This window comes from Streptomyces durhamensis, from assembly GCF_000725475.1.
Classification (GTDB): Bacteria; Actinomycetota; Actinomycetes; order Streptomycetales; family Streptomycetaceae; genus Streptomyces; species Streptomyces filipinensis.
The window spans coordinates 226,379-281,688 of record NZ_JNXR01000003.1 but is presented as its reverse complement, the minus strand read 5'-3'; the positions used below and the strand labels follow the sequence as shown (position 1 = coordinate 281,688).

53 protein-coding genes and 2 pseudogenes (2 of these 55 running past the window's edge) are annotated in these 55,310 nt (G+C 72.6%); 24 read left to right on the top strand and 31 right to left on the bottom strand.

Annotated elements, in window-relative coordinates; translation table 11 throughout:
* The 8 genes and pseudogenes from IO33_RS0104965 to IO33_RS0104930 all read right to left on the bottom strand — a co-directional run.
* Positions 1-109: the 5' portion of a ThuA domain-containing protein gene (locus IO33_RS0104965; protein ID WP_031160660.1), read on the bottom strand. 1,184 nt of this gene lie to the left of the window's left edge; only the first 109 of its 1,293 coding nucleotides appear in the window; it begins with the start codon at positions 107-109; its stop codon lies off the left edge, out of view.
* A gap of 25 nt (positions 110-134) precedes the next feature.
* Entirely contained in the window at positions 135-2,306 is a 2,172-nt protein-coding gene (locus IO33_RS0104960) for an RICIN domain-containing protein (RefSeq protein ID WP_031160658.1), read from the bottom strand.
* A 99-nt stretch (positions 2,307-2,405) separates the two neighbouring features.
* Entirely contained in the window at positions 2,406-3,803 is a 1,398-nt protein-coding gene (locus IO33_RS0104955) for a lectin (RefSeq protein ID WP_031160656.1), read from the bottom strand.
* A gap of 406 nt (positions 3,804-4,209) precedes the next feature.
* Positions 4,210-5,449: pseudogene (locus IO33_RS43715) on the bottom strand (IS256 family transposase).
* 217 nt (positions 5,450-5,666) lie between these two features.
* Positions 5,667-6,773 carry an NB-ARC domain-containing protein gene (locus IO33_RS0104945; RefSeq protein WP_245235687.1) on the bottom strand — a complete coding sequence of 369 codons (1,107 nt, stop codon included), beginning with the start codon at positions 6,771-6,773 and terminating at the stop codon, positions 5,667-5,669.
* 128 nt (positions 6,774-6,901) lie between these two features.
* Complete coding sequence (locus IO33_RS0104940; RefSeq protein WP_031160651.1) at positions 6,902-7,246, bottom strand: hypothetical protein; 345 nt, start codon at positions 7,244-7,246, stop codon at positions 6,902-6,904.
* A 110-nt stretch (positions 7,247-7,356) separates the two neighbouring features.
* A complete protein-coding gene (locus IO33_RS0104935) occupies positions 7,357-7,821 on the bottom strand; it encodes a hypothetical protein (protein WP_051926393.1) in 465 nt (154 codons plus the stop codon).
* On the bottom strand, positions 7,812-8,036 hold the full coding sequence (locus tag IO33_RS0104930; protein ID WP_245235686.1) for a hypothetical protein: 225 nt from the start codon (positions 8,034-8,036) through the stop codon (positions 7,812-7,814). The genes IO33_RS0104935 and IO33_RS0104930 overlap by 10 nt, the downstream gene beginning before the upstream one ends.
* A 199-nt stretch (positions 8,037-8,235) precedes the next feature.
* Between IO33_RS0104930 and IO33_RS0104925 the strand changes: the two genes are divergently transcribed.
* A complete protein-coding gene (locus IO33_RS0104925) occupies positions 8,236-9,621 on the top strand; it encodes an MFS transporter (RefSeq protein WP_031160644.1) in 1,386 nt (461 codons plus the stop codon).
* 62 nt (positions 9,622-9,683) lie between these two features.
* On the opposite strand, the gene IO33_RS0104920 is transcribed toward IO33_RS0104925, so the two are convergent.
* The 4 genes from IO33_RS0104920 to lnt all read right to left on the bottom strand — a co-directional run bounded on the left by IO33_RS0104920 (position 9,684) and on the right by lnt (position 14,730).
* The gene (locus IO33_RS0104920) at positions 9,684-11,603 is read right to left on the bottom strand and encodes a helix-turn-helix domain-containing protein (protein ID WP_031160643.1); all 1,920 of its coding nucleotides are present in this window, start codon (positions 11,601-11,603) and stop codon (positions 9,684-9,686) included.
* Between the two features lie 77 nt (positions 11,604-11,680).
* The gene (locus tag IO33_RS0104915) at positions 11,681-12,496 is read right to left on the bottom strand and encodes a 3-hydroxybutyrate dehydrogenase (protein ID WP_031160641.1); all 816 of its coding nucleotides are present in this window, start codon (positions 12,494-12,496) and stop codon (positions 11,681-11,683) included.
* Between the two features lie 54 nt (positions 12,497-12,550).
* Positions 12,551-13,030, bottom strand: coding sequence for an NUDIX hydrolase (locus IO33_RS0104910; protein ID WP_031160639.1), 480 nt, complete (start codon positions 13,028-13,030; stop codon positions 12,551-12,553).
* Between the two features lie 89 nt (positions 13,031-13,119).
* The gene (lnt, locus tag IO33_RS0104905; protein WP_031160636.1) at positions 13,120-14,730 is read right to left on the bottom strand and encodes an apolipoprotein N-acyltransferase; all 1,611 of its coding nucleotides are present in this window, start codon (positions 14,728-14,730) and stop codon (positions 13,120-13,122) included.
* Between the two features lie 414 nt (positions 14,731-15,144).
* Between lnt and IO33_RS0104900 the strand changes: the two genes are divergently transcribed.
* A complete protein-coding gene (locus IO33_RS0104900; protein WP_031160634.1) occupies positions 15,145-16,113 on the top strand; it encodes an O-antigen ligase family protein in 969 nt (322 codons plus the stop codon).
* A gap of 72 nt (positions 16,114-16,185) precedes the next feature.
* On the opposite strand, the gene IO33_RS0104895 is transcribed toward IO33_RS0104900, so the two are convergent.
* Both IO33_RS0104895 and IO33_RS0104890 read right to left on the bottom strand, forming a co-directional pair.
* Positions 16,186-16,731, bottom strand: coding sequence for a hypothetical protein (locus IO33_RS0104895; protein WP_031160632.1), 546 nt, complete (start codon positions 16,729-16,731; stop codon positions 16,186-16,188).
* A gap of 107 nt (positions 16,732-16,838) precedes the next feature.
* On the bottom strand, positions 16,839-17,624 hold the full coding sequence (locus IO33_RS0104890; RefSeq protein ID WP_031160629.1) for a glutamate racemase: 786 nt from the start codon (positions 17,622-17,624) through the stop codon (positions 16,839-16,841).
* Between the two features lie 39 nt (positions 17,625-17,663).
* Here IO33_RS0104890 and IO33_RS0104885 point away from each other — a divergent pair, with 39 nt between their 5' ends.
* On the top strand, positions 17,664-18,857 hold the full coding sequence (locus IO33_RS0104885; RefSeq protein WP_425347957.1) for a glycosyltransferase: 1,194 nt from the start codon (positions 17,664-17,666) through the stop codon (positions 18,855-18,857).
* 6 nt (positions 18,858-18,863) lie between these two features.
* Here the strand turns inward: IO33_RS0104885 and IO33_RS0104880 are convergent, their stop codons facing one another.
* On the bottom strand, positions 18,864-20,192 hold the full coding sequence (locus IO33_RS0104880; RefSeq protein ID WP_031160624.1) for a TerD family protein: 1,329 nt from the start codon (positions 20,190-20,192) through the stop codon (positions 18,864-18,866).
* Positions 20,193-20,485: 293 nt separating this feature from the next.
* Between IO33_RS0104880 and IO33_RS0104875 the strand changes: the two genes are divergently transcribed.
* From IO33_RS0104875 to IO33_RS0104860, 4 genes are all read left to right on the top strand, one after another.
* Positions 20,486-20,923: a DUF6643 family protein gene (locus IO33_RS0104875; protein ID WP_031160622.1), complete on the top strand. Its 438-nt coding sequence runs from the start codon at positions 20,486-20,488 to the stop codon at positions 20,921-20,923.
* Positions 20,924-20,966: 43 nt separating this feature from the next.
* Positions 20,967-21,791, top strand: coding sequence for an MOSC domain-containing protein (locus tag IO33_RS0104870; protein WP_031160620.1), 825 nt, complete (start codon positions 20,967-20,969; stop codon positions 21,789-21,791).
* Between the two features lie 186 nt (positions 21,792-21,977).
* A complete protein-coding gene (locus tag IO33_RS0104865; RefSeq protein ID WP_031160618.1) occupies positions 21,978-22,583 on the top strand; it encodes an Rv1733c family protein in 606 nt (201 codons plus the stop codon).
* A gap of 227 nt (positions 22,584-22,810) precedes the next feature.
* Positions 22,811-25,249, top strand: a complete 2,439-nt coding sequence (locus IO33_RS0104860) for a right-handed parallel beta-helix repeat-containing protein (protein ID WP_031160616.1) — start codon at positions 22,811-22,813, stop codon at positions 25,247-25,249.
* A 107-nt stretch (positions 25,250-25,356) separates the two neighbouring features.
* On the opposite strand, the gene IO33_RS0104855 is transcribed toward IO33_RS0104860, so the two are convergent.
* Positions 25,357-27,045 (bottom strand): hypothetical protein, encoded by a 1,689-nt coding sequence (locus IO33_RS0104855; RefSeq protein ID WP_031160613.1) that lies wholly within the window; start codon positions 27,043-27,045, stop codon positions 25,357-25,359.
* A 292-nt stretch (positions 27,046-27,337) separates the two neighbouring features.
* Here IO33_RS0104855 and IO33_RS0104850 point away from each other — a divergent pair, with 292 nt between their 5' ends.
* Together IO33_RS0104850 and IO33_RS0104845 are read left to right on the top strand one after the other, a co-directional pair.
* Positions 27,338-28,180, top strand: a complete 843-nt coding sequence (locus IO33_RS0104850; protein WP_031160611.1) for a DeoR/GlpR family DNA-binding transcription regulator — start codon at positions 27,338-27,340, stop codon at positions 28,178-28,180.
* Positions 28,181-28,250: 70 nt separating this feature from the next.
* Entirely contained in the window at positions 28,251-28,712 is a 462-nt protein-coding gene (locus IO33_RS0104845; RefSeq protein WP_031160609.1) for an SRPBCC family protein, read from the top strand.
* Positions 28,713-28,719: 7 nt separating this feature from the next.
* Here the strand turns inward: IO33_RS0104845 and cds1 are convergent, their stop codons facing one another.
* Positions 28,720-29,850 (bottom strand): L-cysteine desulfhydrase Cds1, encoded by a 1,131-nt coding sequence (gene cds1 / locus IO33_RS0104840; protein ID WP_031160607.1) that lies wholly within the window; start codon positions 29,848-29,850, stop codon positions 28,720-28,722.
* Positions 29,851-30,157: 307 nt separating this feature from the next.
* Here cds1 and IO33_RS0104835 point away from each other — a divergent pair, with 307 nt between their 5' ends.
* Together IO33_RS0104835 and IO33_RS45750 are read left to right on the top strand one after the other, a co-directional pair.
* Positions 30,158-30,481: a hypothetical protein gene (locus IO33_RS0104835; RefSeq protein WP_031160605.1), complete on the top strand. Its 324-nt coding sequence runs from the start codon at positions 30,158-30,160 to the stop codon at positions 30,479-30,481.
* Positions 30,482-30,710: 229 nt separating this feature from the next.
* Positions 30,711-31,164: pseudogene (locus tag IO33_RS45750) on the top strand (ATP-binding protein); the annotation flags it as partial.
* Positions 31,165-31,720: 556 nt separating this feature from the next.
* Here the strand turns inward: IO33_RS45750 and IO33_RS0104825 are convergent.
* On the bottom strand, positions 31,721-31,978 hold the full coding sequence (locus tag IO33_RS0104825) for a hypothetical protein (protein WP_031160600.1): 258 nt from the start codon (positions 31,976-31,978) through the stop codon (positions 31,721-31,723).
* A complete protein-coding gene (locus IO33_RS0104820; protein WP_031160598.1) occupies positions 31,975-32,265 on the bottom strand; it encodes an SHOCT domain-containing protein in 291 nt (96 codons plus the stop codon). Before IO33_RS0104820 ends, IO33_RS0104825 begins: the two co-directional genes overlap by 4 nt.
* Positions 32,266-32,430: 165 nt before the next feature.
* Here IO33_RS0104820 and IO33_RS0104815 point away from each other — a divergent pair, with 165 nt between their 5' ends.
* The 4 genes from IO33_RS0104815 to IO33_RS0104800 are packed head-to-tail and all read left to right on the top strand — an operon-like array spanning position 32,431 to position 34,932.
* Complete coding sequence (locus IO33_RS0104815; RefSeq protein ID WP_031160597.1) at positions 32,431-33,021, top strand: TetR/AcrR family transcriptional regulator; 591 nt, start codon at positions 32,431-32,433, stop codon at positions 33,019-33,021.
* A 5-nt stretch (positions 33,022-33,026) separates the two neighbouring features.
* Positions 33,027-33,416, top strand: coding sequence for a (R)-mandelonitrile lyase (locus IO33_RS0104810; protein WP_031160594.1), 390 nt, complete (start codon positions 33,027-33,029; stop codon positions 33,414-33,416).
* Positions 33,417-33,439: 23 nt separating this feature from the next.
* Entirely contained in the window at positions 33,440-34,024 is a 585-nt protein-coding gene (locus IO33_RS0104805) for a DUF4865 family protein (RefSeq protein WP_031160591.1), read from the top strand.
* The gene (locus tag IO33_RS0104800; RefSeq protein ID WP_031160589.1) at positions 34,021-34,932 is read left to right on the top strand and encodes a phosphotriesterase family protein; all 912 of its coding nucleotides are present in this window, start codon (positions 34,021-34,023) and stop codon (positions 34,930-34,932) included. The genes IO33_RS0104805 and IO33_RS0104800 overlap by 4 nt, the downstream gene beginning before the upstream one ends.
* 66 nt (positions 34,933-34,998) lie before the next feature.
* On the opposite strand, the gene IO33_RS0104795 is transcribed toward IO33_RS0104800, so the two are convergent.
* From IO33_RS0104795 to IO33_RS0104785, 3 genes are read right to left on the bottom strand one after another with little or no spacing between them, the layout of a single operon-like run.
* Positions 34,999-35,724 (bottom strand): NUDIX hydrolase, encoded by a 726-nt coding sequence (locus tag IO33_RS0104795; RefSeq protein ID WP_031160586.1) that lies wholly within the window; start codon positions 35,722-35,724, stop codon positions 34,999-35,001.
* Positions 35,721-36,959, bottom strand: coding sequence for an ROK family protein (locus IO33_RS0104790; RefSeq protein WP_031160585.1), 1,239 nt, complete (start codon positions 36,957-36,959; stop codon positions 35,721-35,723). Before IO33_RS0104790 ends, IO33_RS0104795 begins: the two co-directional genes overlap by 4 nt.
* A gap of 48 nt (positions 36,960-37,007) precedes the next feature.
* Positions 37,008-37,652: an alpha-ketoglutarate-dependent dioxygenase AlkB family protein gene (locus tag IO33_RS0104785; protein ID WP_031160582.1), complete on the bottom strand. Its 645-nt coding sequence runs from the start codon at positions 37,650-37,652 to the stop codon at positions 37,008-37,010.
* An 80-nt stretch (positions 37,653-37,732) separates the two neighbouring features.
* On the opposite strand from IO33_RS0104785, the gene IO33_RS0104780 reads away from it, so the two are divergent.
* Positions 37,733-38,866 (top strand): methyltransferase, encoded by a 1,134-nt coding sequence (locus tag IO33_RS0104780; RefSeq protein WP_031160579.1) that lies wholly within the window; start codon positions 37,733-37,735, stop codon positions 38,864-38,866.
* Between the two features lie 72 nt (positions 38,867-38,938).
* On the opposite strand, the gene IO33_RS0104775 is transcribed toward IO33_RS0104780, so the two are convergent.
* Complete coding sequence (locus IO33_RS0104775) at positions 38,939-39,790, bottom strand: class II fructose-bisphosphate aldolase (RefSeq protein ID WP_031160577.1); 852 nt, start codon at positions 39,788-39,790, stop codon at positions 38,939-38,941.
* 25 nt (positions 39,791-39,815) lie between these two features.
* Entirely contained in the window at positions 39,816-40,697 is an 882-nt protein-coding gene (locus IO33_RS0104770) for an SIS domain-containing protein (protein ID WP_031160574.1), read from the bottom strand.
* Between the two features lie 124 nt (positions 40,698-40,821).
* Between IO33_RS0104770 and IO33_RS0104765 the strand changes: the two genes are divergently transcribed.
* Positions 40,822-41,601: a DeoR/GlpR family DNA-binding transcription regulator gene (locus tag IO33_RS0104765; protein WP_031160571.1), complete on the top strand. Its 780-nt coding sequence runs from the start codon at positions 40,822-40,824 to the stop codon at positions 41,599-41,601.
* A 71-nt stretch (positions 41,602-41,672) separates the two neighbouring features.
* Here IO33_RS0104765 and IO33_RS0104760 read toward each other — a convergent pair whose 3' ends face one another.
* Complete coding sequence (locus tag IO33_RS0104760; protein WP_031160568.1) at positions 41,673-42,068, bottom strand: luciferase domain-containing protein; 396 nt, start codon at positions 42,066-42,068, stop codon at positions 41,673-41,675.
* Between the two features lie 442 nt (positions 42,069-42,510).
* Here IO33_RS0104760 and IO33_RS0104755 point away from each other — a divergent pair, with 442 nt between their 5' ends.
* Both IO33_RS0104755 and IO33_RS0104750 read left to right on the top strand, forming a co-directional pair.
* The gene (locus IO33_RS0104755) at positions 42,511-43,689 is read left to right on the top strand and encodes an MFS transporter (protein WP_031160566.1); all 1,179 of its coding nucleotides are present in this window, start codon (positions 42,511-42,513) and stop codon (positions 43,687-43,689) included.
* 557 nt (positions 43,690-44,246) lie between these two features.
* Positions 44,247-44,987, top strand: coding sequence for a maleylpyruvate isomerase family mycothiol-dependent enzyme (locus tag IO33_RS0104750; RefSeq protein ID WP_031160564.1), 741 nt, complete (start codon positions 44,247-44,249; stop codon positions 44,985-44,987).
* A 7-nt stretch (positions 44,988-44,994) separates the two neighbouring features.
* Here IO33_RS0104750 and IO33_RS0104745 read toward each other — a convergent pair whose 3' ends face one another.
* A complete protein-coding gene (locus IO33_RS0104745) occupies positions 44,995-45,390 on the bottom strand; it encodes a MarR family winged helix-turn-helix transcriptional regulator (RefSeq protein WP_031160561.1) in 396 nt (131 codons plus the stop codon).
* A gap of 85 nt (positions 45,391-45,475) precedes the next feature.
* On the opposite strand from IO33_RS0104745, the gene IO33_RS0104740 reads away from it, so the two are divergent.
* Both IO33_RS0104740 and IO33_RS0104735 read left to right on the top strand, forming a co-directional pair.
* Positions 45,476-46,966, top strand: coding sequence for an MFS transporter (locus IO33_RS0104740; RefSeq protein ID WP_031160559.1), 1,491 nt, complete (start codon positions 45,476-45,478; stop codon positions 46,964-46,966).
* Positions 46,967-47,037: 71 nt separating this feature from the next.
* Positions 47,038-47,322: a DUF6332 family protein gene (locus IO33_RS0104735; RefSeq protein WP_031160556.1), complete on the top strand. Its 285-nt coding sequence runs from the start codon at positions 47,038-47,040 to the stop codon at positions 47,320-47,322.
* On the opposite strand, the gene IO33_RS0104730 is transcribed toward IO33_RS0104735, so the two are convergent.
* From IO33_RS0104730 to IO33_RS0104720, 3 genes are all read right to left on the bottom strand, one after another.
* Positions 47,283-47,948, bottom strand: a complete 666-nt coding sequence (locus IO33_RS0104730; protein WP_031160555.1) for a response regulator transcription factor — start codon at positions 47,946-47,948, stop codon at positions 47,283-47,285. The genes IO33_RS0104735 and IO33_RS0104730 overlap by 40 nt on opposite strands.
* Positions 47,945-49,162 (bottom strand): sensor histidine kinase, encoded by a 1,218-nt coding sequence (locus IO33_RS0104725; protein WP_031160552.1) that lies wholly within the window; start codon positions 49,160-49,162, stop codon positions 47,945-47,947. Before IO33_RS0104725 ends, IO33_RS0104730 begins: the two co-directional genes overlap by 4 nt.
* A gap of 124 nt (positions 49,163-49,286) precedes the next feature.
* The gene (locus tag IO33_RS0104720) at positions 49,287-49,973 is read right to left on the bottom strand and encodes a TetR/AcrR family transcriptional regulator (protein ID WP_031160550.1); all 687 of its coding nucleotides are present in this window, start codon (positions 49,971-49,973) and stop codon (positions 49,287-49,289) included.
* 126 nt (positions 49,974-50,099) lie between these two features.
* Between IO33_RS0104720 and IO33_RS0104715 the strand changes: the two genes are divergently transcribed.
* The gene (locus tag IO33_RS0104715) at positions 50,100-50,549 is read left to right on the top strand and encodes a nitroreductase family deazaflavin-dependent oxidoreductase (RefSeq protein ID WP_031160548.1); all 450 of its coding nucleotides are present in this window, start codon (positions 50,100-50,102) and stop codon (positions 50,547-50,549) included.
* Positions 50,550-50,730: 181 nt separating this feature from the next.
* Here the strand turns inward: IO33_RS0104715 and IO33_RS0104710 are convergent, their stop codons facing one another.
* Complete coding sequence (locus IO33_RS0104710; RefSeq protein WP_031160546.1) at positions 50,731-51,972, bottom strand: geranylgeranyl reductase family protein; 1,242 nt, start codon at positions 51,970-51,972, stop codon at positions 50,731-50,733.
* A 128-nt stretch (positions 51,973-52,100) separates the two neighbouring features.
* Between IO33_RS0104710 and IO33_RS0104705 the strand changes: the two genes are divergently transcribed.
* Together IO33_RS0104705 and IO33_RS0104700 are read left to right on the top strand one after the other, a co-directional pair.
* Positions 52,101-53,456, top strand: coding sequence for a dipeptidase (locus IO33_RS0104705; protein WP_031160544.1), 1,356 nt, complete (start codon positions 52,101-52,103; stop codon positions 53,454-53,456).
* 62 nt (positions 53,457-53,518) lie between these two features.
* Positions 53,519-54,223, top strand: a complete 705-nt coding sequence (locus tag IO33_RS0104700; RefSeq protein WP_031160542.1) for an MBL fold metallo-hydrolase — start codon at positions 53,519-53,521, stop codon at positions 54,221-54,223.
* A 335-nt stretch (positions 54,224-54,558) separates the two neighbouring features.
* Here the strand turns inward: IO33_RS0104700 and IO33_RS0104695 are convergent, their stop codons facing one another.
* Positions 54,559-55,310: the 3' portion of an NUDIX hydrolase gene (locus IO33_RS0104695; RefSeq protein WP_031160540.1), read on the bottom strand. It continues 292 nt past the right edge of the window; 752 of the gene's 1,044 nt are visible here — the last part of the coding sequence; the start codon falls outside the window, past its right edge — the gene reads right to left on this strand; it ends in the stop codon at positions 54,559-54,561.

Sequence of the window (55,310 nt, the reverse complement as noted above, 5' to 3'; positions counted from 1 at the left end):
CCGAGGAGCTCGCCTGGGCGGCCGGCGGTGAGGCCAGACCAAGCAGCGTGGCCAGCAGGACGAGGGCCCGCAGGGCGGCGCGCGCCGGACCGGATCTGATGGTGCGCATCGGTCATCGATCCTTTCTGTGCGGGTTACGGGTAGTTGGTGAGGTAGGCGACGTTGGTGCTGGAGTTGGACGGTCCTCCGGTGTTGTTGATGACATGGCTGATGGTGCCGACACCGCCCAGCGAGACGGTCACCATGTCGTGGAACTTGACCCCTGACACACTTGGCACCTCGAAGGCGCGATCGGCGACCACGCTCGAGTTGGCGCTGAAGTAGCAGTAGCTGCCCAGCCCCCATGCCTCGTGGGAGGTGACGGAGGAGGCGACCTTGTAGGCGGGATAGCCCTTTCCGCTGCCGTTCATCCAGGAGGACTGGTTCGGCGGGTCGTAGGGCATCTCGTTCTGGAAGAAGTACGTTCTGCCGCCGTTGCCGTTCCAGACGACCTGGGTCTTCTGATAGTGCTCGACGAACAGGCCATATGCGGTCACGTTGTTGCCGTTGACCACCAGGCCGGTGTCCGCGGTGTTGGTGCTCCAGCCGACCGTGCCGCCGTTGCCGTGGTCGGCTCTCCAGATCCAGGTGTGGTCGATGATCGTGTTGGCGCTGTTGATCACCAGCGAATTGGTCGCCTTGCCGACGGCGGCGCCGCCGATCCGGATGAAGACGTCGGACAGCTGGATCGGGTTGGCCGCGTGCGAAGCGGACGAACCGGCCGGACCGATCTGCATCAGTGTCTGGGAATTGGTGGTGCCCGCGTCGATCAGCAGGCCCGCGATCTCGATGCCGTCCACGTCGGCGGTGGAGACGGCTGTTATCCCGCCGTCCGGCACGAAGGTGGCCAGGCCCATGCCCAGCACGACCGTGTCGGGGCGAGTGATGTTGATCGTCTGGTTGAGGTGGTAGACACCGGGGGTGACCAGCAGGTTCTTGCCGGCCGCAAGAGCGGTGTTCATGTCGGCCGCGGTGGCGCCGGGCTTGACGATGTAGAACTGGTCGATCGGCAGGGACTTGCCCGCCGGGGTCTTCCCGCTCCACGTGGTGCCCACAGCGTTGCTCTGCAGCCCGGGCACGAACACCTGGTAGGCGCCGGCGCTGTTGACATACAGGAGCGGCTTCTCACGGATGGTCGGTGAGCTGGCGACGTTGGTGTACGTCGGGAAGGACTGGGCGGGCGCGCCCTGGTCGCCGACGAAGACCATGTTCCAGTTGGAGCCGGACCAGCTGCCCATCTGCGAGTTCCGGGTGAGGAACTGCTGCTGGGAGCCGGACTGGATCTGCCCGTCGACCTTGGTGTCGGAGATGAAGCCGCCGCTGGACCAGCCGCCGTCGTCGAGCGCGAGGTTGCCGCGCACGTGCATGCGCCGGTACGGGGCGGCCTGGGAGACGGCCCAGCGGTCGCTGCCGTTGGTGGGGTTGACCGACAGGTTCTCGGCGTCGCGCCAGAAGTTCTGGGTGGCGTTGCCCTGGAACCAGTCGGCCTCCGCGTGCACGGAACCGTTGATGGTCACGTCGTCCGGCGAGAAGCCCAGGCCGGCGACCTGGGTGTAGAAGCCGACGTTGGCGTTGGCGCTATAGGTGCCGGGCTTGAACAGCAGAGCCTGGCGGGCCGAGCCGAACTGGTTGGTCTCCTGCTGGGAGAAGACCGAGTCCAGCTTGGACTGGATGCTGGACGCCGACATCGACGGGTCGAACACCGTCACGTTGGGGCCGAAGTCCGGAGTACCCGGCGGGTTCGTCGTGCCTCCGCCACCCAGCATGAAGGACTGCGCGGCGCTGCCGTTGCAGGTGTACTGCACCAGCTGCACGCTGTCCGCGGTGGACGCGCTGGGGACGTCCAGGCACTTCCCGCTGTTGCGGTTGACGAAGTGATAGGCGCCGTCCGCCTCGGCGACGGGCATCCACTGCTGGTTGTTGCCGCCGGAGTACGTCCACAGCTGGGCGGTCGCGTTGTCGGCGGTGGAAACGCCGGTGACGTCCCAGACCTTGGTGGCGTCGAGATTGCTGCTCACTCGGTAGTAGCCGCCGCTGGTGGCCACCAGCTGCCAGTTCTGGGCGGTGCTGCCGTTGCACGAGTACTGCTGGACGGCGGTGCCGTCGGCACTCGCGGCCGAGCGGGCGTCGACGCACTTGCCGCTGCCCTTGTTGACCACGGTGGTATAGCCGGTCGGCAGGGCGGCGGCCGCCGCAGTCTGCGCGTTCGCCAAGTCCTGCGAGGCGTACGCGATGCCGGACGCGGTGCTCGCCACGAGCGCGACCACGGTCAGAACCTTCGGTATCCGGTGGCGGCCGGAAAGTCTCTTCCGTCTGAGCACGAATTTCTCCTGTGGTGATGGGGGTGTAAGGGCGGAGCGCGTCCGTCAGCCGGTGTACTTGGCGAAGATGCTGGTGAACTGCCAGGCGTTCTGGGCCACGCCCGAGCAGGTGTCGTTGTTCGGGTAGGCGCCGGAGCAGGGACGGTCACGGTTGACCGACCAGAACGTCAGCCGCGCCAGGTGGTGCTGCTGTGCGTAGGCCAGGATGGTCTGGAAGTCGGCCGTGGTGACGGTCTCGTTGACGTCCGTGATGCCGTTCATGGACGAGATGCCCATGTCCCGGTACGCCTGGTCGTCGGTGTACTTGTAGGCGTTCTTGAGCGCCGTCTTCAGGCCCTCCGCGGCCCGCTGCGTGAGCGTGCCCATGTTCTGGCCGGCGCCGCCGAAGTCGAACGGCATGATGGTCCAGCTGTCCACGGTCAGTCCGGACGCGGCGGCCCTGTTGATCAGGCTGGTGTCGGGGCCGCTCTGGCCGGTGCCGATGGTGACGTACACCTTCATGCCCGGGTTGTTGGCCTTGACGGTCTTGAGGGCGTCCACGGTGCGCTGCTGGACCGTGGAGTTGCTGTAGGCGTCGGCCTCCAGGTCGATGTCGATGGCCTTGAGCCCGTAGGCGTTGATGACCTTCTGGTATGCGGCCGCCAGTTCGCCGGCGCTGGAGCAGGAGCTCTCCAGCTTGTTGCCGCTGTATCCGCCGAAGGACGGGATGATGTCGCCGCCGTTCGCCCGCACGGTGTTGACGGTCTGCTGGTCGACGCCGCCGATCAGCGGGCGGCCGCCGTCCCACTGGGGGTTGCAGTAGCCGTTGCTGAGGATGAAGGCCAGGGTGAACCACTTGACGCCGGTGGCGTTCATGACGGTGGTGGGGCTGGGCGGGCTGCCCCAGCCGTTGTAGATGTACGGGGCGACGGCCATCGGCGCGGAGGTGGAGGGCGGCGGGGTCGTGCCCCCGTCGGCGGCGGGTGCGGTCCACTTCTGGTTGGCCGCGCCGGTGCAGCTCCAGATCTGTATGGCGGTGCCGTTGGCAGAGGTGTTGCCCGTGACGTCGAGACACTTGTCGGCCTGCGGATTGACGATGTCGCGGGCCGCGCTGACCGTCCACTTCTGGTTCGCGCCACCGCCGCAGTCCCACAGTTGGAGCCTGGCGCCGTTGGCGGTCGAGTTGCCGGTGACGTCAAGGCACTTGCCCAGGGCCCGGATGGTCCCGTCGGAGCCGACAGTCCACTGCTGGGCGGCGGTGCCGTTGCAGTCGTAGAGCTGTACGGCCGTGCCGTTCGTGGAACTCGCGCCGGCCACGTCGAGGCACTTGCCCCCGAGACCGGTGATGCTGCCGGTGGCCGCCGCCGCGGGCGACACGGTGATCGCACCGGCGGAGAGAGTCAGTGCTGCAGTCGCGAGGGTGGCGCGCAGCGCGATGGAGCGCGCGAGGGAACGTCTGACCATCAAGGGGGATCACAGCCCTTCAGAAGTGGCTGATGGTGTGGGGGGTGTTCACATGAATGAACGACGAGCGTGTCCGTGGAGGCTCGGTGATCGGTGAACTTAAAGGTCTGCACCAGACACGTCAAGAGATGAAGACAAGGGAACGCCGAATTGGAATGTCTTCACAAGGAGTTGAACCCGCCGTCAACCTCCGGCGCGACGACGGGCAGCCGGGAGTCCGGCGTGCGGTACCCGGATGTGACACCGATCAGCCGAGGCTCAGGCGGTGCGGAACCTCAGCTACGAATAACGGGACATGGGCCCTGTTCAGTTGTCCTGGCTCTGTACCATCCCGGAGAAGGAGTCATGCCAGGTCACGTCCGCTGGAGTGGTGTATTGACGGCCACTCGGTGATCTCGTTTTGAGGCTATGCAGTGAGTTCGGTGGGCAGGACGGACTCGTCGGTTTCCGACTCGATCGGGTGGATGCGGGCCTTGGCCAGCAGATCGAGTCCCATGTAGCGGCGGGCCTCGGTCCACTCGTCGTTCTGCTCGGCCAGGACCGCGCCGACCAGGCGGATCAGGGCGGTGCGGTCGGGGAAGATTCCGACCACGTCGGTGCGGCGGCGGATCTCCTTGTTGAGCCGTTCCCGCGGGTTGTCCGACCAGATCTGCCGCCAGATCTCACGGGGGAAGGCGGTGAAGGTCAGCAGGTCGTGCTGGGCGTCGTCCAAGTGGGCTGCTGCCTTGGGGAACTTGGCCTCCAGCGCGTCCAGGACGTGCCTCATCTGAGCCTGGACTGCGTCGGTGTCGGGCTGTTCGAAGACGGTCCGCAGCAGGGTGGCCACCCACGGCTGGGCCGACTTGGGAACCTGACAGAGCAGGTTGCGGGCGTAATGCGTGCGGCATCGCTGCCAGCTCGCGCCGGGCAGGACCGCGCCGATCGCGTTCACGAGGCCGGTGTGGGCGTCGGAGACGACCAGCTGGACGCCGGACAGGCCGCGGGCGGTCAGCGAGCGCAGGAAGGCGAGCCAGCCGGCGCCGTCCTCGGCGGTGGCGACGTCGATACCGAGGATCTCGCGGTGCCCGTCCGCGTTGACGCCGACTGCGATCAGGGCGTGGACGTTGATGATGCGGCCGCCCTCGCGGACCTTCTGGGTGAGCGCGTCGACCCAGACGAACGCATAGGGGCCGGTGTCCAGGGGCCGGTTTCGGAACGCGGTGACCTGCTCGTCCAGATGCTTGGCCATGGCGCTGACCTGGGACTTCGACAGCTGGGTGACGCCGAGGGACTCGGCGAGTTCTTCGACCCTGCGGGTGGAGACGCCCAGGAGGTAGGCGGTGGCGACGACCGAGATGAGGGCCTGCTCGGCCCGCCGGCGCCGTTCGAGAAGCCAGTGCGGGGAAGTAACTGCCCTGGCGCAGCTTGGGGACGGCAAGCTCAACGGTCCCTGCGCGGGTGTCCCACTCGCGTGGGCGGTAGCCGTTGCGGTGGTTGACCCTCTCCTCGCTGACCTGGCCGTATTCAGCGTTGCAGAGGGCATCGGCCTCGGCGGACATGAGTGCGTCGGCGAACGTCTTGACCATCGCGCGCAACAGATCAGGACTCGCCGCGGCGAGGTTGTCTTCGGCGAGGGCGTGCAGGGGCACACTGTCAGGTGCGGTCATCGTGCTGATCTCCTTCGAGGCTTCGACACTTCGAAGATCAGCCGGTGGCCGTTCGTCTATGCGGGCACCATCCCGATGCCGGAGCAAACCCCCGGATCAGGTCGAACCCGTACACCACTTCCCTGGACGTAACCTCATGCCAGGCGGCCTCGGCCCCGGAGTCGCCTATGCGGTGGCTTCCACCTGGGTCAGCCGGTTGCGTACCGGTGCCTGAACACTACCCGGACGGCACAGCCGATCCTGGAACTCCGACTACTTCGGGCACCTGCGGCTCATGGAACCCGCCGTGTTGGAGAGGGCGCTGCGGAACACGGACCCGCTGCCTTCGCTGTCGCGGCAGGTGGTGGTGATGAGCGAGGTAGGTTCGGGCAGGCTCACTGGTCAGAACGCTCTGGGGAATGCCGTTCGGATCCAGCATGGCGGCGAGCTGAAGCGTGGGGCGGGCGAGGCCGGCGGGGTTGAGGTTGTCAGCGCGTTCGATCGACAGCGACCAGGTAGCGCTCACGGTGGTGTTCTGGTCGTCTGGCAACGTGCCGGGCTCGGGCAGCATGCTGGCGAGGCTGGTGGCGCGGTCGGCGAGTCGACGGCGGTAGCTGGGGCACTGCCGGTGGGTACATCGCGAGCAGCCGACGGGAATGTCGGCATCGACGATGTAGGCAGCAGCCTGCGAGAGGGCTAGCGGCAGGTAGCCGAGGTCCTGGGCCAGCGCACGGAGCTCGTCCGGGGCATCGTGCCGTCCATGCTCAGCAAGGAAGTCAACCAGATACGCGACTGCCTGGTCCGGAGTGAACACCTCGAGGTCGATTCGATGTCCAGGTAGAGCGGCATCGCGGCGCCGTGTGGTGACCACCGTGCGGCCGTACGGATTCTTCGCCGGCCACAGTCCGGTGACGTCAGCGGGGTCGGCGACATCGTCCAGTACGACCAGCCATCGGCACACGGGCTCGGATCCTGGCGGCTTAGGTTCAAGCCATCTCAGGAACGCCTGTGCGGATCTTTCGGGGTCACCAGATTCGTGGGCGAGGAGTTCTTCGGCAGCCTGGGCGAAAGCGGAGACGATGGCGGGGCGGCTACTGGCGCTGACCCAGACCAGCACGTCCAATTCGTCCCCAGTCCACGCCTGCCGCGCATAGTGGGCGGCGAGCTGGGTCTTGCCGACACCGCCGGTGCCGCGTAGCACCTGGCACAGCACCGCGGTGCCGCTGCTGGTCAGCGCGGCCTGCAGTTGGTCGGTCTCGTCTCGTCTCTGAAAGGCCGCAGCTTCGCGGGGAAGGACACCGACTTGGTGCGGCCATGAGACCGGCTCCCGCCCATGCACGTGCACGGTCGTGATGTCACCACTGTGGTATCCGCTGATGGATACTCCTGCCGGCCCAGAAGTCGCCTGACCTGTGTCCCGAACCTCGATACCCCGTCGTCCTGCCATACCGCTCCCCCTGCTGATGCCCTGGGCTACTTCTCGCTGTACCCGCTGATGGCGTCACCACCTCCGGTCGCCTCGGCATCGCCTGTCCGCTCGACAGTGACGGGGCGCGCAGATCCGCTCCCGTGATAACCCGTGACTGCGTTGCCCTTGCCTGCTGTCTTGGCGGTGCTGGTTTCGCGAACGACGACGGCTGATTGGCTGACGCCAGGGAGCGCTGCCCAGATTCCGACGCCTACCGCCGCCACACCTGCGAGAGCGGAGGCCACCGTCGCGATCCGGCTTGCTGTCTCCCACTGCGAGACGGCGAACATCCACCCCAGGACAGCGACCACCACGCACGTCGCGACCAACACCATGCGCTTCAACGTCATCCCGTCATCGTCGCTCAGGCTGAGTTGCGATGGGAGTGCTTTGGCCGAGCCCCTCGCCTTCCGAAACACAGTGACGGCGGGTACCTGGCAGGTCGCCGCCGCCCCTGACCTCAGCGCCGGGGCAGTGGGACGACGCCCTTGGCGTCGTCCCACTGCCCTTGATCCGAGACCAAAGCGGACGTGCTGAGTTGGCGGCGCAGACGCTGGACCTCGTCGTCCTTGGCCGCCAGGACCGACAGCAGGTGCCGGTGACGCTCCTTGAGCTGCGTGAGCTCGGTGTGGGTGCGGGCGAGTTTACCGGTGAGCCGCTGGTTGAGGTCCCGCAGTCGGGCCATGCGGGCTTCGCGCGGGTCGGGCTGCTGGCCCGCCGCCCAGGCGGCTGCCCGCCGCTTCTCGAACTCTTCCTTGAGGTGGCCCCAGGCCCGATAGAGACACGCGCGGGAGATGCCCGCCTCGCGGGCGAGCGTCTTGACGTCGCAGGCGCCGCCGGGCGGGATCTGCCCGGCCAGCAGCCGGTCGATGGCCGCGCGGATGCGCCGCTCGATCTGTTCGCGCTGCTGGTGGCTCAGTGCCATGTCATTCGGCCCTTCTGGCTGCCGAGAACCCGCATGGACCGCTCGTGCTCAGCCCGCAGCCGGGCCTTCTCCGCGGGCGGGATGCGAGGGTTGGCCAGCAGGACGACGCCGTTGTCAGCTGTGGTCTGCCAGACCGAACGGTGAACGAGGTGGTGGGTGGCCTGCGGGCAGCGGGAGCTGTCACATAGCCCGGTCAGCGGAGCTGCGAAAATCATGCCCGAACAGTCCAACTCGGACAGCACCCTTCGTGGCCTCATTGCAGCCATCGCCGGGGCCCCGTCAGCGCCTTCATGGTGTACGCGCGCACTCCGACACCCAGAACTATGGTGTCCCACCACATACGCCTCTGACCTGCACGTTCCTACGGTGTGGCGACACACAAACCTCCCCGTCGAACGCCAGGAAGTGGTACCGATGTCATCCTCCGCGACCGCTCCACCAGCCCCGTCCAGCCTCCCCAGAATCGTCGCCGCCAGCCTCATCGGCACCACCATCGAGTGGTACGACTTCTTCCTCTACGGCTCGGCCGCCGCGCTCGTGTTCAACAAGCTGTTCTTTCCGGGCTCCGACCCGCTCGTCGGGACGCTGCTGTCGTTCCTGACGTATGCCGTCGGGTTCGCGGCCCGCCCGTTGGGGGCGCTCGTGTTCGGGCACTACGGTGACCGGCTGGGGCGGAAGAAGCTGCTCGTACTGAGCCTGGTGATGATGGGCGGGGCGACGTTCGCCATCGGGCTGTTGCCCACGCACGCCACCGTCGGGGCCGCCGCGCCCGTGCTGCTCACGCTGCTGCGGCTGGTCCAGGGCTTCGCGCTCGGCGGCGAGTGGGGCGGTGCCGTCCTGCTGGTGTCGGAGCACGGGGACGCGCGACGGCGCGGGTTCTGGGCCTCGTGGCCGCAGACCGGCGCTCCGGCGGGGCAGTTGCTCGCGACCGGTGTGCTCTCGCTGCTGACCGCCGTGCTGTCCGACGACGCCTTCGGACGATGGGGCTGGCGGATCCCGTTCCTGCTCTCCGGCGTCCTCGTGCTCATCGGTCTGTGGATCCGGCTGTCCGTCGACGAGTCGCCCGTCTTCAAGGAGGCGCTGGAGCGGGCCGAGGCCCGGCGCGCGGAGGAGAAGAGCGAGGCGGAGCGGCTGCCGATCGTCTCCGTGCTGCGGCATCACTGGCGTGACGTGCTGGTGGCGATGGGCGCCCGCATGGCCGAGAACATCAGCTACTACGTCATCACCGCTTTCATCCTCGTCTACGCCACCACCTCGGCCGGCGCCTCCAAGCAGACCGCGCTCAACGCCGTGCTCATCGGCTCCGCCGTGCACTTCGCCGTGATCCCGGCCTGGGGTGCGCTGTCCGACCGGATCGGTCGGCGGCCGGTGTACCTGTTCGGCGCGGCCGGTGTCGGGCTGTGGATGTTCCCGTTCTTCTCGCTCACGGACACCGGGTCGTTCGGCTCCCTGATCCTGGCCGTGACCGTCGGGCTCGTGCTGCACGGCGCCATGTACGCACCCCAGGCCGCCTTCTTCGCCGAGATGTTCGCCACCCGGATGCGGTACTCGGGCGCGTCCATCGGCGCCCAGTTCGCCTCCGTGGCGGCGGGCGCGCCGGCCCCGCTCATCGCCACCGCGCTGCTCGACGACTACGGCAGCTCCACCCCGATCGCCCTGTACGTGATCGCCGCCGCGGTGCTGACTTTGCTCGCCGTCGGCGTGGCACGGGAGACGCGGCACCGTGACCTCGCCCGTGTCGAGGAGGAGGGCGGCGCGTCCGCCGGGGCGGGCGCGGCCGCGGCGGCGCGGACGGTCTGACCGGAAATCCCGTACCCCGAACATCCGGCCCCCGACCCCCGTACGGCAGGTTTGTACGGGGGTCAGCGTCTGTCCGGGACCGCCAACCGGTGCAGCCGCAGGGCCAGTTGGAGTTCCAGGGCGCGTGCCGGGGCCTGCCAGTCCTCCCCCAGCAGCCGGCCGACCCGCTCCAGCCGTTGGGCGACCGTGTTCACGTGGACGTGCAGGGCGTCCTTGGTGCGGGCGGGACTCATCCCGCAGGCGAAGTAGGCGTCCAGGGTGCGCAGCAGTTCCGTACCGCGTCGCTCGTCGTAGGACACGACCGGGCCGATCGTGCGGTCGACGAAGCCGGCGACGTCCCGGTCGCCCGCGAGGAGCAGACCGAGGAAGCCGAAGTCCTCGGCCGCCGCGCCGTCCCCGGCCCGGTCCAGCAGGTGCAGCGCGTCCAGGCAGCGACGGCCCTCGGCGTAGGCGGCGGCGATGGTCTCGGGGTGGGCGGTGAGGTCGGTGACCGGGGCCGAGGCGCCGACCGTGACGGGCTGGTGGACGGCCGTGCCCAGATGGCGGGCCGTGCGGCGGGCCACCTCCGTGGCGGTGTCGCCGGTGGCGAGCGGCAGCAGCAGGACGGTGCCGCCGTCGCGTGCGGCGGCCAGGCCGTGCCGGGTCGCGGCGAGGTGGGAGGCGGCCGACCACAGGCGACGGCGGGCCGCGGCCTCCTCGTCGGCGTCGGCCGCCGGACCGTCGAGCCGGGCGGCGAGCACGACATGGGTGGCGTCCAGGTCGGCGTGCAGCCGGGCGGCGCGTTCGCGCAGCAGGCGCGGATCCCGGTCGCGGGCGTCGAGCAGGTCGTCCAGCAGCTCCCCCCGTACGCGCTGCTCGGCCTCGGCCGCCGAGCGGCGGGCGAGCAGCAGGAGCGAGGTGACCATCGCCGCGCGCTCCAGGGTGCGCTGGTCGACGGGGTCGAGGCCGGGGTGCCCGCGCAGGACCAGCGCGCCCAGGAGTTCGCCGCCGGCGGCCACCGCGGCGATCCAGTCGCTGCCGTGCCGTACGGCGTGTCCCTCGGCACGGGACACCTCCAGCGCGTCCGCGGGTGCCGCGCCGGCCTCGGTGAACTCGACGGTGCCGTCGAGGACTTCGGAGACGGCGGCGGCCACGTCGTGCACCCCGCCGCCCCGCAGGACGAGTTCGGCGAGCCGGTCGTGGACGTCGGAGGCGCGCTCGATGACGGCGCTGCGGTCCCGGATGATCTCGTTGGCGTGCTCCAGGCCGGCCAGGGCCGCGCGGGTCTCGGTGAGCAGATGGGCGGTGTCGATCGCCGCCGCGGCGAGCGCGGCGAAGGAGCCGAGCAGGGCGATCTGCGCGCGTTCGAAGACCCGTTCCCTGCGGTCGGCGGCGAAGAGGACGCCGATGACGTGCGGCCCGAGCACGAGGGGGACGCCGAGGATGGCGACCAGGCCCTCGTCACGGACGCCGGCGTCGATGGTGAGGGTGTGCTGGAAGCGGGCGTCCTTGAAGTAGTCGTCCGTGACGTACGGCCGGGTCGTCTGGGCGACCAGTCCGCCGAGTCCCTCGCCCATGCCGAGGCGCAGCTGCTGGAAGCGGGCCGAGACGGAGCCCTCCGTGACCCGCATGTAGGTGTCACCGCGCGCCGGGTCGTTCAGGGTGAGGTAGGCGACGTCCGTGCCGAGCAGGGAACGGGCGCGCTGCACGATGGCCTGCAGGACGGCGTCCAGATCGCGCAGGCCCGCGAGGTCGTGGGCGGTCTCGAAGAGCGCGGACAGCTCGGCCTCGCGGCGCCGGCGTCCCTCCAGCTCGGCCCGGACGCGCAGGGCGAGCAGCTTGGCCTGTTCCAGCGCGGCGATCGCCTCGGCCGGTCTGTCCTCGGCGCGGGCGAGCAGGACCGGCTGCTCGTACGCCTCCGCGGAGGCGTCGCGGGCCAGCAGCTCGAGGTAGGGAGCCTCGGCGCTGCCGCTGGGTGCCGACTGAACGTGATCGCGAGACATGGTCACAGGATTCCGCATCGACCGGCCGGCCCGTCAGGCCTGTGGAAAACTCCCCGGCCGGGCGCCGCCGGGCACCTTCAGTGGGCCGTCCAGCCGCCGTCGAGCACCAGCGAGGTGCCGGTGACGAAGGACGCCTGCGGACTGCACAGGTAGGCCACGGCCTCGGCGACCTCCTCCGGTTCGATGAGCCGCCGGACCGCGCTGTCCTTCAGCAGGACCTCGGACAGCACCCGCTCCTCGGGGATGCCGTGCGCCTGCGCCTGGTCGGCGATCTGCTTCTCCACCAGGGGCGTGCGCACATAGGCCGGGTTCACACAGTTAGAGGTAACCCCATGGGCGGCGCCTTCGAGGGCGGCCGTCTTCGACAGGCCCTCAAGCCCGTGTTTGGCGGCCACATAGGCGGACTTGAAAGCGGAGGCGCGCAGCCCATGGACGGAGGACACATTGACGATGCGGCCCCAGCCCTGTGCGTACATGTGCGGCAGGGCACCGCGGATGAGGCGGAACGGCGCCTCCAGCATCACGGTCAGCACGGTGTGGAAGACCTCGGGCGGGAACTCCTGGAGTGGGCGCACCAGTTGCAGCCCGGCGTTGTTGACCAGCACGTCGATGCCGGCGGCGGCGCGTTCGGCGGCGTCCAGGTCGGTGAGGTCCACGACATGCGCTACGACGGTCCCCGCGAGGTCCCCGGTCCGCTCCGCCTGCTGGGCGAGCTCGGCCAGACCGGTCTCGTCCCGGTCGACGGCGCGCACCCGTGCCCCGGCGGCGGCGAGCCGGAGCGCGCAGGCTCGGCCGATGCCGCCGGCGGCACCGGTGACGAGGGCGGTGCGACCGCCGAGGTCCAGGGTGGCGGGCTGCGGGCGAAGGCCGGGCGGAAGGCTGGGCGAGATCATGTGCCGACCCTAAGTGGCCCCCAACCGTCACCACATATGGTCGCCACCCATACTTCAGCCCACAGTCATAGGGTCAAACCATGTGGGTGCCTCGGACATGGCCTGCTTGATCCGCAAGCGGCCGAACTCATGGAGATCAGGCAGCGCGTCCACCTCGAACCAGCCCACGTCCAGGGACTCGTCGTCGTTGACCCGGGCCTCGCCGCCCACGGCCCGGCAGCGGAGGGTGATGTCCATGTACTGGCACTGGTCACCGTTGGGGTAGGTGACCGGATCCAGGGCCTGGACGAGGACGACCCGCTCGGGCACGCAGTGCACGGCCGTCTCCTCGAAGACCTCCCGCACGGCACAGGCCGCGGGCTGCTCTCCCGGCTCCGGGATGCCGCCGATCACCGACCACTTGCGGGTGTCGGACCGCCGGCCCAGGAGCACCCTGCCCTCGTCGTCGAAGACGATCGCGGTGACCCCGGGGAGCCAGAGCAGCTGCCGGCCGGCCGAGGCCCGGAGCGTGCGGATGAAGTCAGGAGTAGCCATGGGCCCGACCCTAACCGGCCGGGCCCGCGCCCTCCTGGCGGTTCGGTACGCGCACCCGCCGTTTCGGAGGGCGTATGCCGGTCGTACGGCTACACGCCATCGGCGCGCCGACGGCGCAGCCCCGACCCGGCCGCCCAGCCGATCCCGCCCGCTGCGACGAGCACCAGGGCGATCTCGGGAAGGATGCCCAGCTCGGTCGCCGGGGTCTGCGAGGTGCGCAGCGGTACCTTCTGCACGAGGTAGGCGGGCACGAACATGCCGGTCTTCTGGGTGATCTCGCCGTCCGGCATGATGACCGCGCTCACGCCGCTGGTCACCGGCACGGTCACCGTGCGGCTGTGCTCGACGGCGCGGATCCGGGACATGGCCAGCTGCTGATAGGTCATCTCGCTGCGGTCGAAGGTCGCGTTGTTGCTCGGTACGGAGATCATCTCCGCGCCGTGGGTGACCGTGTCCCGCACCGCCCAGTCGAAGGCGGCCTCGTAGCAGGTGGCGAGGCCGACCTTGGCGCCGTCGATGTCGAAGACGCCCGGCTCGCTGCCCCGGCTGAAGTCCTGGCGGACCATACCGGTCCAGTTCTTGTTGACCGCGCCGACGAGCCCGCGCAGCGGGAGGTACTCGCCGAACGGCTGGATCTGCCGCTTGTCGTAGGTCTGCGTCGGCCCCTTGACCGGGTCCCACAGGATCTGCTCGTTGAGCAGCTTGCCGTCCTTCTCGACGACGGCGCCGACGGAGACGGGCACGCCGACCGCCTTGGCCGCGCCCTCGATGACGGCGGCCGCGTCGGGGTTGGTGTAGGGGTCGATGTCGGAGGAGTTCTCCGGCCACAGCACGTAGTCCGGCTTCGGGGCCTTGCCCGCCTTGATGTCGGCGGCGAGCCTGAGCGTCTCGCGCACGTGGTGGTCGAGCACGGCCCGCCGCTGGGCGCTGAACTCCAGCCCGGACCGCGGCACGTTGCCCTGGATGACCGCGACGGTCCTCGTGCCGTCCTCGGCCTTGTCGCTGACCAGGGTGCGGGCGGCGACCGCGCCCGCCACCGGAACGGCCACGCTGAGCAGTGCGGCGGCCGCGGCCCCGCGCCGCACGGCACGCGTCCGGCGCCGCTCGGCGGTCAGCCGGCCGGCCTCGTACAGGCCGAATCCGCACAGCACGACCGCGAAGCCGAGCACGGGCGTACCGCCCACCGCGGCGAGGGGAAGGAAGGCGCCGTCCGCCTGCCCGAACGCGACCTTGCCCCAGGGAAAGCCGCGGAAGGGCACGCGTGCGCGTACCGCCTCGGCCGCGATCCAGACGGCGGCCGCCCACACCGGCCAGGCGGGCAGCCTGGAGACGGCGGCGACGCCGGCACCGACCAACGCGATGAAGACCGCCTCGATGGCGACGAGGGCCAGCCAGGGACCGGGCCCGACCTCCACGCCGGTCCACACCAGCAGGGGCAGCAGGAAGCCGAGCCCGAAGAGGTAGCCCAGGCCGAGGGCCGCCTTCCAGCCACGGCCGCGCAGCGCCCAGCCGAAACCGGCGAAGGCGGGCAGCGCCAGCCACCACAGGGGGCGCGGCGGGAAGCTGACGTAGAGCAGCACTCCGCAGAGCGCGGAGGCGATGGCCGGGACCAGGCGCAGCAGCCGGCCGCCGCGCACGCCGGAGGGGGAAGGCGGCTGGAGCCGGTCCGGCTGGTCCACGGAAGTTGCGGTGACGGTCACCCGGGTGAGTGTACGGCCGGGGGCTGTGCCGCCGACAGCACGGTACGAGGGCCGACAACGGCCCGCCGCCCGCGGTCGTCGCTGGTCGCCGCCCTCCCCGGCCCGCCGGTGCCTCCGGGCCGTCCCTGGCCGGTCCTCCCCGCGTCCGGCACCGGCACCGGCTCCGGGACCCGGTCCGGGCAGCCGCACGGAAAGAACCGTTCCGTCGCATCTCGTCCAAACCGGTCATCAGCCGCTACGGTGTGCCCAGCCTCGGCAGTGCGGCCGGATCCGGCGCCGTGCCCGGCCGTGGCCGCAGACAGGCGTCGGGGACGGGGGCGAGGGGCGGCAGTGGGGGCGACCAGGACGAGGCCCGCGGCCGGGGTGGACGCGGACGCGGCCGGCATCAGACGAAACGTTTCTGACGGCACGGGCATGATCCTGCTCGGTGCGTGCGCCGCGTGGTCGCTGATCACCGCGGCGGCCCACGACGGACGACCCGAGGGCGTCCTGCTCGCGGTGCTCGCCGTGGCCGCCGGTCACGCCGTGGGCCGGGTCTCCGGGGCACTGCTCCCGGTGGCCGCGCCCTGCGCCGGTGCGGTGGCCGGGCTCGTGCTGGCCCTGGCGCTGCCCGCGCTCTCCGCCGGCCCCCGGTACGCCGCCCCGCTCGGCCATGCCGGCGGTACGGCCGCTCTGCTGGCGCTGGCCACGGGAGCCGCGTGCTGTGCCGCCTGGGCGACGCCGGTACCGGGGCTGCGTCTGGGCCTGCGGGTGCTCGCCACCGGGATGGTGCTGACGGGCGCGGCACTGGGGTCGGCGGCCGGTTGCGTGGCGAGCGCGGCCGTACTGCTGTGTTCGCTCGCGGCGGGCTCGGTGCCCCGCCGGGGCACGTGCCTGCTGGGGCTGGCCGCGGCGGCGGCCCTGGCCGCCGGGACGGCCTGGGCCCTCGCCGCGGACGTGCTGCCCGGCGGCCTCACCGGCGTGCTCGAAGGCCGGCTGACCGGGCACCGGGTGGCGCTGTGGCACGACGCCCTGCGGCTGGCGGGCCGGAACCACGGGCTCGGGGTCGGTCCGGGGCGGTTCGCCGAGCTGGGCGGCACGACACAGGCACAGTCCGCCGACGGCAGACCGCACTCCGCCCTGCTGCAGCTGGCGGCGGAACAGGGCCTCGTCGGAGTCTGTCTGGTCGTGGCCGCGTTCTGCTGGGTACTGCACGCGCTCTGGCGCTCCCCCCGCTCCACCCCGGTCGCCCTGACCGCCGGCGCCGCGCTGACGGCGCTGGCCGTGTGCGCCACGACGAGCAACGCGCTCAGCTTCACCACGGTGACCGTGGGCGCGGGGCTGCTCGCCGGGTGGTCGACGGCGCGGCCGTGGGCGCGCGACGGCGCGGAGCCCCGGATCTGAGCGGTGCCGGGCTCCCGCGTCCCGGCTCCGAGCGGCGGTGCCGTGCCACGCGCCGGTGGGCGGCGCGTGGACTCAGCGGGCCGAACCCCGGCCGGTCGTCCGCAGACGGGCCCTGATGACCCGCACCGCCGCCTCCGCGTTGTCCACGGTGATCGTGAAGGTGTGGCCGTCCCACAGGCGCAGCACGATGCCCTCACCACGGCGTACGACGACGGCGGTGCCCATCTCGGGTCGCCACCGATATCCCCAGCCGCCCCAGTGCCGCGGCGTGACCAGGGCGGTGAAGTCGGCGCCGGCCACATGCGACAGCGGGATGCGACGGCGCGGCAGCCCCATGTGGCCGCAGCGGATCTCCAGGGACTCCTTGTCGAGCTTGAGGTCCACGTGCACGAAGGCGAGCGTGCCGAAGAGGACCAGCAGACCCGCGGCGATGCAGCCCACGACGGACATCGCCAGCGGGGCGACGCCGGAGGACCATGCCGAGTCCACCGCCAGCTCGATGCCGAGGGCCATGCAGGCCGCGCCGACCAGCGCCAGCAGCCACTGGACCCGGTTCGTGGCCCGCCCGGTCCAGACGTCGGTGTGCGGGCTGTCGTCGGCCTGGAGGTGGTCCCTCATGTTTATGAGGTTACTCAGGTTTCGCTGCGCGGGTAGGGCATGGCGGAGGGTGACTGACCCGAGTGGGCCAGGGCGGATCCGGGCCCGGTACGCGGTCGCGCGGCAGGTCAGCGCACGGGGCTGACCGCCTGCAGGAAACGGCCTTCCCCGTAGGACAGAGCCGTGTCCGGGAGGGTGGCCTCACGACCGCTGAGCAGCACCGTGAGGGTGGTGTCGGCGACGGCGGCCGGGGCCGGCTCCGCTCCGATCCGGCGCAGGGCCTGTGCGGCGACCGCCCCGGCGGAGCCGTGCAGCATGAGCGGCGGGCGGCCGGGCCGCTGGACGGCTTCCCGAATGCGCTCGCCGACCAGCTCGTAGTTGGTGCAGCCCAGGACGACGGTGGTCACGTCCTCGGGGGTGCGCGCGGCGGCCGAGGCGATGGCGGCATCGATCGCGGCCTCGTCGGCGTGGTGCACCGCGTCCGCGAGACCGGGGCAGGCCACCTCGGTGACGGCCACTCCACCGGCGAACTGCTCGATCAGGTTCCGCTGGTAGGCGCTGCCCGTGGTGGCGGGCGTGGCCCAGATCGCGACATGGCCGCCGCCCGCCGCGGCCGGCTTGATCGCCGGAACGGTCCCGATGATCGGCAGCTCCGGCTCGAAGCGGGCCCGCATCTGCGGCAGGGAGTGCACGGAGGCGGTGTTGCAGGCGACGATCAGGACGTCGGGCCGGTGGGCGGCGGCGGCCTCGGCCACGGCGATGGCCCGCTGCGTGATGTCCTCCGGGGTGCGCGGCCCCCAGGGCATCCCGTCGGGGTCCCAGGAGAGCACGAGATCCGCGTCGGGCCGCAGCCGGCGTACCGCGGCGGCGGCGGGGAGCAGGCCGATTCCGGAGTCCATGAGCGCGATCTTCACCCGGCCACGATAGACGATCGGCCCTTGCGGCCCTTCGGGGTGGGGCAGACTGCGGGGGTGAGCGCACTGCTGTGGATCACCGTCGTGTCGCTGGCGGCCTGGTGCTGGCTGCTGCTGTGCCAGGGCTTCTTCTGGCGCACGGACGTGCGGCTGCCGCCGCGCCGGGAACCGGACGCCTGGCCGTCGGTGTGTGTGGTCGTACCGGCGCGCGACGAGGCCGCCGTGCTGTCCGCGAGCCTGCCGTCGCTGCTGACGCAGGACTATCCGGGCCGGGCCGCGGTGTTCCTGGTGGACGACGGGAGCACCGACGGCACCGGGGAGCTGGCGCGCGAGCTGGCCCGGCGGCACGGCGGGCTGCCGCTGACCGTCGGTGCGCCGGGCGAACCGCCCGCGGGCTGGACGGGCAAGCTGTGGGCGGTGCGGCACGGTATCGGCCTGGCACGCGTGCGTGACCCGGAGTACCTGTTGCTGACGGACGCGGACATCGCGCACGCGCCGGACAGCCTGCGCGCACTGGTGGCGGCGGCCCGTGCCGGGGGCTTCGACGTCGTGTCGCAGATGGCGCGGCTGCGGGTGGAGAGCGTGTGGGAGCGGCTGGTCGTCCCGGCGTTCGTCTATTTCTTCGCACAGCTGTATCCCTTCCGGTGGATCGGGCGCAGGGGATCGCGTACGGCCGCGGCGGCGGGCGGCTGCGTCCTGCTGCGCACCGCGACGGCCGAGAAGGCGCGCATCCCGGACGCCATCCGGCACGCCGTCATCGACGACGTGGCGCTCGCGCGCGCGGTGAAGGGCGCGGGCGGGCACGTCTGGCTGGGACTGGCCGACCGGGTGGACAGCGTGCGGCCGTATCCGCGGCTGCACGACCTGTGGCGGATGGTCTCGCGCAGCGCCTACGCCCAGTTGCGCCACAACCCGCTGCTGCTCCTGGGCACGGTCGCCGGGCTCGCGCTGGTCTACCTGGTGCCGCCCGCCGCGGTCGTCGCGGGAGCGGCGGGCGGCACAGCGGCGACGGCGGTCACCGGGGCCGCGGCCTGGGCGGTGATGTCGGGGACGTACCTGCCGATGCTGCGCTACTACCGGCAGCCGCCGTGGCTCGCGCCGCTGCTGCCGTTCACCGCGCTGCTGTACCTGCTGATGACGGTCGACTCGGCCGTGCAGCACTACCGGGGGCGCGGGGCGGCCTGGAAGGGCCGCACCTACGCGCGGCCCGGCGCCGTGCCCGACGAGGGCTGAGCCCGGTCACTTGCGGCCGGGTGTCCAGTTCATGCCCCAGTCGTAGGCGCGGTCTATCGTCCGCTGCGGGCTCACTCCGCGCTGCGGCACCAGGTACCGCGCCTCGCGCTGCACGAGGAGGTCGCCGCCCGTGTTGGTGAGCAGGGCGAGCGCGCACACCGTGGAGGGGACGGTGCACTCGTCGAGCGAGAAGTCGATCGGCGCGCCGTGCTGCGGCTGGAGGGTGACGGTGGCGTGCAGGTCGGCGAAGGAGCTGGCGCCTTCGTAGATGGTGACGAAGACGAGGATGCGCCGGAAGTCCCGGGTGTGGTCGAGGTTGATGGTGAGGTTCTCGCCGCTCGCCATCGCACCGGTGCGGTCGTCGCCGTCGAGGTGGATGTACGGCGGTCGGTTCAGCGACCCGAAGGAGTTGCCGAGGGCCTGGACGACGCCTTTGCGGCCGTCGGCGAGTTCGTACAGTGCGCACAGGTCGAGGTCGATGTCTCCCTGCCCGCCTCCCCACCTGCTCCAGCTGGAAAGCTGTTTGCGCATCTGCCAGTTGAGGTTCACCCGCATGGCTCCGGAGGTGCCGCCCTGCTTGGCGAGCGAGACGGACGGCGCCGCCTTCGTGAGGGTCACCTTGGACAGGCGGACCGGCTGGGGCGTGGGGGGCGGAGGAGCCGTGGGAGGGGCCAGGGGGGCGGGCGGCAGGGTCGCGGGCGGCGGGGGCGGAATCACGGGGGCCGTCACGGGCGGCGGAAGCGGCATCACCGGGGCCGTCACGGGCGGCGGGGGCGGCATCACCGGGGTCGCCGCCGTGCGCGGGGCGGCGTGCTGGGGTTCGTCCACGGTGATACCGAAGTCCGTTGCGAGGCCTTCGAGTCCGCTGCTGTAGCCCTGGCCGACGGCTCGGAACTTCCACGCTCCCTGGCGGCGGTAGAACTCACCGAGCACGAAGGCCGTCTCGACGGTCGCGCCCGGGCTGTCGAAGCGGGCGACCGTACGGCCGGTCACGGTGTCGGTCACCTCGATGTAGAGGCCAGGGACCTGGCCGAAGGTGCCGCCGTCGGCGGAGGCGGCGAGGACGATCCGCTCGATCGTGCCCTCCACGCGCGCGAGGTCGACGGAGAGGATGTCGGTCACGCCCGCGCCCGCCGTCCTCTTGCCTTCGTGGCGCACCGCGCCGGAGGGGTGGGCGGGCTGGTTGTAGAAGACGAAGTCGGTGTCGGACCGGACCTTTCCGGTGGCGAGCAGCAGCGCGGAGGCGTCCGCGTCGGGCACCCCGGGTGCCGAGCGCCAGCCCAGTTCGACGCGCAGGGCCGCGGTCGGCACCGGCGTGTTCGCCCCTTTCGACATTGACATGTCCGCCCCCATCCGTGTCGGCCTCCGGGCACCCCCGGCGGTCCAGATCATCCCTGTCCGCACAACCTATTCCCGGGTCCGGGGAACTCCCAGGACCGGCGCAGCGAGATCGCCGGTCAACTGGCGGTAACCCCCCAGGAGCTCGCCCTTTACAGGATACGAACGTCGGTCGACGTCCATTTTTGCCAAGTTCGCTCGGATTAGGGATCCCCGGTCACTGCAGGCACGGAAAACAACCCTCTTATCGGTCTCCCCAACGAGCACATCGTGGGCTTAACTTATGTGCCATGACCTCCCCCCGCTCCACTTATGGTGGCGGCTACTACTCCGCCTCCTTCCCGGACACCCCGATCTACGACTCGCTCGTGGCCGAGCGTGGCACCCCGCAGATCGCCCCGATCCGGGTCCCCGCCGCCTACGACACGGGCAGCAGCCTGCCCGCTCTGCCGTCGGCACTGCCCGCCCTCCCGGCGGCCCCCTCCCCGCAGGCCCCCGCCTACGGCTATCCGCAGATGCCGCAGCCCGCTCCGCTGCAGCAGGCACCCACGGCCTACATCCCGCAGCAGGCGAGCGCCCCGCGGGGATACCCCGGCCAGCAGGCCCCGCAGCAGCAGCGCCCGATGGGGATGGGCACGGGATACGAGGCGATGCGCCCGGCCGCGCCACGGCCCGCGCCGGCCCCGTACCAGGACCCGTACAACAACCAGCAGTACCGCGGCTACTGACCGGCGCATCAGCGCTGTCGGTGCCACCTGGCACGATGGCGTCATGGAGAACGCCGCATTGCAGTCGATCCACGTCCACCCGGTCAAGGCGTTCCGGGGGCACGCCCCCCGGGAGGCCGTGGTGGAGCCCTGGGGCCTGGCCGGAGACCGCCGCTGGACCCTGATCGACGACGGGGGAAAGGTCGTCACCCAACGCGAACAACCGCGCCTCGCGCTGGCCGCCGCCGAGCTTCTGCCCGGCGGCGGCGTTCGTCTGTCCGCACCCGGCCGCACACCGCTGACGGTGTCCGTGCCGGAACCGGCCGGCACCGTGCCGGTGAACATCTTCGGTACGAAGGTCGAGGCGGTCCCGGCACCCGAGGCCGCGCACGCCTGGTGCAGCGCCTATCTGGGCATGGACGTCCGCCTGGTGCACATGGACGATCCCGCCACCCGCCGCCCGGTCGATCCCGAGTACGCCCTGCCCGGCGAGACGGTGAGCTTCGCCGACGGCCATCCCCTGCTGGTCGCCACGACCGCCTCCCTCGACGCGCTGAACTCCCTGATAGCCGAGGGCTCGCACGCCCACGAGGGCCCGCTGCCCATGAACCGCTTCCGGCCCAACGTGGTCGTCGCCGGCACCGAGGCCTGGGCGGAGGACCACTGGTCGCGGATCTCCGTCGGCGAGGTGGTCTTCCGCGTCGCGAAGGCCAGCGGGCGCTGTGTCGTCACCACCGTCGACCAGGACACCGCCGTGCGCGGCCGAGAGCCCCTGCGCACCCTGGCCCGCCATCGCAAGGTCGGCGCGAGGCTGCTCTTCGGCCAGAACCTCGTACCCCTCTCGCCCGGCATCATCCGGGTCGGGGACCCGGTCCGGGTACTGGAATAACCCTCGACGACAGCCCGGCGGCCGGGGAACCAGGGGCGGGTCCCGGTCGTTGGGCGGAGATGAGAGATTCCTGAGAGGCCGCGTGCGTGACCGTCCGCGGCGGACGTGATGTCGCTCTCTCTTTGCCGCGGGCCGCGGATGCGCGCCCCTGCAGAGGGTTATGACGGAGCGGAAGGGGGTGGGGGCATGCGGGCGATCAACGGCCTATGGCACTGGCGGCACAATCCGCTGTGCCGGGCGACCGATCTGGCCGAGGCGTGGGTGGCCCTCGTGGCGCTCGTGCTGATCGCCGTGGCCGCGCCCGTGACCGGCTGCCTGGTCGGCGCCGCAGCGCAGGACTCGCTGCAGCGCTCCGTGCGCGAACAGCAGCACACGCGTCACCTCGTCACCGCCACCGTGGTGCGTGACCTGGGTGAAGTCCCGATGGAGACGGACCCCGACACCTCCACGGCACGCGAGACGCACAGGCGTGTGCTCGCGGACTGGACGGCGCCGGACGGCACCCACCAGCACGGCCTGACCCTGGCGGACCTCAAGTCACCCCGCGCCGGGGACCACTTCAGGCTCTGGACGGATCCGCACGGCCGAATAACGGCCCGCCCGCTGGACTCCCCCACCGCGACGACACACGCGGTGCTCGCCGGCATCGGCGCGGCCCTGCTCGCCACGGGCCTGGTCGAAGCGGCCCGGCGGCTGACCGTCTGGCGCATGGTCCGCCGGCGGTACGCACGCTGGGACCAGGCCTGGGACCGGGCCGGACCGGACTGGGGCAAGGCGGGCACCGGCAGCTGACGGCCTTCCGGCTCTGGTCAAACGAGCGTGCACGCACACGCTACGGTGGACCGGCCGAAGCGCTTTCGGCGACGACCCGCGGACGAGCGAACCGCAAAGGCACACAGCTTCGGGACCGCGAACGCGCACCAGCCCCAGGGCTGAGCACGGACGCGGGCCCGGCACCGGCGGCACGACCCCTGCGGGAGCGAGCCGCCAGTACGACGAGGTGGGGGCACAGCAACGCCATGGCACAGGGCACGGTCCAGGTGACGCACACCGGTACGTCGCGGTGGCGGCGCCGCACGGGCGAGTACGCATCGCTCGCCGCCGCCCTGGAGGCCGCCGCTGACGGCGACGTCCTCACCATCGCCCCGGGCACCTACCGGGAAAACCTCGTCATCCAGCGGGCGGTGACACTCCGTGGGCCCGAGGGCTCCCCCGGCTCGGTACGGCTCGCGCCCGTGGACGGTGTGCCGCTCACCGTGCGCGCCTCGGCCGTCGTGCAGGACCTGCACGTGGAAGGCCAGGACGCGGCGGCGCCCGCGCTGCTGGTCGAAGAGGGCATGCCCGAGGTGATGGACGTACGGATCGTCACCCGGTCCGCCGTGGGCATCGAGGTGCGCGGCGGTGCCCGTCCCACCGTGCGCCGCTGCACCGTCGACAACCCGGCCGGCATCGGCATCGCCGTACTCGACGGCGCGAGCGGGGTGTTCGAAGAATGCGAGGTCGTCGCGGCCGGGCAGGCGGGCGTGGCCGTCCGCGGCGGTGCCCGCCCGCGCCTGGAGCGCTGCCGGGTGCACCACGCCTCGGGCACCGGGCTGACCGCGACGGGTGAGAACTCGTCGCTGGAGGCGGTGGGCTGTGAGATCTACGAGGTCCGCGGCGCCGGCGTCCAGGTCACCCAGCGGGCGACGGCGCAGCTGACCGACTGCGACGTGCACCGCACCACCACCGACGGCGTCACCCTGGACACGGACGCGGTGCTCACGCTCGCCGACTGCCACATCCACGACATCCCCGAGAACGCCGTCGACCTGCGCTCGCGCTCGGTGCTCACGCTGACCCGGACGACGGTCCGTCAGTTCGGCCGCAACGGCCTGTCGGTGTGGGACCCCGGGACCCGGGTGGACGCCAACCAGTGCGAGATCTTCGACAGCACCGGCGACTATCCGGCGGTGTGGGTCAGCGACGGCGCCACCGCCGTCCTCGACTCCTGCCGGGTGCACGATGTGCCGGACGCCCTGTTCGTGCTGGACCGCGGATCGCGCGCGGACGTCGTGGACAGCGACCTGTCGCAGGTGCGCAACACGGCGGTGTCGGTGAGCGACGGAGCCACCGCGCAGCTCGACGACTGCAGGATCCGGGAGGCGGCGACCGGCGCGTGGTTCCGCGACCACGGCAGCGGCGGCACGCTGAACAACTGCACCCTGGACGGCACCCAGACCGGTGTCATCGTCACCAAGGGCGCCGACCCGACCATCGAGCGCTGCACGGTCGACTCCCCCGCCGAGGCCGGTTTCTACGTCTCCGCGGGCGGCCGGGGCAGCTTCCTGAACTGCCGGGTCAGCGGCAGCGGCGGTTACGGCTTCCATGTGATCGACGGCTGCCGTGCGACGCTGCGCCGGTGCCGTACGGAGCGCTGCGCCCGCGGTGGTTACGAGTTCGCGGACGCGGGCCCGGACTCAGGGAGCTCCGGGACGGGCCCGGTCGTGGAGGACTGCACCAGCGACGAGAGCGGCGGTGTGCGGCCGTCCCCGGTCCGCGAGACCGCCGTACAGACGGTGGCGCCCTCCGCCGGGCTGCTCGGTTCGATCCCGGGGCAGCGCAGCACGGAGCAGGAGCCGCTGATCGCCGCCGCGCCGGACACGCCGGCGCGGACCTCGAAGGACGTGCTCGGGGAACTGGACGCGCTGGTGGGCCTGGAGAGCGTCAAGCGGGAGGTGCGGGCGCTGACCGACATGATCGAGGTCGGCCGGCGACGGCAGCAGGCGGGTCTGAAAGCGGCCTCGGTCAAGCGGCACCTGGTGTTCACCGGCTCCCCTGGCACCGGCAAGACGACGGTCGCCCGGCTCTACGGCGAGATCCTCGCCTCGCTCGGCGTGCTGGAGAAGGGGCACCTGGTGGAGGTGTCCCGGGTCGACCTGGTCGGTGAGCACATCGGCTCCACGGCGATCCGCACGCAGGAGGCGTTCGAGAAGGCGCGCGGCGGGGTGCTGTTCATCGACGAGGCGTATGCGCTGTCCCCCGAGGACGGCGGGCGTGACTTCGGCAAGGAGGCCATCGACACGCTGGTGAAGCTGATGGAGGACCACCGGGACGCGGTGGTGGTGATCGTCGCCGGGTACACGGCGGAGATGGAGCGGTTCCTGTCCGTCAACCCCGGTGTCGCCTCCCGCTTCTCCCGCACCATCACCTTCGGCGACTACGGCCCCGAGGAGTTGCTGAGGATCGTGGAGCAGCAGGCCGACGAGCACGAGTACCGGCTGGCGGCGGGCGTTGCCGAGGCGCTGCGGACGTACTTCACACACCTCCCGAAGGGCCCGGCGTTCGGCAACGGCCGCACCGCGCGGCAGACCTTCGAGGCCATGGTGGAGCGGCACGCGAGCCGCGTCGCGCAGCTGACGAACCCCAGCACCGACGATCTGACCCTGCTGTTCGCGCAGGACCTGCCGGAACTGCCCTGAGCGTCCGGCCGCTCGCTGTTCCTGCGTGCGCCGACCGGGCACCACGGGGCTCGTGGACGACCTGGACGGGCTGCGGGCGCTGCTGACGGGCCAGGGCCGGCCGGGCCTCACCGCGGGGCTCGCGGCCCCGGGCGCGGTCCTGGCAGCTCCGGGCGCAGCCGGCTCAGCAGGTGGGCCCGTACGCGGGCGAAGGCCGGGTCCGCCTGGTAGTCGGAGTGTCCGAGGATCGGCGCCGGGAGCGGATGCTCGGGCGTGCGACCGTAGGCGAGGGGGTCCTGCAGAGGGCCGTGGTCGACCTCGGGATTCGCGTCGTCGGGGACGCGGACGGGGCCGCCGATGGGGTCGCTGCGGCGGTAGAGGTTGCCCCAGCAGGCGACGTCGCGGTGCAGGGCGGCGAGCGCGGGTGGTCCGAAGTGGGCCGGGAACCAGCGGCCGTACAGGCGCTCCAGCGGGGAGCCGTAGGTCAGCAGCGCGATCCGGGCACGTACCGAGGGGGGCAGCTGCCAGGCGGCGGCCGCGGCCAGGACGCTGCCCTGGGAGTGGCCGGAGAGGACCAGGCGGCCTCCGGTGCGGTGCGTCCAGGTGGCCATGCGCCAGGTCAGGTCCGGCACCGCGCGCTCGGCGTAGCAGGGCGGGGCGAAGGGATGCGCGGCGCGCGGCCAGAAGGTGCCGACATCCCACAGGATGCCGATCGTGCGCCGCGCCGAGGCGTCCTTGTAGGCGCGCCTGCCCCAGGTCACGAAGAGCACGAAACCGAGGCCGACCAGCCAGGATCCCAGCGCCTGCGAGGTCTCGGCGACGGTCTGGAGGCCCCGCTGGTCGAGGCGGCTCTCGCTGCGGCCCCGGCGGCAGACGACGCCCGTCACCGCCGCGGCCCAGACCAGCAGGGCGGCGGTGAGCAGCCGACTCACGGTGTCCAGGGCGCCGGGACCGCCGGCCCGGTGGTCGAAGCGGGCCGCCGGCGTCGCCAGGGCGGCGGCGACGGTCAGCAGCGCCGCGGCGGTGTGCGCGGCACGCAGCCGGGCCACCAGACGGCGCCCGTACCAGAAGCCGGGCAGGGCCAGCGCGCTGCCGCCGGGGTCCGGCTCGGGGTCGTGGGACATCGGCCGGTGGGACTCGTACGCGCTCCAGGTGCGGTGCGAGAGGTACCAGAGCAGGCCGGTCAGCGCGGCCGGTACCAGAGCGGCGAGGGCGAGCCGGCGGCCGGGCAGGCTCCACCAGCCGCCCTGCCCGCCGGGGGCCGCGGATGCCTGGGGGGCGAGGAAGGACAGCCAGGAGTGGCGCCGGACGCACGGCTGGACGCCGGCGCACTGCCAGGCCACCAGGTCCAGGGCGACCTCGCAGACGGCGGCCACCAGCAGCACGGTCAGGGTGAGGGCGGCCAGGCGCACCAGGAGGCCGTACAGGCGAACGGTGCGGTGCCGGCCGGCCGCGGCGGGGCGCATCCAGTGGGCGAGGTTGACCACCATGAACGGCAGCAGCACCAGCCACAGGGCGCGGCTGCTGTCGCCGGAGGTGAGGTTGCACCAGACGTACGCCTCCCGGACGGGCTCCTCCCGGGGGCTCTCCGGGGTCGCCAGGTCCTCGGCCCGCCGGTAGACGGCGGCCGTTTCGTCACCGGTCACCCGCACGGTGCGCGGGTCGCCGAGCATCTCCTCGGGGGTCGTCCCGCCCACCCCGTGCACCAGCAGCTCCAGCTCGGCCTCCGGCGCGGGGAGCCGGCCCGTCCGGCCGTCCTGCGGCCCCGCCGCCGCGGCTGCCTGCTGCCCGCTGGGGCGTTCCTGTGCGCGGTCCACTGTTCTCGCACCCCCGTGACGCGTCCGAAGACCTGTGTCGATGCGGGCTTCAGGATCTCCGCTCCGGTGGCGGCGTGCACCGCTCGTCACGGAATCTCCCCGATCCGTGTGACAGCGGGCGGGACAGCTGTGGCCCAGGGGGCACATGTGGGTCGTGACAGGTGGTGGCGCAACCCGTACCGAGGCGTGAAAGGATGGGACGCCCGCGCATCTACGGCCGGACGGAACCTCCAGGTCGCAGGTGGTACGCCGGGTGTGTCGGACGGACGGCGGCGAAAGGACCGGAGCGTACGTGAGTGAGAATCAGAACCTCCTCGCGGAGCAGCGCCGCGCCCTGATCCTGGACGAGGTCCGGCGCCGGGGCGGTGTGCGGGTCAACGAACTGACCCGCAAGCTCGGTGTGTCGGACATGACCGTGCGCCGGGACCTGGACGCCCTCGCCCGTCAGGGTGTGCTGGAGAAGGTGCACGGCGGTGCGGTGCCCGTGGTCGAGGCGAGCACGCACGAGCCGGGGTTCGAGGCCAAGTCGGGTCTGGAGCTGACCGCCAAGGAGGACATCGCGCGGGCCGCCGCCAAGCTGGTCACCCCGGGCACGGCGATCGCCCTGTCCGGTGGTACCACGACGTACGCGCTCGCGCAGCACCTGCTGGAGGTGCCGGACCTGACCGTCGTGACGAACTCGGTGCGCGTCGCGGACGTCTTCCACGCGGCGCAGCGGACCACCGGTCAGCGGCAGGGCGCGGCCACGGTGGTGCTGACCGGGGGCGTGCGCACTCCGTCGGACTCTCTGGTGGGGCCGGTCGCCGACCAGGCGATCGCCGCCCTGCACTTCGATCTGCTGTTCCTCGGAGTGCACGGCATATCGGTCGAGGCCGGTCTGTCCACGCCGAACCTCGCGGAGGCGGAGACGAACCGGCGGCTGGTGCACTCGGCGCGCCGGGTCGTGGTGGTCGCCGACCACACCAAGTGGGGCACGGTGGGCCTGAGTTCCTTCGCCGCTCTGGAGCAGGTGGACACGCTCGTCACCGACGCGGGTCTGCCGGCCGAGGCCCGGGCGGAGATCTCGGAGCACCTGCCGCGGGTGCTCGTGGCGGGCGAGACGGACGAGGACGACCGGGACGCCGAAGACATCTGACGGTGTGCCAGTTAGGCTGGCCGCGCAACACCCCGTTCCGCCGAGGGGCATCATGAGGGGGTTTCGCACCATGGCTCACCGTCTGCGCCCGGTCGGTGTCGACTTCGTCGAGACCGCCCCGGTACGCCTGGTCTTCGCACGGGAGATCGCCGCGGCCCCGGAGCGGGTCTTCCGCTCGCTCGCCGAGGACCTGGCCGGCTGGTCGGAATGGTTCCCCGGGGTGTCCTCCGTGCGGCCGGCCGGCAGCGGTCGCGAGGTGCGGCTGCGTGGCGGCGGCCGCTTCGAGGAGTCGGTGATCGTGGCCGCGGCGCCGGATCTGTACGCGTATCGCGTCGACGTGACGAACCTGCCGGGGGCGCGCGCCTGGATCGAGGAGTGGCGGCTCGTCCCGGCCGGCACCGGGACCCGGGTACAGATGACCTTCGCGCTCGACGGGACGGCGGTGTTCCGCCTGCTGTGGACGCTCGCCCGCCCGGGTGTCGGGCGCGCCTTCCGCGACGCGGTCGCGAGATTGGACCGGCGGCTGGGATGACCGGCCCTCAGGCCGGCTCCGGCCACACCCCCGTCGCCAGCAGGGTCTCGATCGCCGCCGCGTACGGCGTGATGTCCAGTTCCTGCTCGGCGAGCCAGGCGTCGGAGTAGTACTTGTCGAGATAGCGGTCGCCCGGGTCGCACAGCAGGGTGACGACGCTGCCCCGGCGGCCCTCGGCCACCATCTCGGAGACGATCTTCAGCGCACTCCACAGTCCGGTGCCCGTGGAGCCGCCCGCCTTGCGGCCGATGGCCCGCTCCAGGGCGCGTACGGCGGCGACGCTGGCCGCGTCCGGGACCTTCATCATCCGGTCGATCGCGCCGGGCACGAAGCTCGGCTCCATGCGCGGGCGGCCGATGCCCTCGATCCGTGAGCCGCAGTCGCAGGTGACGTCCGGATCGCCGGTGGTCCAACCCTCGAAGAAGCAGGAGTTGTCCGGGTCGGCGACGCAGATGCGGGTGTCGTACTGCATGTAGTGGACGTAGCGGGCGAGGGTCGCGGAGGTGCCGCCGGTGCCGGCCGTGGCGACGATCCACGCCGGCTCCGGGAACCGCTCCAACTCCAGCTGGCGGAAGATCGATTCGGCGATGTTGTTGTTGCCGCGCCAGTCCGTGGCCCGCTCGGCGTAGGTGAACTGGTCCATGTAGTGGCCGCCGGTCTCCACCGCGAGGCGCGCGGACTCCTCGTACATCTTGCGGGAGTCGTCCACGAAGTGACATCGGCCGCCGTGGAACTCGATCAGTCGGCACTTCTCGGCGCTGGTCGTGCGCGGCATGACCGCGATGAAGGGCACACCGATCAGCTTCGCGAAGTAGGCCTCCGAGACGGCGGTCGAGCCACTGGACGCCTCGATGACCGGGCGGCCGGGACGGATCCAGCCATTGCAGAGGCCGTACAGGAACAGCGAGCGGGCGAGGCGGTGCTTGAGGCTGCCGGTGGGATGTGTCGACTCGTCCTTCAGGTAGAGGTCGATGCCCCAGTGCTCGGGGAGCGGGAAGCGCAGGAGATGGGTGTCGGCCGACCGGTTGGCGTCGGCCTGGACCTTGCGGACGGCTTCTTTCAGCCAGTCACGGTAGGTGGCGTCGGTGCGGTCGACGTCGAGGGTTGCGCCGGTCCGGGTCTGGTGGGTGGTGCTCACGGCGGTGCTCCTTACGCTCGGCGCCGAGGGCGCCTCACGCGCCCGGCACCTTGAGCATAGGCATCTTTCACACCACTTCCCACCTGCATAAACGCATCTTTGAGCCACCCAAAGCCACCCTGGGGCACGGGCGTGCGAGGCATCCGGGGGCGCATTTGGCCCGAGTGCTCCGGGCGGCTGCCACAGGCGCCCCGCGCGTACTGGTGCTCCCGGCCGCATCGGGGCAGACTGCACGCGACGGGACGATCGTCCCGAACGGGAGCGCACACTGGATCGGACAGCCGGACGGGCAAGGGGGCGGCGAAGGATGGCGGAGCCGGAGTTCACGGCCAAGGGCGTGCGGATAGGCAAGCGGCTGCGTTCGCTCACCCGGGCCGGGCAGGTCCGGATCAACGACGGCAGGCTGGAGTTGCTGACCAGCTACGGCAGCGAGATCGACAGCGCTCCGGTGCAGGCGGTGCGCGCGTCCAAGCCGTGGTTCGGGCCGGACGACAAGGCGTTGGCCGATATCAACGGCAAGCGGTACCTGCTGACGCTGGGCGAGCACGACCCCGCTCCGGGCGAGTCGGGGCCGCCCGCGGCCCGGCGGTTCATCGAGGCCGTGCGGCGCGCCGCCGGACGTGGTGGCTGAGGAGCCGCGTCCGTAACCTGCGAGCAGCAGCCCGTCGTGGCGAGTTGCGGGCGGGCATCCGCTGCGTCACGCTGGTCTCACGTCACTCTGGGTTTACCGGCGATAACGCTGCGAACCAGCCCGCCGGCCATGACAGCAGGCGGACGTTTGGACGCAAGCGACCTGCTGGATCCGTTGTTCTCCGTGTTCTTCCGGTCCGTTCGGACCTCTACATCGGGGAGTCGCAGCCGTGATCAGTCACCCGAGCAGGCACTGCACGGTGGAGCTCCAGGCCCTGCCGTCGCGGATCGGCCAGGTCCGCAGAATCGTATCTGCGCAGTTGCGCTACTGGCACATGGACGCGTTGATAGACCGAGCCGCGCTCGGTGTGACGGAGCTGTTGAGCAACGTCCACCGGCACGCGAGGCCCGACAAGTCGTGCACGGTCGAGCTCGAACTGGCGCCGGACCGGCTCACGGTCTCGGTGCGGGACAACGATCCGCGGCTTCCGGTGGTCGCCGACATCACGCCCACGCCGGACGCCACGCCGCTCGCCACCTGCGGGCGGGGGCTGGCCATGGTGGCGGCGGTGAGCGAGAGCTGGGGGGCGCGGCCGGACGGCGAGAACGGCAAGGTCGTGTGGTTCACGCTGCCCGCCCCGGCGGTGGTGCGGCCGCATCCGGCCGACGTGCCGCGCCGTGCGGCGCAGTCACGGCCGGCGACCAAGCCGGTCCCGGTCCGCTCCGCGGTACCGGTGGCGGCCGTCGCACCCGTGGGCGCGGGGACGCCGGTCGGCGCTGGGACGCCGATCGGTGCCGGCACGCCGGTCGGTGCCGGCGCACCGGTCCGCGCTGGGACGCCGGTGGGTGCTGGGGCCGCGGCTCCGGTTCCTGCGGTGGCGCGCGCGTCGGACCTGTCCCGGACATAGGCTCCCGCCCGGTCGGCCGTTTCGAACGGACCGGGCGGCAAGCCGTCGGGACCCCGATCGTGCGTGAACGCGGGTGCGTCGTGGCTGGTCGCGCAGTTGCCCGCGCCCCCGAGGGAGCTGCGGTGGCGCGTTCGTCGGACGGGGCCGCGAGCCGCCGGGTCACTGGAGATCGTGTGACCGCGGGTCGGTCGTGGCTGGTCGCGCAATTCCCCGCACCCCTGGGGAGTTGCGGTGCCGTCGGCTCCGTAGTGCCGGCGCTGTCCGCTGACAGCCAGGGACGCACCCGCACCCAGACGACCCGGCACATAGGCGCCCCGGCCCGAGCGGCGCGGTCACTGCGTCGCGATGGCCCGCAGGACGTCCAGCCGGGACGCCCGGCGGGCCGGGCGCAGGCCCGCGAGGGCGCCGGCGGCGAGGCCGACGAGGGTGACCACCGCCAGCCGCGCGGGCGGGAGGGCGAAGGCGAACGCCGTGTGGCTCGCGCCGTCCGAGGCCTTCACCAACACCCAGCCCAGGAAGGCCCCGAGACCGAGCCCGCTGACCGCGTCCGCCAGGCGGGCCGCGACCCGCGGTGCGCTCGTCGTGGTCATGCCGCTCCTCCCTTGCCCGCGCGGCCGAACTGCTCCTCCAGGACGGACAGACGGCGCCAGTACTCGTCCTCGTCGATCTCGCCGGTGGCGAAGCGGCGGCCGAGCACCGCGAGCGGCGAGTCTCCGGCCGGACGTCCGCCGTCCGCCAGACGCCAGGGGCCGCCGCGGCCACGCCGGGCGGTACGGCGCAGGAACGTGACGGCGCCGATCACGACGGCCGCCCAGATCAGCGGCAAGAACAGGATCCATGGGCCGGGGCCGCCGTCCCAGTTCGCGAGGGTCTGCATCTCGGGTCGTCTCCGTTGTCGTCTCGGTCTTCGGGGATGCCACGAGACTGGCTCCCGCAGGGGGTCCGGGTCGTCGTGCGGCCGGCGGCCGTGGGCGTACCCCCGCGGGAGTACGGCGACGGGGTGCGGCTGCCCCCTGGGGACTGGCGGAGTGTAACTACTAGTATGTACAGTAGCGGTGTGAGCACCTCGGAACGACTGATCGAGTCCACCCGCGAGCTGCTGTGGGAGCGCGGGTACGTGGGCACGAGCCCCAAGGCGATCCTGGAGCGCGCGGGTGCCGGCCAGGGCAGCATGTACCACCACTTCAAGGGCAAGCCGGATCTCGCCCTGGCCGCGATCCGGCGCACCGCGGCGGAGCTGCGCGCCACCGCCGAGCGGGTGCTGGACGGACCTGGCACCCCGTACGAGCGGATCGAGGCGTATCTGCTGCGCGAGCGTGACGTGCTGCGCGGCTGCCCGGTGGGCCGGCTGACCATGGACCCGGACGTCATCGCGAACGACGAGCTGCGCGCGCCGGTGGACGAGACGATCGCGTGCATCCGGGAGCGGATCGCCGCGATCGTCGAGGAGGGCAAGCGGCAGGGGCAGTTCGCACCCTCGCTGGACGGCGAGGAGATCGGCGCGGCCGTCCTCGCGACCGTGCAGGGCGGCTACGTCCTCGCCCGCGCCTCCGGCTCCCCCGCGGCCTTCGACGCCGGCGTGCGCGGCCTGCTCTCCCTGCTCGCTCCCCGAACCGAAGGACAGGAGGACTGAGTCACATGCACATCACCAGACAGCGACCCGGCACCCGGCAGGGCCCGGCGGAGAACTTCACCGGCACGGTCTGGCTGGACGAGATAGCCGCCCCAGCCGCCCCGTCCCGCCTGCGCGTGTTCAGCGTGCACTTCGCACCGGGCGCCCACACGGCCTGGCACCGGCATCCGCACGGACAGGTGCTGCACGTCCTGGAGGGCGAGGGGCTGGTGCAGCGCGAAGGCGGTGAGGTGGAGGCGATCCGCGCGGGCGACACGGTGTGGATCGAGGCGGACGAACGGCACTGGCACGGCGCCGCGCCCCGCACCTTCATGACCCATCTCGCGGTCGTGGAGGCCGCCGAGGACGGCACGACGACCGTGTGGCACGCCCACGTGAACGACTACCCCGCCTGAGCCCCGAGAAAGGAACCCGGGACATGCACGCCATGCAGTACGAGTTCACCCTGCCCGCCGACTACGACATGGGCGTCGTCCGCTCCCGCGTCGCCCGCGTCGGGCATCTGCTGGACGACTGGGACGGCCTCGGCATCAAGACGTACGTGCTGCGTGAACGCGGGGTGCACGGCTCGCCGGTGAACCAGTACGGGCCGTTCTACCTCTGGAACACGATGGAGGGCATGAACAGGTTCCTGTGGGGAGGAGCCTTCCAGGGGCCCGTCGACGACTTCGGACGGCCGGCGGTACGGCAATGGACCGGCCTCGCGTTCGAGGAGGGCGCCGCCGGCGACGGGGCGCCCGCGTTCGCCGTGCGCCACCGGCAACCGGTTCCGGAGGGCGTGGAGTTGGCCGCGTTCATGGCGGACGCGGTGGCCGAGACCGGGCGGCTGGCGGCGGAGGACGGCGCGGTGCTGGCGGCGGCCGCCGTGGACACGCGCACATGGGAGCTGGTCCACTTCTCGCTCTGGGAGCACGACACGCCGAAGGCCGACGGGGACCTCTTCCAGGTGCTGCACCTGTCCGCGCCCGGCCGGAGCCGGCTTCCGCGCGGGCGACAGTGGTGAGCGCGGTCCGTACGGTCCTCGGCGACATCGCGCCCGAGGAACTGGGCGTGTGCGACGCGCACGACCATCTCTTCCTGCGCAGCCCGCAGTTGCCCGGACAGGAGCTGGACGACCCGGCGGCGGCACGGGCCGAGCTGGCCGCCTTCCGGGCGGCGGGCGGCGCGGCCGTCGTCCAGTGGACGCCGTACGGCATGGGACGGCGGGCGGCGGACCTGCCGGAGCTGTCCCGCGCCACCGGGGTGCGGCTGGTCTGCGCCACGGGACTGCACCAAGCCGCGCACTACGACGCCGGGTTGCTCGGCGAGCTGCGCGGGGCCGGCCTCGCCGAGCTGTTCGTGTCCGAGCTGACCGACGGCGTCGGCACCAGCGGGGTGCGGGCCGGTCTGATCAAGGTGGCGGGCGGCTTCCACGCACTCGACGCGCACGCCCGCTGGACGATGACGGCGGCGGCCGAGGCGCACCACGCCACCGGCGCGCCCATCGCCGTGCACCTGGAGCTGGGCACCGGCGCGCTGGACGTACTCGACCTGCTGTGCGGCGAGCGGGGCGTGCCCGGCGACCGGGTGATCCTCGGCCATCTGAACCGCTTCCCCGACCCGGTGGTGCAGCGCCAGGCCGCCGCGTCGGGCTGCTGGCTGGCCTTCGACGGGCCATCCCGCGCCCAGCACGCCACCGACTGGCGGATGCCGGAGGCGGTACGCGCCCTGGCGGAGGCCGGCTTCGGCGACCGGCTGCTGCTCGGCGGCGACACCGTGGTCGCCGGCGCCCGCTCGGTCGACGGCGGACCGGGCATGCCGTACCTGCTGCGGCGCGTGCGGCCCCGGCTGGACGCCGCGCTGGGCGCGGACCTGGTGGATCGCATCCTCACGGAGCATCCGGGACGGGCCTTCGCGACCGACTGGAAGTGATCGCCGGACTCAGGCCACGAGATGCCCACCGCCGGGCATCCGGATCGTGTGGCCGCGCGGCTCGGCTCAACCGTCCGTGTGGGCGCGGAGGACCGGTCGCAGATAGTCGACGTACGGCCCGTCGAGCGACTCCAGGCCGACGGGTGACCCGATCAGCTCGATCCGGTCGAACTCGGGGTCGCGGCCCTGGGCGGTCTCCGCCTCCACCAGCCGCGCGTACCGGTCGTACAACTCCTCTGCGGGGCGCGGCGGGGCGGTGAACACGACGCCGACGCTGCCGCGCCCGCCCCGGGTGGTCAGCCATGGCGTCAAGGCGTCGGCGGGGGTGGCGGATCCGGTCTCCTCGGCCAGTTCGCGGGCCGCGTGCTCCTGCAGCGCCGCGATGTCCAACTCGCCGCCGACGCACGGGGGTTCGACGGTTCCGCCGGGCAGCTGCCAGCGGCCCGGGGCCGCGGTCGAGGGCGCCATCCGGCCCACCGTCAGACGGCCGTCGTGGTCCGGCTGGGCCACGGACACGAACAGTGACGCGTACACGGGTGCGCCGGGCACCCGCCGCAGGGCCCAGTGCCGGTAGGTGCTCCGGGCCCAGGACAGCACCAGCCCTTCGGCCCCGTCCCGTTCGAGTCCGGTCAGCGCGGCGACCGGGCCGTCGAACAGGGCCGGGTTGGCCCGTACGGCCTCCTCCCACGCCCGGTCCATCGCCGAGCGGTGGCGGCCGGACAGCTCCGGCAGGGCCGTCTCGACCAGGCGGATGCGCCGGGCGGGCAGGATCTCCACGGCCGAAGCGGTCACCGCAGCGCCCCCAACGGGTCGTCCAGCACCGGCTGCCATGCCAGTTCGGCCGCCCCGACGAGGCTGTTGTGGACGAGCGTGCAGGGCAGGATCGGTACGCCGCCGCTCTGGCCCCACAGGCTGCGGTCGGCGACGACCGCGCGCAGCCGGCCGGGGTCGGTGTCCAGCAGGGTGCGGTGCAGGCCGCCGAGGATGATGCGGTCGGGGTTGAGGATGTTGACGAGGCCGGCCAGGCCCAGGCCCAGGCGGTCGATCAGGGCCTCGGCGGCCGACCGGACGGCCGGGTCGGCGTACTGGGTACGCAGCAGGTCGTCGGCCTGCTGGAGCAGGGACACCTCGGGGCCCGGCTCGCGGCCGGCCTCGACGAGCAGGGCCAGCGGGTCGGCCTCGACGTCCAGACAGCCACGGCTGCCGCAGTGGCAGGGCCGGCCCTCCGGGTTGACGGTGAGGTGACCGACCTCCAGGGCGAGGCCCGAACTGCCGGTGTGCAGGCGGCCGTCCAGCACCAGCGCGCCACCGACGCCCCGGTGCCCGGTGGCCACGCACAGCAGGTCCCGCGCGCCCCGCCCGGCGCCGTGCCGGTGCTCGGCGAGCGCGGCGAGGTTGACGTCGTTGCCCGCGAAGGCCGGGCCCGTGATGCCCGCGGCGCGCACGCACTCCGCGAAGGTCCTGCGGACCGGGGCGCCGACGGGCCAGGCCAGGTGCAGGGGGTTGAGGGCGAGGCCGTCGGGTTCGGCCACGGCGGACGGCACGGCGAGTCCCGCGCCGACACAGCGACGGCCGGTCGTGCGCAGCAGTTCCGCGCCGGCCTCGACGACCGAGCCGAGCACCTGCGCCGGGTCCGCGTCGACGGTCTCGCAGCCGGGCGCGGTCGCCACGATCCGCCCGCCGAGGCCGACCAGGGCGGCCCGGAAGCCGTCGGCGTGGACCTGCGCGGCGAGCGCCACCGGGCCGTCTTCGGCGACCTCCAGCCGGTGCGAGGGGCGGCCCTGGGAGCCGGCGGCGGCGCCGGGCCGGGCGTCCACCCGGATCAGCCCGAGCGCCTCCAGCTCGGCGGCCACCGCCCCCGCCGTCGCCCGGGTGACCCCGAGTTCCGCGGTGAGCACGGCGCGGGTCGGCGCCCGCCCGGTGTGCACCAGCTCCAGCGCGGGTCCGAGCGCTCCGCGCCCCCGGTCCAGCCGTGCCCTCGAGGTGGTCCTCTCCCCCGCCGTCCGGGGATCCGCCTTGCCGCTCATGAGGGCGAGTCTCCCATGATCCGCACCCGTGGTGGCCTGCGCCGCCGGCTACAGGCCACTCACCCGCAGGGTGACGTTCAGCCGTCCTGTCAGGCCGAGCCCCGGCGGGCCCGTGCCCGGGTGCACGCGCGGGACGCCGTGGTAGGCGAACCGGGACGGTCCGCCGAAGACGAACAGGTCCCCGCTGCGCAGTTCGACGTCGGTGTAGGGCCTGGCGCGTGTCGCGGGATTGCCGAAGCGGAAGACGCACGTGTCGCCGAGGCTGAGGGAGACCACCGGCGCGTCCGTCTTCTCGTCGCTGTCGCGGTGCATGCCCATGCGGGCGTCGCCGTCGTAGAAGTTGATCAGCGCGATGTCGTACGCGTACGGCTGCTGCGGGCCCAGCGCGGCGACGGCGGCGCGGCGGCCCAGCTCGCCGAGCCAGGCGGGGAACGGTTTCACGGGGGCGCCGTCGCCGTCGACGACCGTGCGCGCGTAGGCGTACGGGTACCAGTGCCAGCCCAGACAGACCTGGCGGGCGGTCATCGTGCCGCCGCCCGGGGTGCGGACGGTGCGCAGCCCGGCGGGCGGCCGCGCCCATCTGCGGCAGGCGGCGAGCAGCTCGCGCTGCCTGCCGGGGTCCAGCCAGTCCGGGACGTGCACGGCGCCCGGCGCGACCTCCGCGCGCTCCCTGGCAAACAGCTCCGCGTCCATACGCTCCATCGTGCCGCAGGGTCGCCCCACCACCCCTGAGCTGCGGCTCGGCTAGCCTGGGAGGCACGATGAGCGACCGAATGACGACACCGTGGGGCGAGATCGAGCTGTCCCGCTTCCCTGAGGACCCCCGCGACCGGCTGCGCGCCTGGGACGCGTCCGACGCGTACCTGCTGCGGCACCTGGCCGAGGAGGGGGTGCCGCTCACGGGCTCGGTCGTGGTGCTCGGGGACCGCTGGGGTGCGCTGGTCACGGCGCTCGCACGGCACCGGCCGACGCAGATCACCGACTCCTTCCTGAGCCAGGAGGCGACCCGGGCGAACCTGGCGCGGGCCGGTGTCGAGCCCGGCGCCGTGCGGCTGCTGACCACCCAGGATCCGCCGCCGGAGCGGGTGGACGTGCTGCTGGTGCGGGTGCCGAAGAGCCTGGCTCTGCTGGAGGACCAACTGCTGCGGCTGGCGCCCGCCGTGCACGGGGACACGGTGGTGGTCGGCACCGGCATGGTGAAGGAGATCCACACCTCCACGCTCCAGCTGTTCGAGCGGATCCTCGGGCCGACCCGGACCTCGCTGGCCCGGCAGAAGGCCCGGCTGATCTTCTGCGCCCCGGACCCGGCGGCGACCCGGCCGGCGAACCCGTGGCCGTACAGCTACGCGCTCCCGGACGGGCTCGGTGCGGTGTCCGGGCGCACGGTCGTCAACCACGCGGGCGTGTTCTGCGCCGACCGGCTCGACATCGGCACCAGGTTCCTCCTCCAGCACCTGCCCGGGCCGGGCGCCGGACGCGTGGTCGACCTCGGGTGCGGCAACGGCGTGGTCGGTACGGCGGTGGCGCTGGCGGACCCGACGGCCGAGGTGCTGTTCGTGGACGAGTCGTTCCAGGCGGTGGCCTCGGCGGAGGCCACGTACAAGGCCAACGGGGTGCCCGGACATGCCGAGTTCCGGGTCGGGGACGGGCTGGCCGGGGTGGCGCCCGGCAGCGTCGACCTGGTCCTGAACAACCCGCCGTTCCACTCCCACCAGGCGACGAGCGACGCGACGGCGTGGCGGATGTTCACGGGGGCGCTGCGCTCGCTGCGGCCGGGGGGTGAGCTGTGGGTGATCGGGAACCGGCACCTGGGGTACCACGTGAAGCTGAGGCGGTTGTTCGGCAACTGTGAACTGGTGGCCTCCGATCCGAAGTTCGTGGTGCTGCGGGCGGTCAGGAAGAGCTAGCGCTCCGCCGTCGGCCCGCTGCGGCGCCGTCGTGACTGGTCGTGCGGTTCCGCGCGCCCCTTTCGGGGCGCTCTAGCCGGCCAGGACCCCGATGATCCGCTGTACCTCGCCGGCCATCGCGTCCCGGCCCACGCTGAGGTACTTGCGCGAGTCGACGGCCGCGGGGTGGGCGGCGAGGAACTCCCGGATCGCGCCGGTCATGGCCACGTTGAGCGCCGTGCCGACGTTGACCTTGGCGATGCCGCCGGCGACCGCCGCGACCAGGCCGTCGTCCGGTACGCCGGAGGAGCCGTGCAGGACGAGCGGGACGGTCACAGCGGCGGACAGCCGTTTGAGCAGGCCGTGGTCGAGGGTGGCGGTGCGGGTGGTCATCGCGTGCACGCTGCCGACGGCGACGGCGAGCGCGTCGACGCCCGTACCGGTCACGAAGTCGTGCGCCTGGTCGGGATCGGTGCGGGCGCCCGGTGCGTGGGCGTCCAGCGGAGGCCTGCCGTCCTTGCCGCCGACCTGCCCCAGCTCGGCCTCGATCCACAGCCCTTGGGCGTGTGCCCAGTCGGCGGCGGCCCGGGTGGCGGAGAGGTTGTCGGCGTACGGCAGCCGGGCCGCGTCGTACATCACCGAGCTGAACCCGGCGTCGGGCGCCTGGCGCAGCAGGTGGTCGCTCTGCACGTGGTCCAGGTGCAGAGCGACGGGCACGGCGGCGCGTTCGGCGGCGGCGACGGCGGCCCGGGCCAGTGGCAGCAGCCGCCCGTAGCGGAACTTGACGGCGTTCTCGCTGACCTGGAGGACGACGGGCGCACCGGCCGACTCGGCGCCGGCGATGACGGCCTCCACGTGTTCCAGGGTGATGATGTTGAACGCGGCGACGGCGGAGCGGGTTCCGGCGGCGGTGGTGACCAGTTCGCCGGTGGACGCGAGAGGCACGGGGGGTGTCCTTCCGGGGCGCTGGTCAGGGGGCGAGGATCACCGAGCGGGTGAGGTGGCGCGGCTGGTCCGGGTCGAGGCCGCGCGCGGCGGCGACGGCGACCGCGAGCCGCTGGACACGGACGAGTTCGGCGAGCGGGTCGAGCCCGCCGTCGATCCACAGCCCGCCGGTGGCGCGTACCTGTCCGGCGAGTCCCTCGGGTGCCGGGCCGAGCATCCAGGTGGCCGTGCCCTCGGTGGTGATGCTGATGGGGCCGTGCCGGTACTCCATCGCCGGATAGGTCTCGGTCCAGGACAGCGAGGCCTCGCGCATCTTGAGCCCCGCCTCGTGGGCGAGCCCGACCGTCCAGCCGCGCCCGAGGAAGGTGAACTGGGTGCAGCCGACCAGTCCTTCGGGAAGCGGAGTGGCGAGGGCCGTGCGCGCGTCGGCGACGACGGAGTCGGTGTGCAGGCCGAGGTGGGCGCGCAGGAGGGTGAGGGCGGTGGTGGCGAACCGGGTCTGGACGACGGAGCGTTCGTCGGCGAAGTCCAGTACGACGAGGTCGTCGGCCATGCTCGCGACCGGGGTGTCGGGATCGCCGGTGACGGCCGTGGTGCGCGTCCTGCCCTTCAGCGCGCCCAGCAGTTCCAGGACCTCGGTCGTGGTGCCGGAGCGGGTGAGGGCCACGACCCGGTCGTACGACCGCCCGAGCGGGAACTCGGAGGCCGCGAACGCGTCGGTCTCGCCCTGGCCGGCGCTCTCCCTGAGGGCGGCCACCGCCTGCGCCATGAAGTACGAGGTCCCGCACCCCACGATCGCGGTCCGCTCCCCTGGCCCCGGCAGTGCGTCCCGGTACCGCTTCGCCGCCTCGGCGGCGCGTGTCCAGCACTCGGGCTGGCTGTTCAGCTCGTCCTCGACATGCGTCATGCCCACACCCTTCCCAGGCTGATTGTTCCTGCAAGATATAGCGAGCTTTCGAGCAGTTTCAAGCATTCGAACGGAGAGTCGGGTGCGCTAGGGTCGCCTGGAACACTTCGAACGGAGGCTGCGGATGTCCCGGGACGCCCGCTGGAAGGCGCTGCTGGAACTGCTCGTCGAACGCGGCCGGCTGGAGGTCGAGGAGGCGGCGGCCGAGCTGGAGGTGTCGGCGGCGACGATCCGCCGGGACTTCGACCAGCTCGCCGAGCAGCAGATGCTGGTGCGCACCCGGGGCGGAGCGGTGGTGCACGGGGTGTCGTACGAACTCCCGCTGCGCTACAAGACGGCCCGCCGCGCCTCGGAGAAGCAGCGCATCGCCAAGGCCGTGGCCGATCTGCTGGCGCCGGGTGAGGCGGTGGGGCTGACCGGTGGTACGACCACCACGGAGGTGGCCCGCGCCCTGGCCGTACGCGGCGATCTGTCCAGCGCCTCGCCCGCGCTGACCATCGTCACCAACGCGCTCAACATCGCCAACGAGCTTGCCGTACGACCCCAGTTCAAGATCGTGGTCACGGGCGGGGTGGCACGCCCTCAGTCGTACGAACTCATCGGCCCGCTCGCGGACGGCGTGCTCGGGCAGATCACGCTCGACGTGGCGGTGCTCGGTGTCGTCGCCTTCGACGCCACGCACGGCGCGGCGGCCCATGACGAGGCGGAGGCCGCGATCAACCGGCTGCTGTGCGAACGGGCGGAGCGCGTGGTGGTCGCCGCGGACTCCAGCAAGCTGGGCCAGCGGGCGTTCGCCCGGATCTGCGGGACGGAACTGGTGAACACGCTCGTCACGGACACAGCGGTGACCCAGGAGACGGTACGCCGCTTCGAGGAGGCGGGCGTCCGGGTTCTCACGGTGTGATCCCGGGGCCCGCAGTGCGGCCGGGGCCCGCGGCGGACCCCCGCAGGTCCCTCGCGCGACGGGGGGCCGGCTCAGAATCGGCTGAGGTCGGCCTTCACGAAGCCCGCGCCACGCTGGTCGTTGCAGCCGGCCGGGGGCCGGTCGAGCGGGTCGGGCGAGGCCTGCTGGGCCTGGAGCGCCACGCTCACCAGGGTCAGCAGCAGGTCGACGTCGCTCGCCGCGTCGAGGCGCAGGGTCACCCACTGCGAGCCGGGCACGACCCTGATCGCACCCGAAGCCTTGAGGTCCTTGGCGAACCGCCGGATCGCCCGGTCGGTCAGCCGCAGATCGACATCCCGGTCCGAGTGGAAGTGGGCGATCTCGCCCTGGACCGAACTCACCGCCTGCCCCAGGCCGCAGCTCGGGACCGCCTGCCTCAGATCGGGCCAGGTCGCCAGTTGCGCGAGTGCGCGCGAGGCCAACGTCATGGGCCCATCATGGACCGCTCACCCGTCGGCAACCAGCTCGTGAGCAAGCATTAACCGACCTGTATCCGGCGGTGAGGCGGCCGGGGGCACCTCGGAAGTACTCGGAACGGGCCATAGGGCAAGCCGTGTTGACGCCGCCACGAGCGTGACAGAGGACAAGTCGCCGCAGGTCAACGCCACATCGGTCGGCTCATGGGCGGACGGGTCACCGCGCCGCGCTGTCCACGGCGGCCCGGGCGGCCGGCGAAGTGCGGGGTCGCCGAAGCGGGTGACGGCGCCGAACCGGCCGACGCGCAAGCGAGAGGGAACCGCGCGCCTGTCGTGTACGACAGGCGCGGCGGAGCGGAGCCGCCGGGCCCTCGCGAAGCCACTTGCACCGGCCCGCACATCCACCTAGCCTGACTTTGTGCCGCAACTAAACAAAACCCGCTCGCACAGTGTCGTGCCGGGTGACAGCCGTGACCTCAGCCGCCTCCGCGCGGCCCTCACCGCCTTCTTCGCCCTCGACGGCTTCATCTTCGCGGGCTGGGTCGTCCGTATCCCCGCCATCAAGCAGCAGACCGACGCCTCCGCCGGCGATCTGGGGCTGGCCCTGCTCGGGGTCTCCGCCGGCGCCGTCGTCACCATGACCCTCATCGGGCGGCTCTGCCGCCGCTACGGCAGCCATCCGGTCACCGTGGTCTGCGCCGTCCTGCTCTGCCTCAGCGTGAGCCTGCCGCCGCTGACCCACTCGGCACCCGCCCTCGGGGCCGTGCTCCTCCTCTTCGGCGCGGCCTACGGCGGCATCAACGTCGCCTTCAACAGCGCCGCCGTCGACCTCGTGGCCGCGCTGCGGCGACCGGTCATGCCCACCTTCCACGCCGCGTTCAGCCTCGGCGGCATGATCGGCGCCGGCCTCGGCGGACTGGTCGCCGGTGCCCTCTCCCCCCTGCGGCACCTGCTCGGCCTCACCCTGCTCGGGCTGCTCGTCACGGCCGTCGCCGGACGCACCCTGCTGCGGCAGGAACCGCCCGTACCGGCGGACCGGAGCCCCTCCCCCCGGGCACCGGCGGCGGGTGCCGCACCTCGCCCCACCGCGGGCCGAGGGCTGGTGGTCGTCTTCGGGCTGGTCGCGTTGTGCACCGCCTACGGCGAGGGCGCCATGGCCGACTGGGGCGCGCTCCACCTCCAGCAGGACCTCGCGGCGCCGTCCGGCGCGGCGGCGGCCGGGTACGCGTGTTTCGCGCTGGCCATGACCGTGGGCCGGGCGACCGGGACGGCCTTGCTGGAGCGCCTCGGCCGCGCCCGTACGGTGATCGCCGGCGGTTCCGTCGCGGCGGCGGGCATGCTGCTCGGCTCGCTGGCGCCTTCCGTGTGGGCCGCGCTGATCGGCTTCGCCGTCACCGGGCTCGGCCTCGCCAACCTCTTCCCGGTCGCCGTGGAGCGCGCCGGTGCGCTGGCCGGTCCGTCCGGCGTGGCCGTCGCCTCGACACTGGGCTACGGCGGCATGCTCCTCGGGCCGCCCGCGATCGGGTTCATGGCCGACTGGTTCTCCCTCCCGACCGCGCTCACCAGCGTCGCCGCGCTGGCCGCCGTCGCCGCCGTCATCGGGCTGTCCACGCGCCGGGCGATGGGCGGCTGACGCGGCGGCCGGCGGCACCGAGGAGACATGCCCGCCGGAGCCGGCAACCCCTCAGCACCGGCACGCCGTTCACGCGTCCCGGGCGTCGCGCCGTACGACCCCCGGCCGGCCCACGCCCGAAGCGCCGGCCGTCGAGCGCATAAACCCAGGCCCCGCGCCATACGACCCAGGGCCACCCCACGCCCAAGGCGCCGGCCGTCGAGCGCACGACCCACACCTCGCGCCATACGCCTCGGGGCCACCCCACGCCGAAAGAGCCCACCTTCGAGCGCACGACCCAGGCCCCATGCCACACGATCCGCGGCCGGCCCCCGCCGAAAGCGCCGCCTCCGAGCGCACGACCCAGGGCCCCGCGCCATATGCTCCGCAACCGCCCCGCCGAATGAGCCCACCTTCGAGCGCACGACCCAGGCCTCACGCCACACGATCCGCAACCGCCCCCGCCCAAGCACCGCCCTTCGAGCGCACGACCCAGGCCCCGCGCCGTGCGGTCCGCGACCGGACCACCGCCGAACCCGCCGAACTTCGAGCGCGCTCCATCCGGCACACTCGCCCCCATGGACACTGCCGACTTCCTTCAGACCCTGGACCGGGAGGGCCGGCTCCTCGCGGCGGCGGCCGCCGTGGCGGGGAGCGACGCCAAGGTGCCGACGTGCCCGGAGTGGCAGGTGCGCGACCTGCTGCGGCACACCGGCGCGGTGCACCGCTGGGCCGCTTCCTTCGTCGCCGACGGGCACACCGAGCCGCGCCCCATCGGCGACCCGCCGGACCTCGACGGCGCCGAGCTGGTCGACTGGTACCGGGACAGTCACCGGCTGCTGGTCGACACCCTGGCCGCCGCGCCCGCCGACGTGCGGTGCCTGACCTTCCACCCGGCCCCCAACCCCTCACCACTGGCGTTCTGGACCCGCCGGCAGGCGCACGAGACGACCGTCCACCGCTACGACGCCGAGGCCGCGCGCGGCGGTCCGGCGTCGCCGATCGCGCCGGACTTCGCGGTCGACGGCATCGACGAGTTGCTGCGCGGTTTCCACGCCCGCTCCCGCAGCCGCCTGCGCACCGAGGAGCCACGTCTGCTGCGGGTGCGGGCACTGGACGCGGGCGCGGACGCGGTGTGGACCGTACGGCTCACGGCCGAGCCGCCGGTGACCGTGCGGGAGGAGAGCGGTCGGGCCGAGGCCGAACTGGCGGGCCCCGCCGTCGAGTTGTATCTGGCCCTGTGGAACCGGAGACCCGTGCCGAGCGTGTCCGGCGATCACTCGCTCGCCACGCTGTGGCGGGACAGGGGCGGGATCTGAGGTCCGGTCAGTCGGCGTCGGCCAGCATCCGGGCCAGCACCGCGCGCTGCACGGGCCGCACCTCGCCGTGCAGCGCGCGCCCCTTCGCCGTGAGCGCCACCCGCACCCCGCGCCGGTCCTCGGCACACATGGCGCGCTCGACCAGGCCGTCCTTCTCCAGGCGGCCGACCAGCCGGGACAGCGCGCTCTGGCTGAGATGGACGCGCTCGGAGATCTCCTGCACGCGGTAGGCGCAACCGCCGTCCGCCGCGCCTTCGGCCAGCAGGTCGAGGACCTCGAAGTCACTGGCGCACAGGCCGTGTCCGCCCAGTGCCCGGTCCAGCTCGCACTGGGTTTGCGCGTGCAGCGCGAGGATGTCCCGCCACTGCTCCACGAGCGCCTGCTCGGCCCTGTTCGACGCCATGAGCGCACCGTAGCAGAGAAACAAGTTCATTGCGTCGGAATTAAATGCACTTGCATTCGATGCATGCGCATGTAGTCTCGTCGGCATGACCTCTCCGCTCACCACCCTTTCGTCCCCGTCTTCGGCGGTGCGCTGGACTCCCCGCCTGTGGGGCACCCTGCTGGTGCTCTGCGCGGCGATGTTCCTGGACGCGCTGGACGTGTCGATGGTCGGCGTCGCGCTGCCGTCGATCGGCTCGGACCTGCACCTGTCCACGTCGACCCTGCAATGGATCGTCAGCGGCTACATCCTGGGCTACGGCGGACTGCTGCTGCTCGGCGGCCGCACCGCCGATCTGCTCGGCCGCCGTCAGGTGTTCCTCGTCGCCCTCGGTGTCTTCGCGCTCGCCTCGCTGCTCGGCGGGCTCGTGGAATCCGGTCCGCTGCTGATCGCCAGCCGCTTCATCAAGGGCCTCAGCGCGGCCTTCACGGCACCGGCCGGTCTGTCGATCATCACCACGACGTTCCCGGAGGGCCCGCTGCGCAACCGCGCCCTGTCCATCTACACCACCTGCGCCGCCACCGGCTTCTCCATGGGCCTGGTGCTCTCGGGGCTGCTCACCGAGGCCAGCTGGCGCTTCACCATGCTGCTGCCCGCGCCGATCGCGGTCGTCGCCCTGCTCGCCGGCCTGCGGCTGCTGCCGCGCAGCGCCCGCGAGCAGAACCACGACGGCTACGACATCCCCGGCGCCGTCCTCGGCACCGCGTCGATGCTGCTCCTGGTCTTCACCGTCGTCCAGGCCCCCGAGGCCGGCTGGGCCTCGGCCCGCACACTGCTGTCCTTCCTCGCCGTCGGGCTCCTGCTGACCGTCTTCGTCCTGGTCGAACGGCGTTCGCCGAGTCCGCTGGTCCGGCTGGGGGTGCTGCGCTCGGGCAGCCAGGTGCGCGCCCAGCTCGGCGCCATCGCCTTCTTCGGCTCGTACGTGGGCTTCCAGTTCCTGACCACGCTCTACATGCAGTCCCTGCTCGGCTGGTCGGCGCTGCACACCGCGCTCGCGTTCCTGCCGGCGGGCGCGCTGGTGGCGGTGTCCGCCACGAAGGTCGGCGCGATCGTCGACCGGTTCGGCACGCCACGGCTGATCGCGGCCGGCTTCGCCTTCATGGTGCTCGGTTACGCGCTGTTCCTGCGCGTCGACCTCGAGCCGCTGTACGCGGCCGTGATCCTGCCGTCCATGCTGCTGATCGGCGCGGCCTGCGCGCTGGTCTTCCCGTCGCTCAACATCCAGGCCACCAACGGGGTCGAGGACCACGAGCAGGGCATGGTCTCCGGTCTGCTCAACACCTCGGTGCAGGTCGGCGGCGCCGTCTTCCTGGCCGTGGTCACGGCCGTGGTGACCGCGGGCGCTCCCGCGCACGCCACCCCGCAGGCCGTCCTCGACAGCTACCGGCCCGGCTTCCTGGTCGTCACCGGCATCGCCGCGGCCGGCCTGCTGATCACCCTCACCGGTCTGCGCAGCCGTCGTAGCCAGCCGACCCTCGTGGTCGCCAGGTCCACCGTGGAGGAGGCGAAGGCGGACCGCGTGCCGGTCCGCGACTAGGGGGATGCCTCCCGGCGGGCGCCCGGCGGAGCTGCTTGCCCCGCGGGGCGCCCGTCTGTGAAGCTGGCGGAATGCGCACAGACGGGGGACGCCGCACCAAGGCCCAACAGGACGCGGCGACAGTGGAGATCGGATACGCACTGGTGAGCGCTGCCTTCGCGGCGGCGGTGCTGTTCGGGGCCGTGGCCGGGCCCGCGCTGCTCTTCGATCTGCCGCAGTCGCTGTCCAAGATCCTGCTGTGGGCCGGTGCGGCGGTCGCACCGGTCGTGTTCACGGCCCGTGTGCTGAGTGTGCTGGTGCGCTTCCAGCGGGCGGCTCAGCCCAGCCAGCCGGGCCGTACCAACCCCGACTCGTAGGCCAGCACGACGAGTTGGGCGCGGTCCCGGGCGCCCAGCTTCACCATCGTGCGGCTCACGTGGGTCTTGGCCGTGAGCGGGCTGACCACCAGGCGGCGTGCGATCTCCTCGTTGGACAGGCCGATGCCGACCAGCGCCATCACCTCCCGCTCCCGCTCGGTGAGCCGGCCGAGGGAGTCCGCCGCGGCGGGCTCCTTGGAACGGGCCGCGAACTCGGCGATCAGCCGACGGGTGACCCCCGGCGACAGCAGCGCGTCCCCCTGCACCACCGCCCGTACCGCACGCAGGAGTTCGTCCGGTTCGGTGTCCTTCACCAGGAAGCCGGAGGCGCCGGAGCGGATCGCCTCGAAGACGTACTCGTCCAGCTCGAAGGTGGTGAGCATGACCACCTTCACGTCCTTCAGGACCGCGTCACCCGTGATACGCCGGGTGGCGGCGAGACCGTCCAGCAGGGGCATGCGGATGTCCATCAGGACGGCGTCCGGCCTCAGTTCGCGCACCAGGCGCAGCGCCTCCTCGCCGTCGGCCGCCTCCCCCGCCACCGCGATGTCCGGCTGGGCGTCGAGCAACGCCCGGAAACCGGCCCGCACCAGCGCCTGGTCGTCGGCCAGCAGTACCCGGATCACTCGTCCTCCCCGGTGTGCGTCGGCAGTACGGCGAGCACCCGGAAGCCGCCGTCGGGGCGCGGGCCCGCCTCGATGCTCCCACCGAGCGCGGCCGCCCGCTCCCGCATGCCGGCCAGTCCGTTCCCGCTGCCCCCGGCGTCGGCGCCGGTGGCCGGCCCGTCGTCGTCGATGCGCAGCCGCAGACCGCCGCCGTGGTGGTCGAACAGCACGCGCGCGTGCCGCGATCCTGAGTGCCGTACGACGTTGGTCAGCGCCTCCTGCACGATGCGGAAGGCGGCGAGGCCGGCGCCGGGCGGCAGCTGGGGCGGCTCGCCCTGGATGTCCACGGTCAGTCCGGCCGCCGCCGCCTGCTCCACCAGCTCCGGCAGCCGGTCCAGGCCGGGGGCGGGGGCGCGGGGTGCGTCTCCGGAGGCACGCAGGGTGTCGAGGACCTGGCGCACTTCACCGAGCGCCTCCTTGCTGGCGGCCTTGATGGTGGTGAGCGCGGTCCGTGCCTGTTCGGGGTCGCTGTCGAGCAGTGCGAGCCCCATGCCGGCCTGGACGTTGATGACGGAGATGCTGTGGGCGAGGACGTCGTGCAACTCGCGGGCGATCCGCAGCCGTTCCTCGTCCGCGCGGCGCCGCGCCGCCTGTGCCCGGTCGGCGCGCTCCCGGGCCCACTGTTCACGCCGCACCCGGGCCAGTTCGCACAGCGCGACGACGGCCAGCACCCAGGTGGCGACGACGATCTCCTGGGCGAGGCCCCCTCGCTGGTCGCCCGCGGGCGGCAGCCGGCGGAAGAGCCAGAGGGCGACCAGGGCATGCCCGGCCCACAGCAGGCCGACGGACGCCCAGGCGGCCCGCCGGTGCCCGGCGACGACCGCGCTGTAGCAACTGACGGCGACGGTCAGGAAGACCGGTCCGTAGGGGTAGCCCGCGGCGAGGTAGCCGAGGGTCACCGTCGCGGTCCCGAAGGCCACGGCCACCGGGTGCCGGTTCCGCCAGAGCAGCAGGACGCAGGCGGCGACCAGCAGCACGCGCGCGTAGCCGTTCAAAGGCACGCGATGCGGCTCGCTCTGCGCGGCGAAGTGGCTGCCGACCAGGACGAACGCGGTGAACAGCACGGTGGACCGCCAGGGCGGCCGCGCCCGGTGCGGCTCCCCTTCTCCGGCCGGGGCGCTCCACCACGGCGGGCCGTGCCGCCACCACTGCCCCGGGGGGCGGTGCTCTTCCATGCAGGCCACGGTAGACGGCACCGCGCGGCGCGAGCGTCAGCCGAACGAGGTGATCACTCGTACTCCCGGGGAAGTACGACCCCTCCGGCAGGACGGCCCCGGTCCCCCGTACCGGACTCCGCTCCTACTCCAGCCCCACCCCCTGCGCCAGCCGCGTGGCGGCGTGCCGGAACAAGGCTTCCCGGTCCTCGACCACGCGGTTGAACTGGCCGAACAGCTCGAAGCTGACCAGCCCGAACAGCTGCGACCAGGCCGCCACCAGGGCCGTGACCGCCTCCGGGGGCAGATCGGGAGCGAGGTCGGCGGCCATACGCTCGGCCTCGGGACGCAGTCCGGCGGGGAGCGGGAGCTCTGTGAGGCCGGAGCGCTCGTGGGTGTCCCGGACGATGCCGACGAGGACCAAGCCGACACGGGCGGCGGGCGGGACGGTGGTCTCCGGGGCGGCATAGCCCGGCACGGGCGAGCCGTAGATCAGCGCGTACTCGTGCGGGTGGGCGAGCGCCCAGCCGCGCACCGCCTCGCACACCGCCGTCCAGCGGGGCACCGGCGCGGCGCCGGCCGTGGCGTCCCGTGCCTGTTCCGCGGCCTCGCCGAGGGAGTCGTAGGCATCGATGATCAGGGCGGTGAGCAGCTCGTCCCGGCTCGGGAAGTAGCGGTAGAGCGCCGAGGAGACCATGCCCAGCTCGCGGGCGACGGCCCGCAGCGAGAGCTTGGCCGCGCCTTCCCGCGCGAGTTGTCTGCGCGCCTCTTCCTTGATGGCCGCCGTGACTTCCCTCCTGGCCCGTGCGCGGGCGCCCTGTGTGGTGCTCATACGAGCAGTGTGCCACGAACTGAGATCGGCGCACACAAAAGAGAGCACTGCTCTTGCTCTGGAGCGCGTGTTTGCGCCACACTCGAATCAGCGAGAGCACCGCTCTCCCAAACCGTGGGGGTCACCATGTCGACGCACGTCAAGAAGCCGGGCTGGTTCACCGTCAACGTCTTCAACCGGGCGGTGTCCTGGCTCACCCGGCGCGGCCTCAGCATCTGGGGCTCCCGGGTCCTCGCGGTCCGCGGGCGCAAGAGCGGACAGTGGCGCACCACTCCGGTGAACCTGCTGACGGTGGACGGCCGGCAGTACCTGCTCGCGCCGCGCGGCCATGTCCAGTGGACGCACAACATGCGGGCGGCCGGCGGCGGCGAACTGCGGCTCGGCAGGAACGTGGACGTCTTCACCGCCACCGAGGTCGCCGACGACGACAAGGTCCCGCTGCTGCGGGCCTACCTCAAGCGCTGGAAGGCGGAGGTCGGTGTCTTCTTCGACGGCGTCGGCCCCGACTCCCCGGACGAGGAGCTCCGCCGCATCGCCCCTGACCACCCGGTCTTCCACATCACGGTCACGAGCTGACCGGATCTCCCGCCGGGCCGCGCACCCGGTTCAGGACCGGCGCCGCTCCCCCACCGGCGCCGCTCCCCCACCGGCCCGGCCGGCACGGACCGCCACCGGCCCGGCCCCGCGCAGCCTCCCACCGGACCGGTCCGCACGGACTCCCAGCGGGCCGGCCCCGCACAGGCCGCGGCAGCGGCGGTCAGGAACCGGCCGGCTCCTCGACCGGAACCGTCTGCCCCCGGTCCAGCGCGGTCAGGGCGCGCTGGGCGACCGGGTGGGCGCGAACCATCTCGCCCAGCGAAGTCGACCCCTGTGTGATGTCCCGGAACGCCTTCCACGCGGGACGGAAGCCGGTGAGGGCCGCGTGGAAGAGGCCGGGACGCTTCTCGAACACGGTCAGCAGGCGCTTGCCGACGCTCATCTCGACGCCGAGCCCGGCCTTGATCGCGAACGCGTAGTTCAGGGCTTGGCGCCGGGTGTCGACCGCGTCGTGCGCCTCGGCGATCCGGACCGCCCACTCCCCGGCGAGCCGCCCCGAGCGCAGCGCGAAGGAGATGCCCTCGCGGGTCCACGGCTCCAGCAGCCCGGCCGCGTCACCGCAGACCAGCACCCGGCCCCGGGACAGCGGAGAGTCGTCGGCACGGCAGCGGGTCAGATGCCCGGAGGAGAGGGACGGCTCGAAACCGGCGAGGCCGAGGCGGGCGATGAAGTCCTCCAGGTACCGCTTGGTGGCGGCGCCCTCACCGCGCGCCGAGATCACGCCGACCGTCAGGGTGTCGCCCTTCGGGAACACCCATCCGTAACTGCCGGGCATCGGGCCCCAGTCGATGAGGACCCGCCCCTTCCAGTCCTCGGCCACCGGCTCCGGCACCGGGATCTCCGCCTCCAGGCCGAGGTCGACCTGGTCCAGCTTCACACCGACGTGCGCCCCTATGCGGCTGGCGCTGCCGTCGGCGCCGACGACCGCGTGGGCCAGCACCGTCTCGCCGCCCTGCAGGACGACGGCGACCGTGCGCCGGTCGGGGACCGCCGAGCCGTGCTGCTCGACCCGCTGCACCGTGACGCCCGTACGCAGCTCGGCGCCCGCCTGCTGCGCGTGCTCGACCAGCTGCTGGTCGAACTCGGGCCGGTTGATCAGGCCGAACAGCATCTGCCGGGAGCGGCGGGTGCGGGTGAAGCGGCCGTTGTTCGAAAAAGTGACCGCGTGCACCCGGTCACGGAAGGGCAGCTCGAAGCCGGGCGGCAGCGCGTCGCGCGAGGGGCCGATGATGCCACCGCCGCACGTCTTGTAACGGGGCAGCTCGGCCTTCTCCAGCAACAGCACACGCCGTCCCGCGACCGCCGCCGCATAGGCGGCCGAGGCCCCCGCGGGTCCCGCGCCCACCACGACGACGTCCCACACCCGCTGCACGCCGTCCGCCGAAGAGTTCTCGCCGCTCACGATGGTCTACTGCTCCGATCAAGCCGCTGCCGTAGTGTCCCCCGCATCCTACGGCGGCCGTCGTCGCAGGCCACTGTGGGAGTATCGGGGTCACCCCGTTCAACGTCGCACCTACAAGGAGCGTGCCCATGTCGTCGAATCCGGTCGCGCAGACCGTCGCCTCGCTGCTGCCCCGGGCGCAGGCGGAGCTGGCCGAACTCGTCGCCTTCAAGTCGGTGGCGGACTTCACCCAGTTCCCCAAGAGCGAGAGCGAGGCTGCCGCGAGCTGGATCGCCGACGCGCTGCGCGCCGAGGGCTTCGTCGACGTGGCGCTGCTGGACACCCCGGACGACACGCAGTCCGTCTACGGCTACCTGCCGGGCCCCGAGGGCGCAAAAACGGTTCTCCTCTACGCGCACTACGACGTCCAGCCGCCGCTCGACGCGGCCGGCTGGACCACCCCGCCGTTCGAGCTGACCGAGCGCGACGGCCGCTGGTACGGCCGCGGGGCCGCCGACTGCAAGGGCGGCGTGATCATGCACCTGCTCGCGCTGCGCGCCCTCAAGGCGAACGGCGGCGTCCCGGTGAACGTCAAGGTGATCGTCGAGGGCTCGGAGGAGCAGGGCACGGGCGGCCTGGAGCGGTACGCCGAGGAGCACCCGGAGCTGCTGGAGGCCGACACCATCGTGATCGGCGACGCGGGCAACTTCCGCGTCGGCCTGCCGACGGTCACCACCACGCTGCGCGGTATGACCCTGGTCCGGGTGCGCATCGACACCCTCGCGGGCAACCTGCACTCCGGCCAGTTCGGCGGCGCCGCCCCGGACGCGCTGGCCGCGCTGATCCGCGTGATGGACTCGCTGCGCGCCGAGGACGGGTCGACCTCGGTGGACGGGCTGGACGCCACGGGGACCTGGGACGGCCTGGAGTACACCGAGGAGCAGTTCCGCGCGGACGCCAGGGTGCTCGACGGGGTCGGGCTGATCGGCGACGGCACGGTCGCCGACCGCCTGTGGGCGCGCCCGGCCGTCACCGTCCTCGGCATCGACTGCCCGCCGGTCGTCGGCGCCACCCCGTCCGTGCACTCGAGCGCCCGCGCGCTGATCAGCCTGCGGGTGCCGCCGGGCGTGGACGCGGCGGAGGCGACCAAGCTGCTCCAGGCCCACCTCGAGGCGCACACGCCGTGGGGCGCCCGGGTCGCCACCGAGCAGATCGGCCAGGGCCAGGCCTTCCGCGCCGACGCCGCCAGCCCCGCCTACCAGGCGATGGCCGACGCGATGGCGGTCGCCTATCCGGGCGAGACGATGCAGTACGCCGGCGAGGGCGGCTCCATCCCGCTGTGCAACACCCTCGCCGGGCTCTACCCGCAAGCGGAGATCCTGCTCATCGGTCTCAGCGAGCCGGAGGCGCAGATCCACGCGGTCAACGAGAGCGTGTCCCCCGAGGAGCTGGAGCGGCTGTCGGTCGCCGAGGCGCTGTTCCTGCGCAACTACGCGGCGGGCTGAACCCTTCTGCCGCCGGCAGAGCGCCCTCGCCCACGGGCGGGGGCGCCGCCTACGGTCGGCGCATGGACGTCATCGAGCTGCTGCCCCGCCTCCACCTGCTGCGTTTCCCCGTCGGCCAGGCCTACCTCTGGCACGACGAGGACGAGTTGACGCTGATCGACGCGGGCACGGTGGGTGCCGGCCGCGCGATCGCCGACGCGGTCGCGGCGCTGGGGCGCGCGCCCGGGGACGTACGGCGGATCGTGCTGACGCACTTCCACGAGGACCACGCCGGCGGGGCGGGGGAGTTCGCCGCGCTGAGCGGTGCCGAGGTGCTGGCACACCGCCTGGACGCGCCGTTCGTCCGTGGTGAACTTCCCGGCCCGCCACCGCGGTTCGAGGAGTGGGAGCTGCCGATCCACGCGGCGGCGGCCCGGCAGCTTCCCCAGGGGACGCCGGTGCCGCCGGCCGCGGTCACCGGCCTGTCGGACGGCGATGTGCTGGACTTCGGCGGCGGCGCCCGGGTGATCCACGTCCCCGGGCACACGGACGGCAGCATCGCCCTCTTCCTGCCCGGGGAGGGGGTGCTGTTCACCGGGGACACGGTGGCGGCCTCGCCGGTCGACGGCACGGTGCTGCCCGGGGTGTTCAACCTCGACCGCCCCCGACTCCTCGCGTCGTTCGGCCGGTTGGCCGCGCTCGACGCGGACGTGGCGTGCTTCGGCCACGGAGACCCGCTCCTCAAAGGCGCGGCCGCCGCGCTACGCGCGACGGCGCACGCCCGCTGACCCGCGGCGGCTGCCCGCTCACCGGTCCTGCAGCGGCTGGTGGTTTCGCGGGCGGCCGCGCGTGCCCCTTCCCCTCACCCACACGCCTCACCCCGCATGGCGGGGCCGGCCCGCGCCGATCCCTCCACCGCACACCACTCCACGAACGCTCGGTGCAGGCCCGCCGATCCCTCGTCACGACGCCCCCACGCACACAATCAGCGCCCGCCGCTCCCCCAACACACGCTGGGCGCCCCTCCACCACATGCCACTCCAGGCACGACAGCGCACTCCCGTCGCCCCCGCCACCGCACGCTTCGCGAAACGGCCGGCGCGCGCCGTCCGTGCCGCGTCGATCAGCCGACGGGTACGCCGGCCTCCAGGTACAGCGTGGTGGCCCGCTCGCGGGCCCGCAGTGCCCAGCGCAGCCGCTCGTAGCGCACCGGCGGCAGCATCTCGGCGGCCTCCTGCTCGGTGGCGAACCGCCAACCGCGCAGCTCAGGGCCGGGCAGCAGCACACGGGAGGCATCGCCGGACCCCAGCCGGCCGCCGTCGAACAGCAGCCGCAGCCCGCCGAATCCGGGCGGCACCGGCCGTTCCCAGTCCACCACGAGCAGCCGGGGCACCTCCCGCAGCCGTATCCCGGTCTCCTCGGCGACCTCACGCATCCCGGCGCGGGCCGGTGCCTCGCCGCGCTCGACCACCCCGCCGGGGAACTCCCAGCCGGGCTTGTAGGTGGGATCGACGAGCAGCACGCGGTCCCGCTCGTCGAAGAGCAGCACCCCTGCGGCCAGCGTCTCGGCGGTCGGCTCCGGGGTCTGCACGATGTCGCAGGCGGGCACGGCACCGCTGCCGACCGCGTCGGCGATGCGGACGGCGGTCTCGTGCGGGGTGAGGGCGCTGGTGTCCACGGGGTGGGCGTCGGCCGTGAGCCAGGAGGCGAGGGCGGCGCGGTAGGGCTCGATGTGGTCGTACGACCACTGCCGTACGCGCATCTCGCCGTCGGGCAGGTCGGGCGGGACCTCCCGCTCGGCTATCCGCTCGCGCAGGATCGTTTCAGCCGGGGCGAGCAGCAGATGGTGCACGGGGATCCTGCGGGCGGCGAGCC

Excerpts from the sequence above, each read along its gene's own strand:
- IO33_RS0104955 (WP_031160656.1), bottom strand. The coding sequence starts at position 3,803 with ATGGTCAGACGTTCCCTCGCGCGCTCCATCGCGCTGCGCGCCACCCTC.
- IO33_RS0104940 (WP_031160651.1), bottom strand. The coding sequence starts at position 7,246 with ATGACGTTGAAGCGCATGGTGTTGGTCGCGACGTGCGTGGTGGTCGCT.
- IO33_RS0104935 (WP_051926393.1), bottom strand. The coding sequence starts at position 7,821 with ATGGCACTGAGCCACCAGCAGCGCGAACAGATCGAGCGGCGCATCCGC.
- IO33_RS0104930 (WP_245235686.1), bottom strand. The coding sequence starts at position 8,036 with ATGATTTTCGCAGCTCCGCTGACCGGGCTATGTGACAGCTCCCGCTGC.
- IO33_RS0104925 (WP_031160644.1), top strand. The coding sequence starts at position 8,236 with ATGTCATCCTCCGCGACCGCTCCACCAGCCCCGTCCAGCCTCCCCAGA.
- IO33_RS0104920 (WP_031160643.1), bottom strand. The coding sequence starts at position 11,603 with ATGTCTCGCGATCACGTTCAGTCGGCACCCAGCGGCAGCGCCGAGGCT.
- IO33_RS0104915 (WP_031160641.1), bottom strand. The coding sequence starts at position 12,496 with ATGATCTCGCCCAGCCTTCCGCCCGGCCTTCGCCCGCAGCCCGCCACC.
- IO33_RS0104910 (WP_031160639.1), bottom strand. The coding sequence starts at position 13,030 with ATGGCTACTCCTGACTTCATCCGCACGCTCCGGGCCTCGGCCGGCCGG.
- IO33_RS0104900 (WP_031160634.1), top strand. The coding sequence starts at position 15,145 with ATGATCCTGCTCGGTGCGTGCGCCGCGTGGTCGCTGATCACCGCGGCG.
- IO33_RS0104895 (WP_031160632.1), bottom strand. The coding sequence starts at position 16,731 with ATGAGGGACCACCTCCAGGCCGACGACAGCCCGCACACCGACGTCTGG.
- IO33_RS0104880 (WP_031160624.1), bottom strand. The coding sequence starts at position 20,192 with ATGTCGAAAGGGGCGAACACGCCGGTGCCGACCGCGGCCCTGCGCGTC.
- IO33_RS0104875 (WP_031160622.1), top strand. The coding sequence starts at position 20,486 with ATGACCTCCCCCCGCTCCACTTATGGTGGCGGCTACTACTCCGCCTCC.
- IO33_RS0104870 (WP_031160620.1), top strand. The coding sequence starts at position 20,967 with ATGGAGAACGCCGCATTGCAGTCGATCCACGTCCACCCGGTCAAGGCG.
- IO33_RS0104865 (WP_031160618.1), top strand. The coding sequence starts at position 21,978 with ATGCGGGCGATCAACGGCCTATGGCACTGGCGGCACAATCCGCTGTGC.
- IO33_RS0104860 (WP_031160616.1), top strand. The coding sequence starts at position 22,811 with ATGGCACAGGGCACGGTCCAGGTGACGCACACCGGTACGTCGCGGTGG.
- IO33_RS0104845 (WP_031160609.1), top strand. The coding sequence starts at position 28,251 with ATGGCTCACCGTCTGCGCCCGGTCGGTGTCGACTTCGTCGAGACCGCC.
- IO33_RS0104835 (WP_031160605.1), top strand. The coding sequence starts at position 30,158 with ATGGCGGAGCCGGAGTTCACGGCCAAGGGCGTGCGGATAGGCAAGCGG.
- IO33_RS0104825 (WP_031160600.1), bottom strand. The coding sequence starts at position 31,978 with ATGACCACGACGAGCGCACCGCGGGTCGCGGCCCGCCTGGCGGACGCG.
- IO33_RS0104820 (WP_031160598.1), bottom strand. The coding sequence starts at position 32,265 with ATGCAGACCCTCGCGAACTGGGACGGCGGCCCCGGCCCATGGATCCTG.
- IO33_RS0104815 (WP_031160597.1), top strand. The coding sequence starts at position 32,431 with ATGTACAGTAGCGGTGTGAGCACCTCGGAACGACTGATCGAGTCCACC.
- IO33_RS0104810 (WP_031160594.1), top strand. The coding sequence starts at position 33,027 with ATGCACATCACCAGACAGCGACCCGGCACCCGGCAGGGCCCGGCGGAG.
- IO33_RS0104805 (WP_031160591.1), top strand. The coding sequence starts at position 33,440 with ATGCACGCCATGCAGTACGAGTTCACCCTGCCCGCCGACTACGACATG.
- IO33_RS0104790 (WP_031160585.1), bottom strand. The coding sequence starts at position 36,959 with ATGAGCGGCAAGGCGGATCCCCGGACGGCGGGGGAGAGGACCACCTCG.
- IO33_RS0104785 (WP_031160582.1), bottom strand. The coding sequence starts at position 37,652 with ATGGACGCGGAGCTGTTTGCCAGGGAGCGCGCGGAGGTCGCGCCGGGC.
- IO33_RS0104780 (WP_031160579.1), top strand. The coding sequence starts at position 37,733 with ATGACGACACCGTGGGGCGAGATCGAGCTGTCCCGCTTCCCTGAGGAC.
- IO33_RS0104770 (WP_031160574.1), bottom strand. The coding sequence starts at position 40,697 with ATGACGCATGTCGAGGACGAGCTGAACAGCCAGCCCGAGTGCTGGACA.
- IO33_RS0104765 (WP_031160571.1), top strand. The coding sequence starts at position 40,822 with ATGTCCCGGGACGCCCGCTGGAAGGCGCTGCTGGAACTGCTCGTCGAA.
- IO33_RS0104760 (WP_031160568.1), bottom strand. The coding sequence starts at position 42,068 with ATGACGTTGGCCTCGCGCGCACTCGCGCAACTGGCGACCTGGCCCGAT.
- IO33_RS0104750 (WP_031160564.1), top strand. The coding sequence starts at position 44,247 with ATGGACACTGCCGACTTCCTTCAGACCCTGGACCGGGAGGGCCGGCTC.
- IO33_RS0104745 (WP_031160561.1), bottom strand. The coding sequence starts at position 45,390 with ATGGCGTCGAACAGGGCCGAGCAGGCGCTCGTGGAGCAGTGGCGGGAC.
- IO33_RS0104740 (WP_031160559.1), top strand. The coding sequence starts at position 45,476 with ATGACCTCTCCGCTCACCACCCTTTCGTCCCCGTCTTCGGCGGTGCGC.
- IO33_RS0104735 (WP_031160556.1), top strand. The coding sequence starts at position 47,038 with ATGCGCACAGACGGGGGACGCCGCACCAAGGCCCAACAGGACGCGGCG.
- IO33_RS0104725 (WP_031160552.1), bottom strand. The coding sequence starts at position 49,162 with ATGGAAGAGCACCGCCCCCCGGGGCAGTGGTGGCGGCACGGCCCGCCG.
- IO33_RS0104720 (WP_031160550.1), bottom strand. The coding sequence starts at position 49,973 with ATGAGCACCACACAGGGCGCCCGCGCACGGGCCAGGAGGGAAGTCACG.
- IO33_RS0104715 (WP_031160548.1), top strand. The coding sequence starts at position 50,100 with ATGTCGACGCACGTCAAGAAGCCGGGCTGGTTCACCGTCAACGTCTTC.
- IO33_RS0104705 (WP_031160544.1), top strand. The coding sequence starts at position 52,101 with ATGTCGTCGAATCCGGTCGCGCAGACCGTCGCCTCGCTGCTGCCCCGG.
- IO33_RS0104700 (WP_031160542.1), top strand. The coding sequence starts at position 53,519 with ATGGACGTCATCGAGCTGCTGCCCCGCCTCCACCTGCTGCGTTTCCCC.